The organism is Pannonibacter sp. CBAS1226, assembly GCF_055685825.1.
Map to the genome: position 1 here is coordinate 337555 of NZ_JBVOUO010000005.1, position 55486 is coordinate 393040.

Consider the following 55486-nt stretch of genomic DNA (forward strand, 5'->3'; position numbering starts at 1 on the left):
AGAGAGCCAATGCCGGGCCTGAGATTTTCCGGCAGCCACACCAGCGCTTCGCGCGGGCCAGCTTTGGCGAGCTTCAGCACGGGTTGTCCAGCAGAGACCACCTGACCAGGTTCGCCATATGTCTCGACAATCGTGCCGTCGGCATCCGCTGTGAGCACCGTGTAGGCAACCTCGTTTTCTGCGACCTTGGCTTCGGCTTCGGCCGCTGCCAACTGGGCGGCAGCTGTGTCGAGCGCCGTCTTGGACACTTCATATCTTTGCGGGGAGGCTGCGACGCCGGTCTTCAGCAAAGCCGCATACCGCCGCTCGTCTGCCTGCGCCTGAATGAATGTTGCCCGGGCTGCTGCAACCGCATTGTGTCTTGCCGAAAGGGCAAGCCGCAGATCAGTATCATCAATTCGCATCAAAGGCTGGCCGGCCTTGACTTCCTCGCCAAGGCCGACAAGACGCTCGACGATCTTTCCGGGCACCCGGAAGCCGAGGTCGCTCTGAACCCGGGCAGCAACGGTGCCCGTAAAGCTTCGGCTTGCCGTATCGGGTGTTCTGGCTTTCGTCACGCTGACGAGGGGGGCGAAGCTGCGGGGATCGGCCGCTTCAGCTTCCTTGTTTCCCGTTCCCAGTCCCAGCACAACAGCAGCGGTGCCGGCGATGGCCAGCGCGGCGGCTGAAGACAACAGGATTTTGCGTTTCATTGTTTCCGGCCCTTCTTGACAGTCAAGGCGATCAATATAGATTGCATTATAAATCTAAATTTGATATAGATGTCAATCGAAATCAAAAGGAGATCGGCATGAGAGTCAGCCGCGCCCAGGCACAAGCGAACCGTGAGATGGTCATCAACGTGGCCAGCAGGCTTTTCCGCGAAAGGGGATTCGACGGCATTGGCCTCAAGGACCTCATGAAGGGTGCTGGCCTTACTCAGGGTGGCTTCTACAAGCAATTTGAATCCAAGGAAGATCTGGCAGCGCTTGCGTCACGGCGGGCAATGGAAAGCGCAACCCGCCGCTGGTCTTCGGCCATTGCATCAAGCCCCGACCCGCTTCAGGAGGTGATCGATTTTTATCTTTCGGCTGGACACCGTGGAGAAACGGGCGACGGTTGTCCTTTGGTTGCGCTCGGGTCCGATGCTGCCCGCCAGAGCGCAGAGGTTCGCAGACCGTTTGAAGACGGCATCAAGGCGCATCTGCAGGTTCTTGAGGAATTGATGCCCGCAGGCGGCGCTGGCGATGTTTCAAGCAAAGCCATGGCAGCGCTCTCGCTCATGGTTGGAGCTGTCACGCTGTCGCGGATCCTGGTGGATGAGAAGCTGTCTGACCGCCTGCTTGAAGCAGCCGCAGCAGAAATGAAACGGATCGCGGCCTCGGAACCAGCTGACTGATATCAGCACCCGGTGAGCTTGACACATCGGGTGCCGCTCAAGCCCTTCCGGCGCCTGAGCAATTTCAAGGCGTGATGCGTGAGCATCCCCGTGTCTTGGCCGGCGCCTTGGTGTGAGAGGCAGACCAGACCGTGGTCATTCAATGCACCGGGCCATGCGTGTCTGCGAGCCAACTACTTCTGGAGTCGTCATGCGCCGTATCGTTGTAACGGGAATGGGGGCTGTCACCCCGCTGGGTGCCAGTGTCAGCAGTTCGTGGAGCCGCTTGCTCGCGGGCAAGTCGGGAATCCACCGTCTACCTGATGAGATCGTTGGCGATCTGCCATCAAAAGCCGGCGGCGCCGTTCCTTCCGCCGGAGAGGATCACGAGGCCGGGTTTGACCCTGATAGCGTCTTGCCACCAAAGGACCAGCGCAAGGTGGACAGATTTATTCTCTTTGCCCTGGCTGCGGCAGAGGAGGCCCTTGCACAAGCGGGATGGAAACCTGTTTCGGAAGAAGACCGCCTTCGGACAGCAACAATCATCGCATCCGGAATAGGTGGTTTTCCCGCGATCAGTGCGGCTGTAAGAACGGCCGATCAGAAAGGTCCGCGGCGTCTTTCACCCTTCACCATTCCCTCCTTCCTCGTCAATCTTGCGGCGGGGCAGGTTTCCATCCGCTATGGCTTCAAAGGACCTCTCGGTGCACCGGTGACAGCATGTGCCGCCGGTGTTCAGGCAATCGGCGATGCAGCCCGCATGATCCGGGCGCATGAAGCTGACATCGCTGTCTGCGGCGGCACGGAAGCGTGCATGAATGCCGTGAGCCTTGGAGGGTTCGCCGCCGCGCGGGCCCTGTCAACTGGCTTCAACGAAACCCCTGCGATGGCTTCACGGCCTTTCGACATGCATCGCGATGGTTTCGTCATGGGAGAAGGCGCCGGTATTCTGGTGGTCGAGGCCCTGAGCCATGCACTCGCCCGTGGTGCCGAGCCTCTCGCCGAACTGGTGGGCTATGGCACAACGGCAGATGCATACCACGTCACTTCGGGTCCGGAGGATGGAGCCGGTGCAGCCCGGGCCATGCAGATTGCGATAGGCCGGGCGGGAATTTCGCCTGGCGACATCCACCACCTGAATGCGCATGCCACATCAACCCCGCTGGGGGATCGCAGTGAGATTGCCGCGATCAAGACAGTGTTTGGCCAGGAAGCCGGCCTTGCGGTCAGCGGCACCAAGTCTTCGACCGGACATCTTCTCGGCGCCGCCGGCGGTGTCGAAGCAATCTTCACCGTCCTGGCGCTGAGAGACCAGATTGCCCCGCCCACGCTCAACCTGAATGCGCCAGATCCTGCAGGCAGCGGAATTAGCTTTGTCGCGAACAAGGCCCGGCCGGTGCAGATGGGGCATGCGATCACCAACGGTTTCGGGTTCGGGGGCGTGAATGCAAGTGCGGTTTTCCGGAGGTGGAACGGTTGACAGGCAAGGCCAGATAGCCCGGCACGTGCCTGGACAATGCGCCGGCTGGTGTCAACGGTTCAGCAAGGTTGCGCTGAATGCAGCTTGCCTGCGGACTCTTCGCTGGAGGAATTGAAGGCCATTCACGCTGGTCAGGTTCACTCGAGAGTCATCTGTTCCCTGTCCAGGATGTCATGGAGAGCATCAATGATGAAGAAATTATGCGCATGGGCAAAGGAATGGGGTGAGGCAATCGCCGGATCCGATAACATTCAGCTTGATATCATTTCGAACATGGAGAGCAGGATCGCGCTTCTTGAGGAAGAGATGAAATCGCTGCGCGAAGAAAAGCTGGATCATCCAGGCGACCGGGAGTAGCGCCACCTCCAATATCCTTTTCCGCTCTGATTGACCCATCGAAAGAGGGCCAAGCCCCGCGGCGCTTGAGCTTTTCCAAGGTGTGATGCGATTGTTTGTGCTACGTATCTGCTTTCTGATCTGCCCCGCCTTGCAGGAGCAGACAGCATGAGGACACGCCGCATCCGGCGGCTTTCGCCGTCCAGTCGGGCTTGTGAGAGGGCCGCTGCAGCTCAGGAGGCGCCCCCCCGCGATGCGGCGGACAGGAAGACCTGCGGCCGTCGAGCGGTTTGCACCCTCACCCGAGGGGGGGACTAGCCGCGCAACTCGTGCAGGATCATGGCGGCCGCGCCAAAGGCGACGGCGTCCGTCGCAGAGTTCTGCGGAACCAGGATCTGCGGCTGCAGAACCCGCGCCCCTTCAAATGGGTCCGATGTGGCAAATTCAAGCCAGGCGGCAAGCCGCTTGCGGACCATCCAGGGCAGCGTCCCTCCGAGGTAAATTGCGGAAGGTGCCAGGATGGCTGCAACCATGAAGGCCAGCTTTGCCGTCTCCGGCCCGGCCTTCTCAAGCCATGCCTCCAGCACAGCCGCATGCTGCTCCAGATAGGTGGTCCACTCCTCCGCAGAGCGTCCCTCCGGGATATTGCCTGCATGGGCGAGGCACCAGGAGGCCAGATCATCGAAGCTCGGTCTGGAGCGGCCGCGGGCGCGCAAGGCACCGACTTCGCCGGCATTGCCCGCATGCCCGCGGTAAAGCTCGCCATTGACGATCAGACCGCTGCCGATGCCCTCCGACAGATAGAGATAGACGAAATTCTCATGAGTGGCGGCGTTGCCCATCGTCAGCTCGCCCATTGCCGCTGCGTTGGCGTCGTTCTCGATCATGACCGGGCAGCCCAGAGTTTCCTCCAGTGCGGCTGCGAGGTCGGAGCCTGTCCAGCCGATCACCTCCTGTGCCAGATCGAGGGAGGCCGTCTGTTGATGGAAGCGGGTCGGCATGGCGATACCGGCACCGATTAGCAGTCGCGGATCTATGGCACTTGCAGCGGCAAGCTTTCCTTTCAGCCGCTCAACGGCGGCCAATAGGCCGGAGAAGGTCTCGAAGGACCCCCGTTCCTGCCACTCACCCGCGAGATTTCCGCGAAAGTCGAGCAGGACGATCGAAACGGCATACCGGTTGGCGTGCAGGCCGATTGCGTAACCTGCCTTTTCAGACAGCATCAGATCAATATGCGGCGCCCCGCGCCCGCCCGAACGCCGGGCGCCTTCAAGGATGATGCCGCGTTCGATCAGGTCGCGGGTCATCATACTGACCGCCGCTGCCGTGATCCCGCACATTTCCGCCAGTTGCACCCGCGACGCCATGCCTTTTCTGCGCAGGTGCTTGAGCATGCCGGCCTGTGTCCGGCCAATGCCCTCCAAAGGGTGCTGTCGCGTCAGCATGAGATTTCTCCTCCTCGTCTTTCCCTAGCGAATGTCATCAAACTTTTAATTAAGCAAGTTAATTAATAAAATATCGCCAACTGGATTGATCAGCATGACAAAGCCTATCGCCCTTCTCGCAAGCATTGCACTCTCGGCTCTCGTGGCCGGCCACGCGCATGCCGAAGACATCAAGATCAAGATGTCGACCTACGCGGACAAGTCCGGCCCGGCGCGTATCACCAACATCGAAGCCGCAGCTGAAATCATGAACGGCCAGTTCAAGGCGGCCGGCGTCGACAAGCGCATCGTCATTGAGGCAAATGCCAGCGCCGCCAAAGGCTGGGACGATCTGGCGCTTGAACTCATGAAGGCCTTCTCGGTCGGTCAGGGGCCTGACCTCTATGTCCTGCCGCATGAGTGGATCGGCAAGTTCGCAGAAGATGGCAATGCCCTTGCCATGGACGGGATCATCGCCTCCACCCCCTGGGCCTATGGCGACATCCTGCCTGTCCTGTGGAACTCCGCCAAAGCCGCCGACGGCAAGATCTACGGTATCCCGCAGGATGCTGAGATCCGCATGTTCTTTTACAACAAGGACATGCTGCGCAAGATCGGCAAGGATGAAGCTTTCATCGAGAGCCTTCCTGCCCAGGTCGAAGCCGGCAGCTTCACGCTTGATGACCTGACCGCCCTCGCCAAGGAGGTGGTTGGCGCAGGCGCGGCGGAATACGGCATGCTGCACCGTCCGAATGTCGGCATCGACTATCTGATGGTGTTCCAGTCCTATGGGGTCAAGTTCATCGACGAGGCCAGCGGCAAGCTCATCTTCCCGAAGGCGGAGATGGTCGAGGCACTGGGCTGGTATGAGCGGAACGCCCGTGACGGCGTGACACCGGCGGACAATACCGCCATGAGCTGGGAAGCCATTCAGGGTGCCTTCAAGCAGGAAAAGGCCTTCATCTTCCATCAGGGCGTATGGGCTGTTGCCTGGCAGGCCGGTGACAAGAACGGCGCTGTCTGGCCTACGGACAAGGAAGGCTATTTCAACAAGATCGGCTGGATTCCGGCTCCGGCGGCGAAGCAGGGGGGCGCACCGTCCAACCTGTCCCATCCGCTTCTCTACACGGTCAACGCGAAGAGCGAGCATGCCGATATCGCGGCCAGCCTGATCGCGCTGGCAACCTTGCCCTACTTCAACACCGAGCATGCTGTCGGCTCCTATCACACGGCAATCAGCCATGCGCAGACAGCCATGCCGAAGTACAGGGACAACTGGGTGCTTTCGGCCGCATCGCCGATGATGGCGCATGCGCAATTCGTCCCCAACCACACCCAGTTCGGCAGCTACAACAAGGCCCTCTTCAGCGGTCTCCAGGCCGTTGAGACGGGCAAGATGACAGCTGCGCAGGCGGTGGACTTCATCGCCGAAGAGCTGAGCCTCCAGTTCGGCGCTGACGTCGAAATCCGGGACAGCGCAAGCAACTGACACGCATGTGGCTGCAAGGCCATGGACTTGCCGCCCGGCCGGAGACTGCCTTGCTGTCTCCGGCCGGGTTCCCGGGACTTCAGAAAATGCCGCCACGGGCGGGCAATCCGGATCGAATTCAATGTCCAGCACACGCCTGCGGGCGCATCGTCCAGCCAGACCGGCGCTTTATCTGCTGCCGGCCATAGGACTTCTGACGGTCTTTTTCCTCGGGCCGATCATCGTCAACGGGGTCATCGCCTTCACGGACATGGGGGCAAATCTGCGGGCTGGAGAATTCACGCTGCAGAACTTCGAGCGCATCCTGCAACGTGACGCACGCCTGCCGGCGGTTCTGATGACAACGCTGATCTATGTCAGCGCAACCCTGTTTCTGTTCAACGTCGGACTGGGTGCGCTGCTGGCTGTCGCGACCACGGCCGTCTCTGGACGGCTGGGCACGTTCTTCCGCGGTCTATGGCTCTTGCCGCGCATGAGCCCCGCGGTTCTTTACGGCATTCTCTGGATCTGGATCGCCGACCCGTCGCCTGCTGGGCTGCTGGCCCAGGTCTCCGGTGCTCTCGGCTTGCCGCCGGTCAACCTGCGCAACGACTTTCCGCTTCTGCTCGTTGTCATTGCCAACGGATTCGTCGGTGCGTCGTTCGCGATGATCATATTGACCTCCGCAATCCGTTCAATTCCGGCGCATCTGGCCAACGCTGCCCGCGTGGATGGTGCAAGCGAATGGGGCGTGCTGCGCCATGTGGTGGTGCCTGCGCTGTCACAGCCGGTCCGCTTCATCACCATCTATCAGGCGCTCTCCCTGATGACGACCTACGAGTACATCCTGCTGATCACCGGCGGCGGGCCTGTCTATGATTCAACGCCCTATGCTCTCTACATCTACCGCAGAGCCTTTGAAAACGGCGCTTACGCCTATGGCGCGGCGCTTGCGCTGGGCCTGATGGTCCTCGGTGTGGTGATCACGCTCCTGCAATGGCGTCTCACAGACATGCGCTCCACTTTTGCAGCCCCCAGGATCGAGGTGCTCTGATGCTGTCCAACCGGTCAATGCTTGCAGGATCTGCCGGCTGGGCGCGCCTGGAGCGCCGCGGCATCATGAACCGCGCAGGCTTTTCGGGTGTCATCCTGCTTTTTCTGACGCTCGTATCCATTCCCGTCCTGCTGCCCTATCTGTGGCTTCTGGTGAAGTCATTCACCTTGTCCGATGGCGCCATCAGCAGCATGGTGATGTGGCGCAGCACTGCAATTGCTGCCGTAGCCTATGCCGGAGTTTTGCTGCTCTGCCTTCTGGCGGCCAGACTGAAACGGCCCCAGTTCGCCTGGATGGTGTTCGCTCTGGCGATCCTGATCCTGGTGGCGGTCTTCATCGCCCCTTATCTGACGCTGCAGAACTACCGCTTTCTCCTGACGCGGGATATCGACGGAACGGGAACCAGCCGGACAGGCCTGCTGCCGTCAATCTGGTCAGCGCTCGGCAGCTCGCTGCTGTTTGCGATGGCTCAGACCTTGATCGTGACGCTCGTTGCCACGCCTGCGGCCTATGCCCTGTCGCGCTTCGCCTTTGCCGGGCGTGAAGCCTTCCTGCGCGGCCTCCTGATGCTGCATGCCTTTCCGGCCCTAGCGTTGACCGTCGCCGTCTTCGTGCAGCTCTACTACATGGGATTGCTGAACAGCCTTGCCGGGGTCGTGCTTGTCCTGAGCGCCCTGGAACTGCCCTATGCGATTTTTGTGCTCAAGGGGTTCTTCGACACGGTGCCCTGGGACATCGAAATGAGTGCCGTCACGGATGGCGCAACCCGGGCCCAGGCGTTCCGGATGGTCGTGCTGCCGCAGGTCCGTTCGGGGCTGATTGCGGTCGCCACATTCACCTTCCTGCGGGGCTGGGAAGAATATGTCTTTGTCCAGACCCTGCTGATCGAAAAAAGCCAGATGACGATGAGCCTCTACCTCTTCTTCGTCTCGCAGGATCACATGGGCGTTGACTATGGGCTGGTGGCGGCCGTGGGCATTGTCTACCTGCTGCCCGTGCTCGTTCTCTACGCCTTCACTCAGAAATACATCACGCAGATGAGCTTCGGCGGAATCAAGGGATAACGGCCATGGCCAAGATCACACTCGACAACGTGACGAAAAGCTGGGGCGAAACCCTTGTGCTGAAGCCGTTGAACCTGACCATTGAGGATGGAGAATTTGTCGCCATTCTCGGCCCCTCCGGATGCGGCAAGTCGACAACGCTGTTCCTGCTGGCCGGTCTCTATGCGCCGGCATCCGGTGCCATCACCTTCGACGGCCACAACGTCAGCAAGGTCGACGCGCGCGACCGGAATGTCGGCATCGTCTTCCAGTCCTATGCGCTTTATCCGAACCTGACCGTCCGCGAGAACATCGCCTTTCCGCTGAGGTTCAAGCCTGTTGGCAAGGAAGAGGCGGCCCGGCGCGTTGAAGAAGCGGCTGCCCTTGTCCAGATCAGTTCCCTGCTCGACCGGCGCCCTTCGCAACTGTCCGGAGGCCAGCAGCAACGGGTGGCCCTGGCGCGGGCTCTGGTCAAGGAGCCGAATATTCTGCTGCTGGATGAACCCCTCTCGAACCTCGATGCAACGCTGCGCATTTCCATGCGAACCGAATTGAAAGCGATCCAGAAACGTCTCGGTATTACCACGCTGATCGTCACCCATGATCAGATCGAAGCAATCACCATGGCTGATCGCATCATCTGCATGAACAATGGCGAGATTGCCCAGATCGGGACACCGGATGACCTTTACCGGCGGCCCAGCAATCTTTTTGTCGCGGGCTTCATCGGAACGCCGCCGATGAACCTGATTGAAGGTCAGGCCAGCGGAGAAGAGCTGCGTCTTGGCGCTGTCCGGCTGCGTTTGACGTCGCCCTGCGACGGGCCTGTGACCCTGGGTCTGCGCCCGGAGGATATCGCCCTGACCGCTCCGGCAGAAGCACCGCTCTGCGGTGAGATCGTCAGCGTGGAGCCGATGGGCCGCGAAGTCTTCTACACGGTTGCCACACCTGCCGGTCTCATCCACGCGCTCGAATACGGCGAGGCTGTACGGCATGCGCCCGGAAGCCAGACCGGACTCGACTGGAATGCCGCCCTCTCTCTCATTTTTGGTGCGGACGGCAACCGCATCCCCGGCCTCCATGCCGCAGTTCCCCATCCCGCCTCAAGCCGCGCTGAGCAGCGGTTGCGGTTGAATTGACAGGACCTTTCAGTGACCAGGATTGTCTCCCATCGCGGTGCAAACAAGTTTGCACCGGAAAACACATTTGCCGCCGCAGACCTCGCCCTTGAGCAGGGTGCAGATTACATCGAGCTGGACGTGCGCGAGAGCGCCGACGGAGTGCTCTACGTCTTTCACGACGAGACGCTCGACCGCACCACAAACGGCACAGGCCCCATTGGTCATGCCCTGGCCAGGGAAATTGATGCGCTCGACGCTGGCAGCTGGTTCGATCACAAGTTCAAAGGCGCCGTGGTGCCCCGGCTTGATGCCTATCTGGAACATCTGCGCGGCCGCGCCGGGGTCTATATCGAGCTGAAATATTGCGACCCGGCCAAGGTAGCGGCTCTGGTCCGCAATCTCGGCATGACGCGCGACACGTTCTATTTCTCGTTCTCCGAAGAGATGCGGCTGGGGCTGCAGCTGATTGCACCAGAGTTCCGGAAGATGATGACGCTCAACATTGCCAAGTCTCCGTCTCTCGCCGCCTCTGTCCATCATGCGTCGATCATCGAGATCACGGTGGAGCAGATGCGCAGGCCTGGTCTTCTGGAAGCCTGCCGCATGGCCGGGCTGGACATCATGGTCTATTACGGGGGAGACGATCCGCTCGTGCATCGCGAAATTGCTAACGCGGGTGCCAGCTACATCAATCTCGACCGGCCGGACCTGTTCCAGGCGGCGCGCCGTCATCCTGGAGGTTCTTAGTCTTGCTGAAGGCTGCAATCGTCGCTGATGTCCATCTGCATGATCTGTATGGCGGTTACGGGCTGAGGGAGCGAAGCCGTGGTGCGCTTGCCCTTCGCACCTTTGCAGATACTGCGGCCTCCACGCGCGTGTTCAACGAGAGCTACCCGGCCTTCCTTGCAATCCTGGAAGACATCGTGCGGCGGGGCATCAGCACGGTCGTGCTGCTGGGCGACTATTCAGACGACGGTCAGCCCGGCGCGGTTGCTGCCCTCAAGCGTATCCTGTCAGACTACGAAACGAACCACGGGCTTCGTTTCTTTACGGTCTTCGGCAATCACGATTGCTTTGGCCCTGTCCCTCGCCATCAGTCCAAATGGCTGACGGCAGGCGGCGGTGGGGCCTCAGTGCTGGCGTCGAGCGATCCCGGCGCCCCGGAGCCAGCCGTCTTTGCACCGGAAATGCTGGGCATGAGCACTGCCGGCGCCATGCAGGCCATGGCGTCTTATGGCATCGCGCGTCCCGCTGGTGTGCTTCACTGGGAAACACCTTTCGGCACACGTGACGGCCTTGATGAACGCTATCCTCCGGGCGGTGATCCGGCATTGCCTGACGCATCCTATCTGGTCGAGCCGCAAGAGGGCCTCTGGCTGCTGATGCTGGATGCTAATGTGTTTCATCGCGCCGGGGCGGGCTGGAAGCTGAAGGCAGACGCGGCCTGGGATCATGTCCTGACGGACCGGCCTTATCTGATCGACTGGATCCGGGACGCTGCTCAGCGTGCGAAACACCAGGGGAAGACCCTTCTTGCCTGCTCCCATTACCCCGTTCTGCCGCTGACGCTTGAAGACACTGGCAGCGGCGTGCGGGCTGCAGGCACTGCCAGCTGGCTGGAGCGGATGCCGTCCGCAAATACGGGCCAGACCTTGGCCGCTGCCGGTCTTGAATGGCATTTCAGCGGCCACATGCACACTGCCGGCGAGGTGAAACTCGACGGTCTGGTGAATGTTGCGGTTCCGTCACCCGTCGCCTTTCCCGCCGGATATTGCGTTGTTGAAGCCTCACACGGCTCCGTTCACGTGGAGACCGTTTCGCTTGGCCATGTGCCCGGATTTGACGTGGCCTTCTCCGCTTATGCAGACGAGATCCGCCGGGGGCATCTTACCGGCAGCCACGGGATGACCGGCAGCGAAACCTATGCAGATTTCCTGCTGGCACATCTGCGCCAACTCGTGGCCACACGGCATGTTCCGGCGGACTGGCCGCGCCTTCTGCCCTGCCTTGAGCAGCCAATCGGGCATCTTCTGCCTTCCGGAGGCCCTTTTGAGGGCCTCTTCACGCGAAGGCCGGACATGGCCCTTCTGCCTTTGCGTTCGGTTCTGGAAGACTATTATGTGCTCAGGGCATGCGGCGGCGCCGCGCCAGATGCCATTGACCAGACAAGAACAGAATTCTATCGCGGCCTTTCAAAGGCTTTGTCTGACGGATTGCGTCAGTCAGATGATTCAATACTCGATGAGTATCTGTTTGAGGTCATTTCGAAGAACCTGATTTAGTTTCAGATTGAATTCGATCTGAGTATTTCGGATGCGCTTCATATTTCCGGTGCCGGCTTCATATCCCGCTACGCCCGGCGGGCAGGGACCGATGCGGCGTCTCCATGCCGCATTCCGGCCGGCGCGGACGCGGTGAAGCTCGCTGAAAAGGGAGCGTGAGGGCGGATCTGCATCGCAAGTCCCGGCGCGGATGGCCTGGCGGCTTTCGTCCGGCACGAGGCCGCAAGATTGGCACCGTCATCGCAGTTTCGGCACCGCAGCGGTCAAGCACCGGCACTAGAGTAAATACCGTGACGCCAATCTGGCCGTTACGGCGCGCACCTTCCCGCTGCCTTTGTTGCAGCGGTGCTTGCGTGTCCGCGCCGGTCCCTCGGGTGCCGGTCAGTGCCTGGACGCCGGGCGTTGACCAAGCCCGTGCAGCGTCTGAGCACATTCAAGGCGTGATGCGTCAGCATCGCAAGACTTGGTATCACGGGGAGATCAGTCCATGGGCCAGCTTCATCCTTACCTTCTTTCGCTGGCCGTTGGCCTGGGAATCGGCGTGCTCTATGGCCTGCTGTCGGTCCGGTCGCCTGCGCCTCCCATCATCGCCCTGCTTGGCCTCCTGGGGATGCTTGCAGGTGAAGCAGGTGTCCAGTGGTTCAAGGGCCACAAGAACCTTGTCCAGGCAGTGCTGCACGAAAAATCCTTCGCCCTGCCGCGCACCGGTGAGGCAGCGAAGAAAGACGGCACCGCCTGAGGTGCCCGCCAGTTCTCCCATCACACGAAAGCGAACACAGATGTCCAGCAAGCTACAGGTTCTCACCCCTCAGAACAGCCAGCTTATCTTCATCGATCAGCAGCCGCAGATGGCCTTTGGTGTCCAATCCATCGACCGGCAAACCCTGAAGAACAACGTCGTAGGGCTTGCCAAGGCGGCAAAGGCCTTCAAGATCCCGGCGACCATCACAAGTGTGGAGACGGAAAGCTTCTCGGGCCCGACCTTTCCGGAACTGCTTTCGGTGTTTCCCGAGGCTCCTATTCTGGAGCGCACGTCGATGAATTCCTGGGATGATCTGAAGGTCCGCGAGGCCTTGGCAGCCAATGCCGCGGACGGGCGCAGAAAGATCGTTGTTTCGGGTCTGTGGACCGAAGTCTGTAATCTGACCTTCGCCCTCTCCTGTCTCGCCGACACCGACTATGAAATCTACATGGTGGCCGATGCCTCGGGCGGAACGTCCGTTGACGCGCACAACTACGCCATGGACCGTATGGTGCAGGCCGGGATTGTCCCTGTTACCTGGCAGCAGGTCCTGCTCGAATGGCAACGTGACTGGGCACGGCGTGACACCTACGAAGCCGTCATGGCCATCGTGCGGGAGCATTCCGGGGCCTATGGCATGGGTGTCGACTACGCCTATACCATGGTTCACAAGGCTCCCGAGCGCACAGCGCACGGCCCGGTCATGCCGCCCAAGCCTGCGGCCTGAATGATGTGACCGGCCCGGCCGGCTGTCCCGCCGGGATCAGCCGCCGGCTCCGTGCATCTGGGTGCTGCCCTCTTCCCATGCCATCCGCCGCATCACCGTGACGCCTTCCCGGCGGTGCGGCTGCGCTCAGTTGCCCGCGGATTGGATGCGCCGCCAAGGAGAAAATCATGACTGCCAACGATCTGATCATCATCAATGCCAAGGTGACGACCCTCGACCGGCAGAACCCTTCGGCTGATGCCGTGGCGATCCGGGACGGCAGGTTCCTTGCCGTGGGTACGGAAGCGGAGGTCCGGGCCGCTGCCCCGGACGCCGGGATCATCGACGCAAAAGGGCGCCGGTTGATTCCGGGGCTGATCGACAGCCACACCCATATGATCCGCGGCGGATTGAACTACAATATGGAGCTTCGCTGGGATGGCGTCCCGTCGCTTTCCGATGCGATGATGATGCTGAAGCGGCAGGTCGACCGCACGCCTGCGCCCCAATGGGTGCGCGTCGTCGGCGGCTTCACTCAGCACCAGTTCGCCGAAAAACGCCTGCCGACGCTTGAGGAAATCAACGCCGTCGCGCCTGATACGCCCGTCTTCATTATGCATCTGTATGATCGCGCGCTGCTCAACGCCGCCGCATTGCGTGTCGTTGGCTACACGAAGGACACGCCCAATCCTCCCGGCGGCGAAATCGTCAGGGATGGCGCAGGCAATCCCACCGGCCTGCTGCTGGCGCAGCCCAATGCAACGATCCTCTATTCGACGCTGGCCAAGGGGCCGAAGCTGGATCCCGAGTACCAGATCAATTCGTCCCGCCATTTCATGCGCGAGCTGAACAGTCTCGGAGTGACCAGCGTGATCGACGCCGGCGGCGGTTTCCAGAATTATCCCGACGACTATGAGATCATCGAAAAACTTCACGCCGGCGGACAGCTGACGGTTCGCATAAGTTACAACCTCTTTACCCAGAAGCCCAAGGAGGAGCTGGCGGATTTTTCAAGCTGGGTGAAGCAGGTCTCGCCCGGGCAGGGTGACGATGTCTACCGCCACAACGGCGCTGGCGAGATGCTCGTCTATTCCGCCGCCGATTTCGAGGATTTCCGCGCCGAGCGCCCGGACATGCCGCCGGATATGGAAGCCGATCTGGAACCCGTCATCCGTCTCCTGGCGGAAAACCGCTGGCCCTGGCGGTTGCATGCCTCTTACAACGAAACGATCGATCGCGCGCTTGACGTGTTCGAGAAGGTCAACCGCGACATTCCGCTCTCCGGCATCAACTGGTTCTTCGACCACGCCGAAACGATCACCGACCGCAACATCGACCGGATCGCCGCGCTCGGCGGCGGCATTGCCGTACAGCACCGCATGGCCTTCCAGGGTGAATATTTCGTCGAGCGCTACGGGGCAAAAGCTGCAGAGCGCACGCCGCCCGTCCGCCGGATCATGGAGGCGGGCGTGGCACTGGGCGCCGGCACGGACGCAACCCGCGTGGCCAGTTACAATCCATGGGTTTCGCTTTCCTGGCTGGTGACGTCCAGAACGGTCGGGGGGCTTGCCCTTTATCCGCAACAGGACCGCCTTGACCGGGAAACAGCATTGCGGCTGTGGACCGAAGCCAACACCTGGTTCTCCAACGAGCAGGGGAAGAAAGGGCAGATCAAAGCGGGTCAGCTTGCCGACCTCGCTCTGTTGTCCGTGGACTATTTTTCGGTGCCGGAAAGCGGCATCGTTCACCTGCGGTCCGTCCTGACCATTCTCGGCGGCAAGGTCGTGCATGGCGAGGGTGACTACGAGCGCCTCGCACCGGATCTTCCCGCGCCGATGCCGGACTGGTCGCCGGTCGCAACCTTCGGCGGCTACCACCGGACAACGGAAACGCGCACCCGGATGATGGTGAATTGCGGTTGCGCGAGTGGTTGCGCGGTTCACGGGCACGATCACGCTGCAGCGCTTGGCGCAAGTGTTCCGGCATCAGACGCCCGTACCTTCTGGGGTGCCCTCGGATGCGGCTGCTGGGCTGTCTGACCTTGTCCGCAATGAACCCTTCATCCAGGACGAACGAGGAAACCGCCATGAGCGAGATACGGCACGAGAAGGCTCCCGGTCCGCTTGACTTCCCCGTCTACCGGGCGCTGTGGATCGCCACGGTGGTTTCCAATGTCGGGACATGGATGCACGATGTCGGCGCCGGATGGCTCATGACCTCGCTGTCGCCGAGCCCGCTGCTCGTCGCGCTGGTCCAGGCGGCGACGACGCTGCCGATGTTCCTGCTGGCGCTTCCGGCAGGCGCGCTCGCCGACATCGTTGACCGCCGCAGGATGCTGATGGCGGCGCAATTGCTCGGTCTGCTGGCGGCCGCACTTCTGGCGGTTCTGACCTTGCTGGATCTCGTCACTCCCGAGGTGCTGCTGGCAGGGACTTTCGTGCTCGGCACCGCTGCGGCCCTAAGCGCTCCCGTGTTCCAGGCGGTCGTGCCCGAACTGGTGGACAAGCAGGCATTGCCGGATGCCATTGCGCTGAACAGCCTCGGCGTCAACATTTCGCGTGCCATTGGTCCGGCGCTCGGCGGGGTCATCGTCGCGTTTGCCGGAATACCGGCCGTCTTCGCATTGAACGCACTGTCGGTCGTGGCGGTGCTGGCCGTCCTTTACACATGGAAGCGCCCGCCAACCGCTCACGCCCTGCCGCCAGAGCACTTCTTTGGTGCGCTGAAGGCGGGCTACCGATACACGCGCCATTCGCCGGCGATGCGGCTCGTGCTGGTCCGGGCGGTGGGGTTCTTCCTGTTCGGAAGCGCGCTCTGGGCCATGCTGCCGCTGATCGCGCGGCGCGGGCTGGGGCTCGATGCCGCCGGCTACGGTGCCCTGCTCGGCTGCATGGGGGCCGGTGCGGTTCTGGGCGCGATCCTGCTGAAGCGGTTGCGCAAGACGGTTCCCGCCAACACGATCTCCGTCGGGGCGACGGTGTTTTTTGCCCTGTCGACGCTGGCTCTGGCGCTCGCCAACAGCGCCTGGATCGCCGGGGCGGTCATGTTTTCTGCCGGCCTCGCCTGGATCGGAATGCTGACGTCGCTCAATGTCGCGGCACAGATGGCATCGCCCGGGTGGGTAAAGGCGCGCGCGCTCGCCGTCTACATTCTCGTGTTTCAGGGAGCCATGACGGGCGGGAGCATCCTGTGGGGCTCGATCGCTGCCAGCACCAGTGTCAGCACCGCTCTTGTGGCCGCCGCCGCCGGGCAGGCGGCGGCGCTGATGCTGGCCTTCCGCTGGCGCCTGCCACAGGATTCAGCCTCCGATCTGTCGCCTTCGAATCATTGGGCCGAACCGGTGGTGTCGGTGCAGCCGGCGGGCGACCGCGGGCCGGTCCTCATCGAGATCGAATATCAGGTCGAGCCCGCGCGGCTTCCCGAGTTTGTTGCGGCACTGCGCAATTTCCGCTCCTCGAGGCAGCGTGACGGCGCGATACGGTGGGACGTATGGGAGGATGCTGCAGAGCCCGGGCGGGTCATCGAGAGCTTTGTCGTCGAAAGCTGGATCGAGCATCAACGGCAGCATGCCCGGGTAACGCGCACCGATCAGCTGGATCAGGCAACCATCAACGCGTTCCATGCTGGCGACCGGCCGCCGATCGTGCGTCATCTCCTGCGGCCCTTGTGACCGGGCACTGGCAGGGAACGCGCCGTGCCATCATGTTCCGGGGCCGGAAACGGCCTGCTGCGGCCACCGGTCCGCAAGATCGGCACTTGCACAGCAGCTTCCGCGCCGCAGCACTTTCGCCAACCCGCTAGAACCAACATGCGAAAAGCAGGTGGCAAGCGTTGCGAGCGCCGCTGCGAGGGCCTGCCATTTCGGACATCCGCTCAACCTGGTTTGGAAGGAGACGTGCAATGGCAACTATCACCACATCCGATGGGACAATCCTCTTCTACAAGGATTGGGGGCCGAAAGACGCGCAGCCCATCATGTTCCACCATGGCTGGCCGCTGAGCGCCGACGACTGGGACACCCAGATGCTGTTCTTCCTGTCCGAAGGTTACCGGGTGATTGCGCATGACCGGCGCGGCCATGGCCGGTCCAGCCAGACTGACACCGGCAACGACATGGACACATATGCCGCGGACGTGGCTGAACTCGCCAGGGCGCTCGATCTGCGCGACGCGGTCCATATCGGCCATTCGACCGGCGGCGGCGAAGTCACGCGCTATGCGGCGCGTGCCGAACGTGGCCGGGTGGCCAAGGCCATTCTGATCGCGGCGATCCCGCCGGTGATGGTGCAGTCCGGCGCCAACTCTGACGGCGTTCCGATGGAGGTCTTCGACGGGTTGCGCTCCGCGCTGGAGACAAACCGGGCGCAGTTCTACCGTGACCTGCCAAGCGGACCCTTCTACGGCTTCAACCGGGAAGGTGCGAAGGTCAGCCAGGGCCTGATCGACAATTGGTGGCGCCAGGGTATGAGCGGTGGCGCCAAGGCGCATCATGACTGTATCGAAGTATTCTCGGAAACCGACTTCACGGAGGATCTGAAGGCACTCACAGTTCCCGTCCTGATCATTCATGGCGAGGACGATCAGATCGTGCCGATCGGGAACTCGGCCTATAAGGCGATCAAGCTCGTCAGGGACGGGACGCTGAAGACCTATCCCGGCCTGTCACACGGCCTGTTCGCCACCCATCCGGAGGTGGTGAACCCGGATATGCTGGCCTTCATCCGCGCCTGAGATGGCTGGTCAAGGGGCCCGGCGGTCGCGGATTGCGTGACCGCCGCAAGTGCGCTTTCGTGCAGTCCTGCCCGCCGCAGCCGGCGCAGGGATGCCGGTCCGGAAAGAGCCGGGCTGCCGGGGAAACATGTCCGGCTTTGTCGGAGGCATTGGGATACGGGCCAGATGCTCAAAGATAAGGCGTTGAAACTATGAATGTCGTCAGGGTCGCGATTGCCGGTTTCGGAGGCGTGGGCCGCGCCACGGCCAATCTTCTTCTGGCCCGGCGTGAACGCTACCGGCAGGTCTATGGGGCCGATATTCGCCTCGTCGCCATCTGCGGATCGCGCGCCGGCCTGGCCGATCCGGAAGGATTGGACGCCGGGCGCCTTGAGGCGCTGGAGCCGGGCCTGACTGGCCCGGCCTTCGTCGAGGCGAGTGGTGCCGGCATCCTCATCGAGGCAGGCCCAAGCGACTTTCGCACCGGGGGGGCCGGCCTCGCCTATATTCGGTCCTCGCTTTTGGCGGGGCGCGACACCATCGTCATATCGAAGGGCGCGCTGGTCCACAGCGGACCGGAACTGCGGGCCCTGGCGCATTCTTCGGGGGCGATGCTGAAACTCAGCGGCGCCGCTGCTGCCGCACTGCCGGCGCTTGACCTTCTCGAGCACAGCCTGAAAGGCTGCGAGGTGCTGGAAATCGAGGGCATTCTGAACGCGACCACCAATTATCTGCTGGATGCGATGATGAACCAGAACCTCGGCTTCGACGAGGCGCTTGCGCGCGCGCAGGCGGGAGGGTTCGCCGAAGCCGACCCGCGCAACGACACCGAGGGCTGGGACACCGCCTGCAAGCTTCTGATCCTTGCCAATTTCGGCCTCAATGCGGGTCTGACGATGGACGGCCTCGCCGTCGATGGTATCCAATCGGTCACGGAGCAGCGCATCGCTGCATGGCGCGAGCAGCGTCTGGTTCCAAAGCTCGTCGGGAGCCTTGCCCGGACGGGAGGCGTGATGCGGGCAACTGTGGGCATCCGGACCTACCCGCCGGACGATCCGCTCGCCCATGTATCGGGGAAGAACAAGGCGGTCCGCATCACCACCGATGCCATGGGCGAGACGATCGCGTTCGGATCCGGCACGGAGCCTCTCGCCACAGCGGCCGCCGCACTGAAGGATCTCGAACATATCCTCACGGCAAGAGCGGTGCAGGCCACCTATCGTTCGGGAACAAGGCCATGACGGGCTAACTCCATCGCCAGGCTTCCCGCCGCCAGGCGCCGTCATCGAAAGTCATTGCGGCGTCATAGAACACAGCGGATCGCAAACCGCCCGGCGATAGTCGGTCGGGCTCATGCGCTGATGCTTGATGAAAATCCGGGCCAGCACCTGGTTCGACGAATATCCCACCTCCTGCGCGATCTGGGTGACCGGAAGGTCCGTTGTCTCAAGGAGCTCGCAGGCTTTCTCCATCCGCAGCCGGGTCAGATACACCCGTGGCGGCACCCCGACGCTCTGCTTGAACATGCGGGCGAAATGAAAGGGGGAGAGGCGCGCTTCAGCGGCCAGTTCGTCGAGGCTGATGTCCTCCGAAAGCCGGGCGTGCATAAGCTCCAGACACCGCCGCTGCGCCCAAGGAGCAAGACCACCCTTGGCAGCCGTCAACGGTGCCCCGCCCAACCGGCACAACTCAGCCAGAATCTCCAAACCTGCGGCGCGCGCCAGCAGCCGGGAAGGTACCCCCTCGTCATTGCAGAGAGCCCACAGGTTCCGCAGCGCGGAGCGGATGGCCGGTGAGTCGAACACCCGGCCGTAGATGGAGAGGCTGTCGAGCGAGAACCCGCCGCTGGCGGCGTCGTCAAGCACGCCTTGCCATTGCGCCACAGGGAGAGCCAGGCTCCGGAGCCGATGGCTGCCGTCATTGATCACCGTGGTCGCGAAGTTCGGCGCGGCGACGGCAAGGGCGCCTTTCACGGTTGTCATGTCGAAGCGGCCGCCTCCCAGGTCTCCCTGGACACGGCTGCAGCCAAGCATGTCTTCAATCAGGACGATGTCCGGCAGCGCCGGGCGGGACATGTCCCCGGCAGGCCGCTGGATCTCAAGAAGGTCGAGAATTGCGCCCGGGGATTTCATCGAGCGCACGTAGGACGAATGCTGGCCTGTGCTGTGCCACTGGGCGAATGAGGCATGGGCATCGATGGTCATTGCCGTCCCTCCAGAGGCGAGCGCGCGCGAAGCGGGCCTGGGGCGCGAACTGGGGCGCGAACCGGATCGCGAGCGGTCCGGCGGTAGTCGGACGGGCTCATGCCTTGATGCTTGAAGAACACCCGGGCGAGGACCTGGTTCGACGAATATCCCACTTCCTGCGCGATCTCCGTGACCGGAAGGTCTGTCTGGGCCAGGAGTTCGCAGGCTTTCTCCATTCTCAGCCGGGTCAGATAGACCCGTGGCGGCACGCCGAAGCTCTGCTTGAACATCCGGGCAAAATGAAAGGGTGAAAGGCGCGCTTCAGCGGCCAGTTCATCGAGGCTGATGTCCTCCGAAAGCCGCTCCTGCAGCAGGTCAAGGCAGCGCCGTTCGGCCCAGGGGGCAAGGCCGCCCTTTGCCGAAGTGAAAGGTGCTCCGCCGAGCAGGCACAATTCGGCCAGTATCTCGCAGCCTGCGGCCTGCGCCAGCAAGCGCGAGGGTGCTCCCTCTTCATCGCACAAGGCCCAAAGATTCCGGACCGCCGAGCGGATCGCTGGCGAGGCAAATGCCCCCATGCACAGTTTCTGATAGTCGAGAGAAAACTGTCCTCCGGCGGCTTCATCCAGAATAGGCTGCCACTGCGCCAGGGGAAACGACAAGCTGCGCAGCTCATGCTCGGCGTCGACAATGACCGTGTTTGCAAACCGCGGAGCGGAGAGAAAAAAGCTGCCTTTTCCGCTCTTCACGCTGAAGCGCCCGCCTCCCATATCGCCGCTGACGCGGCTGCCGCCATGCAGGTCCTGATACAGGACGAGATCCGGGACAGCGGGATCGGACATGTCTCCGGCCGGTTGAGAGGCCTCCAGAAGATGTATGATGCCACCAGCTGACTTCATCGTACGCACATAGTGCGCAAGGTGACCATTGCTGTACCATTGGGCAAAAGAATGATAGGCAGGCACGGTCATGCTGTGTCTCCTATGCTTCCGGCAGCCCTCCTAATCCGGGCCGGCAGCTTGATTCGTGCCGCTCAGACCGGCTGTAGACCTAATTAGTCAAAGCAAATATCTTTCTTCCGGAGGCGTATGAAAGGCATTGCCGCGATCTTCGTCTCCGGTTCTCTGAAATCAATCAGGAATAGACGTTGAAGCCCGCCTCAATCTCTTCTCACTCACAGGTTGAAACGCTACCGTTCCATCCACTGTGGAGAACTTTTGAATGGAACGCAAGAGTATCGACCTGATAAAAAGACGGAAGCCGAGCGGGGCGGCGGTCATCCGGCCTGAACTGACGACGGCGCTGTTCAGAGCCTTGTTCGAGGAGTGGGCAGAAACCGGTTTTGCGGCCGTAAGCCTGGAGCGCGTGGCGGCACGGGCGGGCGCAGGCAAGGCGGCGATATACCGGCGCTGGCCCTCGAAGCTGGAATTCGCATGCGAAGCGATACGCAGTGTCGAGGTCATGCGGCTGGGAGCCACAGACCAAGGCTCTCTGCAGGCGGACATCAGGGAGTATCTCAGAGCGACGCGCGCGGTCCTGCGGCATCCACTGGTCCGCCGTATAGTCCCCGATCTGGTTGCCGAACGTCTGCGATCGAACGAACTGTCGGCAATGCTGGATGGCGTTTCCGAGGCACGGCGGCAGTTCGGACACCAGCTGCTTGATCGCGCCATTGCCCGCAACGAATTGCGCGCCGACGTCGACAGGGGGGTGGCGCTCGATCTTCTCTTTGCTTCCCTCTACTCGCGCATGATCATCCGGGGGAAGAGCTTCACGAAGGCTGAACTCGACAGGCTGGGCATCGCCCTGCATGCCGCCATCAGGAACTGTTGACGCCCCGCCAGTACCACGGGGGCTCGCGGCACACCGGCATGGTGACAATCCTTCCATTTGCCCCCGGCGAAACATCGCAAGAACGGCATCGTCACCGCAGGGGCTGCGACGCCCTGCCGGCGCAGTTCGTTAGCTTGTTCAGCGGATATGCCGCCAGACGGCGCGCGGTGTCGACGAGAGGAAGGATTGAGCATGCCTCCGCAGGATGACCGGAACTCACGCCTGACGACAACCGCCGGCGCACCCGTTGCCGACAACCAGAACAGCCTGACCGCCGGTGACCGCGGTCCGGTGCTCATGCAGGACTGGAAGTTGATCGAGAAGCTGGCCCACCAGAACCGGGAACGGATCCCCGAGCGGGTTGTTCACGCCAAGGGCTGGGGTGCGCACGGGACACTCAGAATAACGGGCGACATCTCGCACCTGACCTGCGCCAAGGTGCTGCAGCCCGGCACCGAAACGCCGATGATCGCGCGCTTCTCGACGGTTGCGGGGGAAGCAGGAGCGGCCGATCATGAACGGGACGTTCGCGGTTTTGCGCTCAAGTTCTACACCGAAGAAGGCAATTGGGATCTGGTGGGCAACAACACGCCGGTTTTTTTCGTCCGCGACCCGGCCAAGTTCCCGGATTTCATCCACACGCAGAAGCGCCACCCGCGCACCAATCTGCGATCGGCAACGGCGATGTGGGACTTCTGGTCGCTGTCACCGGAAAGCCTGCATCAGGTGATGATCCTCTTCTCCGACCGCGGCCTGCCAGTCAGCCCGATGCACATGAACGGATACGGCAGCCACACCTACAGCCTGTGGAACGGCAAGGGCGAGCGCGTCTGGGTCAAGTTTCACTTCAAGACCTCACAAGGCCACCGCCACTACACGAATGCCGAGGCGGAAGAAGTCGTCGGCAGAACCAGGGAAGGCTATCAGGAAGCCCTGTTCAACGCGATCGAGGAGGGCAACTATCCTCGCTGGATCGTGCAGGTTCAGGTCATGACCGAAACCCAGGCGCGCGAGTTGCCCTTCAACCCCTTCGACGTCACGAAGGTCTGGCCCCATGCCGGATCTCCGCCGGTCGAGATCGGCGTGCTCGAACTCAACCGCAATCCGGACAATTACTTTGCCGAAATCGAGCAGCTGGCCTTCAGCCCATCGAATGTCGTGCGCGGCATCGGCCATTCGCCGGACAGGATGCTGCAAGGCAGAATCTTCGCCTATGCGGACGCTCACCGCTACAGGCTCGGCACGCATTACGAGGCGCTGCCGGTCAACCGGCCTCTGTGCCCGGTGCATCATTATCACAAGGATGGGGCGATGCGCTTCTTCGGCAGCATGCCCAATTCCGATGCCTATTACGAGCCCAACAGTTTCGGCGGTCCAACGGAGGATCGCTCGTTTGCCGAACCACCGCTCCAGATCGAAGGTCCGGCTGACCGGTTCGATCACCGGGAAGGAAACGACGATTTCAGCCAGCCGCGCGCGTTGTTTCTGCTGTTCGACGACGCGCAGAGAGCACGGCTGTTCGCCAACATTGCCGCCGCGATGGGCGGTGTTCCCGGCTCGATCATCGAGCGGCAGGTCGAGCTTTTCCGGCAGGTTCATCCGGACTTCGGCGCCGGAGTATGCGCTACGCTGGACGAAATCGATCCGCAATTCTGATCCCGCGGGCCTGAAGCACTTCCGATGAAAACGAAGCGTGCTCCAGATCCTTGTCTTCACGCAATCCCGGACGCGAAACCGGTTCCGGTTTCTGCTGGAGTTGCTCTAGGCGGAAGCCCGTCCGAAGGTCCATAACCATAGGAAGAAACCAAGTGCGGAAGGTATCAGCGGAATGACCAGCGGCATACATCACGTCACCGGCATCACCTCCAATGTGCAGGCCAACGTCGACTTCTATGCCGGCTTTCTCGGGCTAAGGCTTGTGAAGCGCACCGGCGGCTATGCGGATGCCGAGCAGTTGCACCTCGTCTACGGAGATGGCATCGGCAGTCCCGGCTCGTTGCTGACGTTCCTTGTCTGGGAAGCGGCAGGCCGCGGCCGCACGGGCATTGGCCAGGTATCGGAAGTGACGCTGGCGGTGCCGCCTGCCTCGCTCGGGGACTGGATCACAAAGGCACTTGCCGCCGGCATACCGCTCGAGGGCCCATCCCGCGAGTTCGGGGAGCCGGTCCTCCGGCTGAAGGATCCGGACGGGCTGATCGTGAAGTTGGCGGGCGTGGACATGGCCACGCCAGTACCGCTTCCGAACGCTCCCACCCGGCTGCGGGGCGTCACGCTTCTGACGGACAAGGCGGTTGAGACCACAAGCTTTCTGACACGTTTCGGGTACAGGGAAGAAGGCCGCTCCGGTGTTACCCGGCGCATGAGGTCCGATACCGACATCATCGATATCAGGGAGGTCACAGGTTTCGTGCCTTCCGTGCCCGGCGGCGGAGTGCCTGACCATGTCGCCTTTCGCGCGAGCGGGATCGATGATCTCCGCTCCATGCGGCTTTCGCTGAAGGATCACGGGCCCACCGAGGTGCATGACCGGAAGTATTTCACCTCCCTCTATGTTCGCGATCCCGCCGGGATATTGATTGAATATGCGACCGACGGGCCGGGCATGACCGTCGACGAAACGCCGGACGGGCTTGGCCGGACGCTGTTCCTGCCCCCGCATGATGCCGGCCGTGCGGAGGATCTGGAGGCGATGCTTCCGCAATTCGCCCTTCCCGGCGAAGAGCGGTTTCCGGTCCGCGACCTCCCTTTCATTCACCGCTTCAACAGGCCGCAGCAGCCAGACGGAACGGTCTTGGTGCTGCTGCATGGCACCGGCGGCAATGAAGCCAGCCTGATGCCGGCCGCACGGCGCATAGCTCCGCATGCGGTGCTGCTTGGCGTGCGCGGCCGCTCGACCGAAGAGGGAACCAACCGCTGGTTCCGCCGCACCGGTGCAACGGCATTCGACCAGCAGGACATCCGCGGTGAAGCAGAAGCCTTCGCAGCGTTTGTCGAAGGCGCTGTAGCCGGCTATGGCCTTGATCCCGGGAAACTCGTCTTCCTCGGTTATTCCAACGGTGCCAACATGCTGGCGGCGGTCATCCAGCTTCATCCTGGCACCGTGCGCCGCGCGGTTCTGCTGCGTGGTATCCAGCCCCTGGAGACCCCGCCGGCCCTTGACCTGTCGGATACGCGCGCACTGGTGCTGACCGGACGTGATGATGAGCTTGCCCGTCATGCGCCGGCTCTGGCAGACGCCCTCGTGGCTCATGGGGCGCATGCCATTAGCCTGGAGCTTCCGGCCAGTCATGAACTCACCGCTGCGGACATCACTGAGGCCACTCAGTGGATTCAGCAGGAGCTCTCAAGGAAGAACTAGTCCCTTTGCGCGGGACCGCCGCCCGGACAACCGGCGCGGCTTCTGTGCCGGGAAGCTCGATGGAGCGTTCCATCGCGGTGGTTTCGAGCGAGGCCGTGTTCATCCGGCTCCTGCTTGTTGCGACCGGTTCGGTGCCTTGCATCCATCGGCCCCGCCCGGCGCACGAGCGAGGCAGCGCCTCTCATACCAATTCTCGATGAGCCCGGCTCATCGAGAATTGGTCAAGCCCGTGCGGCGCTTGAGCATTTTCAAGGCGTGATGCGTCAGACCTTCATGCCGAACAGCTTTTCCGCATTCCGGAACGCGATCTTTTCCTTGTCTTCCCGTGGCAGATCGACCGCCCGGAACCAGTCGGTCTGTTGCTTCATGTCTGCAAATGGGTAGTCGGTTGCAAACATTACCCGATCCGCACTGATGTACTTCAACAGAAGGTGAAGAAGCTCATCCTGGGGGAAGGCACTGGTTGTAAACCAGAAATTGTCATGGAAATATTGCTCGAACGGCTTGTCCAGGGTGCGTTCGGTGACTTCGCTCATCTTTTCCACGATGCGTTCGTAGAAGAACGGAAGACCCTCGCCCATATGGCCGATGATGATCTGGAGCCTGGGATGTCTGTCGAATACCCCAGACGTGATCATTCGAAGGCATTGAGTGACAACTTCCTGGTGCCATCCATATGCCGAGATGCTGAGGACCTGGTCCTGGAACTCCGCCTGATATTCCGGCCGCATATTGCTGTAGTAGATTTGGAAAACTTCGTCTGGAGGAATGCCTGGATGGATGTATATCGGCACATCAAGGGCCTCGGCACGCGCCAGCACGGGTTCAAAGTCGGGATGATCGAGGAATTTCTTCCCGATGATCCCATTGGTCAGGGCTCCCAGCAAGCCATCCTCCCGCACTGTGCGCTCCAGTTCGTGCGCTGAGGCTTCCGGATTCTGCAACGGCAAGGTTGCAAATCCCTGGAACCGCCCCGGATAGGTGGCCATCGGTCCCTCGACAATCAGCCTGTTGAGACGATAGGCAAAATCGATGCCCTCCTGACCGGGGATATTCTGCACGCCCGGCGTATGTGCGGAGAGGATCTGGACGTTGATCCCCGCTGCATCCATTGCACCGATGCGGCGCGGGCCAAGTTCGGCAAGACCGGTCCCCTCAAGGAACAGCCTGTCATTCCGCTCCATCAACTCATAGGTGGAAAAGGTCTCTTCCGTGCCGATAAATGGCAGGTCCTGGTCTCGCAGGTAGATGTCCGAAATCTCTTTCGCTGAGGCACTGGAGATAATGGCAGGCGCGGACAACCCGGCACCAACACCAAGTGCAGCCGCGCCGCCGAGAAAACTGCGGCGCCCCATCGCGAGGCTCTTCTGGGGGTTTTCGATCCGTTTCATGTCAATTTCTACTCCGATATTGCATTGCGCAGTTCGGGTGCGCCTTTCGCGCGACAAAGAGTTCAGTCCAACCCACAGAAGTCTGTGCCGGGCCATTGCTGCCTGTTGTTGACGCTGTCTCGAACTTTGTCTGCAGCGCCTACCGTCGAGGCCCAAGATTGCGGGAACGTTGTGCGCCGTGCTGATCGGCGAAGGAACAGAAGGTCAACCGCTCATATCGAGGGATGACCGGCCAGCCGGGCGCCGGAGGTCTTTATCGCATGATCCGGGCGACGGGTCTGCGACACTCCAGACCGCACACAACGCCCTATTCAGAAAGCCGCGGTAACGAGATCTCGAAAACGGCCCCCCCACCAGAGGCGTCACCCACTGTGACGCGCCCCTTATGCCGCGCTACGATATCACGGACGAGAGCAAGCCCCAGCCCAGCGCCCTGGTCGAGCGGGGCTACCCTTCCGAAGGGTTCAAAAATGACGTCGCGATACTCCTCGGGAATGCCCGGACCTGTATCGGTGACCCTCACTTTGGCATCAGAGCTGACCGTGACGCTGATGATGGACTTTTCGCCCCCATGATTTACAGCGTTCTGGATCAGATTCTGCAGAGCGCGAGATAGGGAAGGCGGATCGCAGAGGACCGGAACATTCTTGGTCTCGGCGTCGAAGACAATCGTGCTTCCCGCCGCAATCACGACGGGCGCCATGTCAGCAGCAACCTCTGTCGCCAGTTCGACGAGATTGGTGCGTTGAAACTGCGGAACTTCGGCCTCGAGGCGCTCGAGATCGAGCAACTGATTGGCGAGATTGGCGAGCCGCGCAACATCCAGCATAAGTTTCCCATGGTGCTCGCCGCCATGCATCAGTTCCAACCGTGCTTGCAGGATGGCAATTGGCGTACGCAATTCATGGGCGGCGCCGGCAATAAACCGATGGCGGCGCTCGATCCCGTCGTCGAGGCGCTGGAGGGCTGCATTCACTGCTCGAACAAGCGAATGGAGTTCGCCTGGTACCCGGTCCGCCGATAGCCTTGTGCCACGCCGCTCGAAATCGATCTTGCCGGCATCGAGCGCGACCTGATCGACGCCGCTCAGTTCCCTGCGCACGATCCGCGGAATGATAAGAAACGAGGCAAGAGTCAGGAGACAGAGAAGGCCGACGAACACCGGGTTGCCGAATGCAGAACGAATGCCGATTTCGGGACCATTGCCAACGACAATCCAGATGCGCCCCATCTCCCCTTCGTGGCGCCTGAGGAGGGCGACCACGTCTTCATTCGGACCCAGGCCGGAAATATTGGCCGAGCGCACGGTCTTGAGCGCCTCAACCATGGTCAGCAACCGGTCCGGGATTTCGCCCCACTGCACCGAATGACCATTTGCATCGAGCGCGTAGAACCACAGGTCGGGATAGCCGGTTGCGTCTTCCGCGAGTTCACCGCCCATGACGAGTTGCCATCTGCCGTCCTCGCCGACCACGATAGCGTTGGCAATGTCATTGATAATATCGCTGTCGTAGCGCAGTTCCTCACTGAGGAAACGATAGATTGGCACTGCGGCAATGGCAGTGAAGGCAATCAGCACCAAGGCCTGCATGACCACGATCAGCCATGTGAGGCGAGTGCGCAGGGAGTTGGATCCCAAAAGCTTCATGGCGCCGCTTTCAGGAGATACCCGATCCCACGTATCCCATGAATCTCGACGCCCGCCGAGGCGAGCTTCTGCCGCAGCCTCGATATGTGAGAATCAAGTGTGTTGGAGGCAATCTCGTCGTCATAGCCATATACCGCCTCTTCAAGAGCCGGACGGGCAACGGTCCTCCCTGCTCGCCGTACCAGAACTTCGAGCGCCAGCAGTTCCCGCCGGGTAAGATCGAGCGGCACGTTGCCGATGTAGGCCTGCCGCTCGGTCAGGCTGAAGGACAGCCTTGCGACTTTGACCGAGCTGGCTTGCAACTGAGCGGGCCGGCGCATGACAGCGCGAAGCCTTGCCAGCAGCTCAGCTACGGAAAATGGCTTGGCAAGATAGTCATCCGCCCCGGTATCGAGCCCAGCGATTCTCTGGTCTGGGGTACCGAGAGCGGAGAGGACGATCACTGGTATCCCGGCGCTTTCCTTGCGCAGCAAGGGAATGAGAGCGAGCCCATCGCCGTCGGGCAATTTGCGATCCAGCAACACCGCGTCATGAAGGCCGCCGCGACAAGCTTCCTTTGCAAGTTCGAGGGTCCGCACGTGGTCGACCAATATGTCCTGTCTGCCGAGCGCGACGGTCATCAGGTCTGCCATCTCCCCTTCGTCTTCGACCAATAGAATGCGCACGCAAGACCCCTTCGGTTTCACGACATTTCTAACAGGGAACATTGCCTCAAGGTTGCGGGAAATGGAGGCCGGGCCTGTAACCGAAACTCGTAAAAGGACTTCTTTGCACCGGTCGGCCGGCCAAAGTCCAACCATCCTAGCATCGGCGAAGCCCTCCAATTGGATATGTCTTGGAAGCGTTGATTACTGTTGTTCACCGCTCATGGAAGACTTTGCAGCCTGTCGGGCCAGAGCGCGCTCGAGCGGTCAGCCGGCTCTTGGGGGAGCAAAACGGCTCAAGCGATGTTTGTGCTTCAGGCTATTCCCTGAAGTCACTATGCTCGAAATCGGCTAAGCTTGTTGTGTAGAGTGACACGCGCCGGACGCTTTCGATGACGCAGGTTGAAACGATGAGCTTTGCTCAGCAGCAAGCTGACCTCTTGCGTTCTCACGCAACGGCAAGCCGTTTTGATCCCCATTTTCATAGCACGTACTCGATAGTGGCTCTCAAACGGGGGGCGGCCGAGATCAGATCGGCCAGATGGAGTGAAACCGCCCGTGCGGGCGATATCTTCTTTTTCAATCCCTACGAGGTCCACTCGGCGCATTGCTCTCAGGATGGTGCTGAGTACGACACCTTGTACCCATCCATGGAGTTCTTCAGCCGATGCCCCGGCACTGAGCATCATGACGGACCTCTCAGCATCCAGACCACCATTCTCAAGCGGAGCTCGGAGACCAAGGAGTTTATCGAGGCCCTGTGCACGCCTGCGCTCGATGGCAATTCCGTGGAGGTTTCACTCCGGCGGATGCTTTCAGCTTGCGCTTTCTCGACGAGTTCCGCGGACGAAGGCGCCGGGGCGCTCGCGCGCAGAGCCTGTATGCTGATCCGGAAGAACAGCACGCGTGCAATGCGGACCGAGGCGCTCGCGCGGGAAATGGGCGTGCACAAGAGCCATCTCGTCAGGGCGTTCAGCACTGCGGTGGGCATGGCACCTCAGACCTATATACGTCAGGTACGCGTGGCGAAGGCCAGGGAACTAATCACCGAGGGCTTTCCGATCAGCGAGGTCGCGCTCATGCTGGACTTCAGCGATCAGGCTCACCTCACTCGAGAATTCAAAAAGGTCTATGGGGTGCCACCCGGCGCGCTTGCGAGAGCCCTTGGGAGACGTCGATGACAGATCGGCGCTTACCCCCATCAAGTGCTTTGACAAGATTAAGCTGACAGCTACGCAGTCTTGCCTGCCTTTGCGGTGTTCTGCCGCCGCCAACACGGCATGCAAATCCTGTTCAATACGCCATACGGAGGGTCGCATAAGCTCGGCACTGAAACGTCGAGGTTATTAAGATGCAACAAGATGATCTTCCGTATTTGAGGAAATTCCCTGATGCTTCGGGGCGTTTTGGGCGGTTTGGCGGCAACCACTATCCGCCGGACGTGTGGCCGGCACTCCAGGAACTCGAAGCAACCTATCTGTCGCTGCGAGACACACCGGACTTTCAGCACGCCCTTGATACGGTTCGCGCCGGGTTGCAGGGGCGCCCGACACCGGTCCACTTTCTCAAAACCACCACCGCGGAAGTGGGGGGTGCGCGCATATACGTAAAGCGTGAGGATCTGAACCATACGGGCGCGCACAAGATCAATCATTGTGTCGGGTTCGCACTGCTCGCCCGCAAGATGGGCAAGCGGAAGCTGATTGCTGAAACCGGGGCCGGGCAGCACGGGGTCGCGCTGGCCACTGCCGCCGCCTATTTCGGTCTCGAGTGCGAGGTTCATATGGGCGAAGCCGACATCGGCAAGCAGAGCTCGAATGTCGGACGCATGCGCCTTCTGGGTGCGAAGGTGGTTGCTGCAAGCGCTGGGCAGTCTGCCTTGAAAGAGGCGAGCGACTCCGCATTCAGCGCCTATGTCGAGCAGCATGAACACGCCCTCTACGCAATCGGTTCGGCGATAGGGCCGCACCCCTTCCCCATGATCGTGAGAGATTTCCAGTCGGTGGTGGGACGGGAGGCTCGCAGTCAGTTCCTGTCACTGAGCGGGGGCTCTTTGCCCGGCCACGTCGTTGCCTGCGTAGCTGGCGGATCAAACGCGATGGGCCTCTACTCGGGTTTCCTCGAGGATCCAACCGTTGCTCTCCATGCCGTGGAACCTCTTGGAACGTCACATGAAACCGGGAAACATGCTGCGACGCTTTCCTTCGGAACCTCGGGAACCCTTCATGGCGCGCAGTCCATCGTTCTGCAGCAGGAAGACGGGAAGCCCTCGCAGGTGTCCTCGGTCGCATCGGGCCTCGTCTATCCCGGGGTTGGGCCAGAGATCGCGATGCTGCATGAGGAAGGCCGCATAAAGGTCTCGGCTGTCTCCGACAAAGAGGCGATCAGCACCTTCTTCCGCATTGCAAAGTCTGAAGGGATCATACCAGCGCTCGAAAGTTCCCACGCGCTCGCCTTCGCGATCCGGCTGGCAGAGCGCAGCCCTGCGTCGGAAAGCATCCTGGTGAACCTGTCCGGCCGAGGCGACAAGGATGTCGATTTCGTTCTGAAAGAATTCCGGGACGCAGACAGCCTTGAGATCTAGCCCTGCTCCGCGTCCCCGGGCACCCGGTCATGCCAGCGGGAAACCGTGGTTACCTTTCAGGCAAACGCGGTGAGACGGTTTCCATTCAGGCCAAAGCCGGCGTGTTGCCTCGCGGCGTCCATGCTCTCAGTTCGGCCAGCCCTTCCTCCCAGCCAATGACCGGCTTATAGCCAAGTTCCTGTTTTGCCTTGGAGATATCGAGCGTGATTTCAACGGCACTCGTCGCATATTCCTGAAAGCTCAGAGGTCCGCGCAGACGGCCTCCGGACAAGCGATAAAGACCATCGCTCACTCGAGCCAACAGGCGCAGTACGGAGCGCGGCACTGACTTGTCAGGAGGCGAGATCCCTCGTGTCGCGAGCAGACCTGTCACGGTATCCCTGAACGGCCGGGCCGGGCCACCGTCGCTGATATGATAGATTTCACCGGCCCGCCCCTTGGTGAGCGCCAAATCGGCCGCATGGCACAGATTGCCGGCATGCGTCGTGGAGGAAAGGTAATCGCCGCCGGAGATCCAGGCGAATTGTCCGCTTCGCACCATGGCCGCGAGCGTGGGCAGGGCTGTGGTGTCGTCGCGTCCCCAGATCATACGGGGGCGAAGGACAATCACGGCCATGGCTTCACTGTTCCCTTTCAACGCGACCTTTTCCGCTTCGGCCTTGCCGGCGGAATAGGCTCCCGCATGACGTACCGGGACGGGATGGCTCTCATTGACGTTGCGCAGGGGATGGCCGTCCTGCAGCACCGAGTCCGAACTGATGTGCACAAGGCGTCTGATACCCGCAGCAGAGGCGGCGGTGACGACGGCCTCGGTGCCGCGGACGTTATCTTCATGAGCGTCCCGGCCAGGCCCGTGGTCGAGGTTGGCGGCCGCATGCACGAGTTCTGTCGCCCCCACCATGAGCGGTTCGAGGTCATCGTACCGCATGTCACCTCGAACCGCGGTGGCCCCCAATTCGGTGACGACCGCCGCGCCTCGATCGCTGCGGGCGAGCCCTGTCACGCGATGTCCGGCAGTTGTGAAGTGGCGAATGAGGTTTCGTCCAACATAGCCGCTGGCGCCGGTGACAAAGATATGCCGTTCAGTCACTCGAATTCTCCCCGATGAGTGTGCCTGTTCGGGCAAGCCTTGTGATGTCGTCGAGGATTTCAGCACGTTCGGCTTCGCTCCAGGCAACCAAATCCATGTGCTGCTGGAACTTGAATCCTTCGAGAGCAAGCCACGCCAGCCGTGTCGTGCGGGCGTCGGCAGCGGCCTCGATCAGCCCCGCGCGCAATTTCTCCTGGTTTGCCCGAAATTCACCACGAAGCGCTTCATCCTGCATCAGTGCAGAGATCAGGCCGAGGACGGCGGCGTTGCCTCCACTCACCCATTGCATCCGCTTGGCGGCTTCGATCCTGCCGAGCAGCGGCGCATCCAACTCTCCGGCGAACTGCGCTTCGCAACTCGCATTGAAGGCGTTGTCAGCCTCGATCGTCCTTGCAACGAGGGCAGCCAGAAGATCACGTTTGCTGGTGTGCTCGTAAAGCACCGTGGCCTTGGAAACCCCCGCCTCTTTCGCAACAGCGCCGAGAGTCAACACGCCGTCGCGGGCAATAACGCGTTCCACAGCGTCAAGAATATTTGACTGATCATGTATGCGAGGCCGGGGCACGCAATTCTCCCTGTTTATTTCCGACCGTTCGGAAATAAACAGGGCCTGCTCAGATGTCAAGAGGTTCACCCGCCGGCCTCACCGCGCCTAAACCGCCGGAAATCCGGCTTCCGCGCCCGAGGCGGTGCTCAGGACACGCCGTGACGCTCAGGCCGCATCGGACGCCTCTTTCCCCGTTCCAAGGCCGCAGTGCGTTGTTCCGCGATATGCTATTCCGCACCTGACCAGTGGGGATACGTGACATAGGCGGTCAGCGCGCCCTCTGCGTGAGAGCGAATGATCACGGCGTTCCCCTTCGGCATATAGATGATCTCGCCAGGACCTGCGGTCAGGGTCTCGCCACCTGCTTCGACAGAAACCCTTCCTTCCAGGACCACCATTACGTCATCGACGACGATGGTGGTCTCCAGCACCTGGCCGGGGCCATACCGTCCATATCCGACAGTGACCGGCCCCCCTTGCCGTTGATCCGCCAGGTTCGCGGCAAAGATGTCGGCGTCCTGTCCGGGCGAGCGTTCGAATACGGCATCGGCTGGTTCAAACCTGAGGACTTTCATCTCTTTCCTTTCTGAATTCCGGTGCAGTCAGAGGTCATCGAGACCGGTGCGTCCCGCGATGATGCCGGTGTCGCCTCTCGAGTTCGGAAGGAGATCAATCCGCCTGCGGAAATGATCATAGGCAACGGTCTTGGAGCCACCGGCTCGCTCGGCGCGGCGTGCAAGCGTGCGCCCATCTGTTCCCTCTTCCTCGGCCGTAGGTCGTGCAATTTGGAGAAGTTGGCGATGCGCTCCTCGTGGGACAGACCCGCGGCCCCGGCCGATGTCTCAAGTTTCGTCGTGGCCACGCCGAGGGAACATCTCAATCGTAACTTGGTTCCCGTCTCCGTCATGATTTCAAGAGTGCTTCAGAAATCCGGAAGGAGATGAGCAATGTCGGAAAGAAACATCGAACTGATGCGGCAGATGGCCGAATTCGAAACCGCGCACGACAGAGACCGGCTTTTCGCCCTCTACACCGACGACGTGACCTTTCGCGATGTCGCGTTGGATGTGCTCGCGACGGGAAAAGCCGAAGTGAGACGACTGCTGGAAACCGTTTATGCTGCGATGGAAGGATATTCCATGACCTTGACTTCAGTTTACGCCGATGAGAATGGCGGTGGAGCGGAATGGATCATGGCGGGCAAGCACACCGGCGATTTCATGGATTTTCCGGCGACCGGCGTCTCGTGGGAACTGCGCGCGGCCTCAATCATGCGTTTTTCCAACGGTCTCGTCAGTCATCGCAGCGATTATTGGTCGGTTTCGAGTTTCACCAAGCAGGTGGGCCTTGAGTGAAATACCTCACGAAAACAGGTCGTCTGCTATGCGGACGGACCCGTCATCCGGCGTCCCTGGCCATCCGAGCGATGCCGCCCAGGGTGAGGGCAATTAAGGGAGATGCCAGGGGCTCACAGGTAATTGCGCTCCGGGGCGGGAAGGCACAGTGGTTGGACCCTCCCGCCTCTCGACAGCCATGATCCGATGGCTCTCCCGGACTAGTTTCCGGTTTCGAGTTGGCGGGCAGCAAAGCTCGCGCGCAGGAACTCAGCCGGGGTTACCGGCTTACGGCCAAGGAGTTTTTCCAGATCCCCGGTCTGGCCGTCCCACTCGCCGGTGTTGACGCCATGGACCCAAAGCAGCACAAAGCCGGCGGCGGGCTCGGGCAGACCGGCCGCCATGAGCTGGGCGATGTAGTCCTGATCCGAGACCATGTTGTAAGGCACCGGCTTGCCCGTGATTTCCGTCAGGATCTGTGCGACATCCTGGAAGGAGGCCGCCGGGCCGCCATACAGCGAATAAGACTTGTTCTCATGGCCGGATTGGCTCAGGACAACGGCATGCGCTTCGGCAAGATCGTCACGGCATGCATACGCAGCTTTGCCTGCACCGGCGGGCGCGTGGACCCCGGTCTCCAGCGCATTGCCGCCAACGTAGAGTTCGACATTGTCGAGAAATGGCGGATGACGGACGAGCGTGTATGTCAGGCCGGAGGATTTGAGTTTTTCCTCGACAAAGCGGTCCTCCTCGGTGACTTGCGGCAGTATAAAGTCAGACCCGGCTTTGCGGATAATCGGCATGAAAACGATGTGCTGGACATGGGCTTCCCGTGCCGCATTGATCACGTTTTCATGCTGGGTATTCCGGTCTGTAAATGCCGTCGCCGACACGAGCATCACCTTCTCGATGCCCTCGAACGCACGCACCAGCCCGTCATAATCCAGGTAGTCGCCCTGGCGGATCTCGATCCCCTTGGCGGTAAGATCTGCCGCCTTGGCCGGATCGCGCGCGAGACCGGCAATATCATTGGCGGGCACCCGGTTCAGAAGATGGTTGAGGGTCATGCGGCCGATTTTGCCGGTAGCGCCGGTGACGAGGATTTTGGACATGGATTTTCCCTTTCGGTTCATGGGAGCGCAGCTCAGTTGCGCCAAGCTCTGACTTGAGTGGGGGCGAGCTGGATCAGTCAGGCGGCAATCACGATCTTTCCGATCGTACGCCGGCTCTCGAGTTGTTCATGTGCGGTCTTCATGTTCTGGGCGGTCAGTCCGTCGAGCCGAGTGGAAACGATCGGGCGCAGCCCCCCAGAGGCAACGCGATCGGCAATCTCGGCAAGGATCTCGCTCTGGCTGGCGAGATCGAAGCCGCTGATCACCTTCGCGAACACCATCTCGGTATGGAGCGAGATGGATTTCGAGACGATTGGGCTGGCGTCGAACGGCGGCGCGATATCGACCGCCGACAGGTGCCCGAATGGCCGCAGCAGCTTCGCGATCCAGCTTAGGTTTCCAGCCGTGCCGGCGGTGGAAAACACCATATCCACCTGTTCAATGCCGGCGGCGTGGAGTTGGGCGGCCACGTCCTGGCTGTGATCGACGACCAGGTCGGCCCCCATCACCTCGCACCATTCCTTGGTTTCCGGACGTGAGGCGGTGGCAATTACAAAGGCGTCTGTCCTCGCCTTCAGCAACTGGATTGCCATGGAGCCCACACCGCCGGCGCCGCCGATGACGAGCACACGGTCAACACCGGACGGCAGCGTGCCGCGATCGCGGAACACCGCCTCCCATGCCGTCAGGCTCCCGATAGGCAAGGAAGCGGCATCGGTGAAAGCAAGCTGATCGGGGATCCAGGTGACGACACGATGGTCGACGGCAAGACGTTCTGCCCAGCATCCGTCGCGGGTGAGGTCGCCGGTGCCCATTACACGGTCACCGGCGGCAAAACCCTTTGCCTTTGAACCGGCCTGGAGCACTACTCCGGCGAATTCCCAGCCCAGAATAACGCGACCGCCTGCCCCGGCGCTGCGCACGCTCCTGATCAATGCCTCGCCGGGATTGACCCCGACCGCCCGGATGCCAACCAGAAGATCGGCATCACGCAGCTTCGGTTCGGCGACTTCCATCTCCTCGATCGCATAAGCATCGAGAGTGTGGGCCTTCTCGTAAGCAAGCGCTCTCACAGCACGAACCGATCGACCAGGGTGAGATTGAGGCCCGCCAAGGGGCCACCGACCTGCTGCTGCCTGCCACCGATCGCGAGTGTCCCGAGATCGACAGCGGCGAAGCCGGCCTGTTCCAGCACTTCGCTCAGCGCTTTCTTCGCACCAGCATCGTCCCCCGAAAGGAAGAGAACGGTTCTCGGTTTCTCGGGCGATGTGTCATCGATCCACTGCATGGGGACTGTGTTGAACGCCTTGACCACCTTGGCGCCCACCGCCAGATCGGCAACGATTTCGCTCGACGTGCGGCCCGAGAGGTCGCCAAGATCGCTTGGATTTTCGCGGTTGATCCGGTTTGTGGCGTCGATCAGAGTGCGGCCGGACCAGTCCGGGACCGATGCGAGAGCGTCCGGGACATGTGCCCACTCGACGCTCAGCACGACAACGTCCTGCTCGGCGGCTTGCTGCGGGGTCCCGGCGGACGCTCCCCGGCCCAGATTCCGGACGACCTTGGCGAGAGTGGCCGGCCCGCGGCTGTTGCTGAGCAGGACCTCGTGGCCAAATGGCAGTATGTGACGCGCAATCGTCTGTGCGACCTCACCTGCTCCGATAAACCCGAACTTCATGCAGGCCTCCTGGAATTCTGCATCCGCTGTGTTGGCTCGGCGATCATCGAACGCCTCACGCGTCGACATCGCCGCCCGACCCAGTTAAGACAGGGCAGACTTTGGTTCCAGTACCGACTATTTTGTAAGTATCGAATTTAGGAGTTCACGATGACCGAGACGACTTTCCAGTGTGGCCTGGAAGCGGTTCTGGCCATTCTTGGCGGCAAGTGGAAACCGCTGATCGTTTATCATCTGGCCGGCGGTTCCAAGCGCACCGGTCAACTCCGCAGGCTCGTCACCAATGTGAGCGAGAAAATGCTGATCCAGCATTTAAAGGAACTGACGGACGATGGCGTCATTCGCCGCATCGATTTCCAGAAGGTGCCACCGCACGTCGAATACGAACTGACGGATTTTGGCCGAAGTCTGACCTGCCTGCTCGCGCCGTTATGCGAATGGGGAACCCGTCACAGCGACAAGGTGGCGGCGATCGTGAAAAAGCGGGAACAGCCGGCGAAGGTCGCTTAGGGGCCTTGCCGGGAAGCGGTCAGTTCGGCAGAGCGCTCTGCCCTTGCAGAGACAGTTATTCGAACCGGCCAAAAACTGAACCAACGGCAGCACGGAGTGCCGGGGAATGCCCCGGCACCGTCTGTGATCTCAGCGGACGAGGTGCTGCACTCACGAATGAAGACGGCAACCGGCGCTCATGCCGGTTTCTGCAGCACTTCGACGAGACGTTCGGCAGCCGGGGCTGAGGAAGCCGGGTTCTGGCCGGTGATCAGCAGGCCATCCTGTACGAAGTACGGACCCCAGTCAGGCCCCTTCGAATAGAGGCCGCCCTTGGCCTGCAACTCGTCCTCGACGAGGAACGGCACGACTTCCGTCAGGCCGACGGCAGCCTCCTCGCTGTTGGTGAAGCCGGTGACCTTCTTTCCTTCGACGAGCGGACGGCCGTTCGGCGCCTTAACGTGACGGAGCACGCCCGGCGCATGGCACACCAGCGCGACCGGTTTGCCGGCGGCAAGGAAACTTTCGATCAGCGCCGCCGAGACCGGGCTTTCGGCGAGATCCCACATCGGACCGTGGCCGCCTGGATAAAAGACCGTATCAAAATCAGCCTGGGATATGCCGGCGAGCTTCACGGTATTCGCCAGCGCTTCTCGCGCCTCGGCGTCGGCCTCGAAGCGGCGCGTGTCCCCGGTCTGGAAGGCGGGCTCGTTGCTCTTGGGATCAAGCGGCGGCTGGCCGCCGTCCGGCGAGGCGAGCGTGATCTCGTAGCCGGCTTCCTTGAACACATAATAAGGCGCGGCCAGCTCTTCGAGCCAGAAACCGGTCTTGCGGCCGGTGTCGCCAAGCTGGTCATGCGACGTCAGGATCATCACAACTTTCATGGCTTCATTCTCCAATAAGATGTTGCAGGCCCGGGCCGGGCAGCCTGCGGTTATGCCGGTTCGGGGCGGGCACGGCGTGCCCCTTCCAGGGGATCGAACATCGCGATCCCGCTACCGGTTGCCGTGGCCGTCACCTCGTTTTGCAGGACGTCCCAATGCTCGGCCAGCTTGCCGTCCTCGACCCGGAAGATGTCGATCGCGATCTGTGGTTCATCCGCCCAGCCGCGGATGCGGCCGTGGATCGCGACGAGATCGCCATCCGCAATGATCAGGCCGGGCTCGTAGTGGACATGCTCCGGCAGCCCTTCGACGATCGCCCGCAATGCGTCCCGGCCCTGGGGAATGCCGGGATTGTGCTGGATGTAATCCGGAGCGTAAAGCCGGTCCACGGCCTGCGCATCGTGACGCTGGAACAGTGAGGTCATCGCTTCGAGAACCAGCGCCTTGTTGCGCTGAGGACGGTCATCGGAGGGGCGGTCCGCGGGCCGGGTGATGGCCATCGTCCCCGTCATCCGCAGAAACTGGCCGCCGGGCAGTGTCGCAAACGAGAAGACCAGATTGCGATCATAGTCCTGAACATTCGTGACCGTCGCACCGCTCTCCTCCTGCCAGCTGACCGCGAAGATGCTGTTGCCGATCGGCACGGCCTGAATGTCAACGGTCTCGGTCCGGGCGAACGGCCCTTCCTTGATCTCGAACCTCAATTGCCCGGCGGACAGGAGCGTCAGGCTGACTTGGAAAGCCGGATAGGAGACATCCATCTCCAGTCCCACAGGAAAACCATATCCGGTCATGTGCAGCAGTTCCTTTGAATTGACAGCGGCCCGGCAGATAAACGTCCGCGAGAACTCCGCTCAGCGCCTCTTGCCGTTCAGATATCCGGCTGGTCGAGGAAAACATGCAGGGTTCGAATGAGGCCGCCTTCGACCTGTGCCACATCGGTGCCCGTCACTGCGGCGGGACCTCCGGGCGGGCCTGCCCGTCACTGCAAGCGCCCAACGCCGTTGTGGCCCGATGCCGGTCTTACCGCGGTGAACACGAAACCCGGAGGCAGATGCTTCAGAACGTCCGCCACGGCCTGCGAGATCGCGTCATGACCTCGCGCCGAACGCCCGGGCTCGTGAAGCTCCGCGTTTTCAAGGTAGATCTTCCGGATCGCCGCGATGCGCCGCGCGGGGTCATGTTCGCCGAACACCAGATCGAGGTTGGCCTGCATGAGTGTCTCGAAATCCATCTGTGCCCCCTTTTGCGGCAGCTTCGGGCGATGCCGTGGATGACGAAGCGAAGCCGGTTCGGGGAATGCCCCGAGGGTTCGCCTCGCCATCCGGGCTCCAATCAGCCTGCCGGGTTCGGCACCGGCGTGTTGAGCAGCTGCTGCTCCCACAGGTAGGCGATACCGCTGCCATAGGCGTGCGACTTGATCACCTCGGTGAGTGCTTCGGCCGTTTCGGCCCGCGCCCAGTCGCGCTGCCATTCGGACGCCACGGCCAGCCACGTCATCATGTTGACGCCGGCGGCGATCATACGCTGGATCGCGACCTGGTGCGCCTCGAGCGAGGTGCCACCCGATGCGTCGGTGACGACGGTCACGTCCCAGCCTTCGCCGGCCGCCTGGATGGCGGGCATGGCGACACAGACCTCGGTCCACAGGCCGGCGATGATCAACTGCTTGCGGCCGGTCGCTTTGACCGCGTCGACGGTCGGCTTGTCTTCCCAGGTGTTGACGAAAGTCCGGTCGATCACCTCCTGGCCGGGGAACACGTCGGTGATCGGGGGGAACAGCTTTCCGCCGCGGTCGGCCACAACGCTGGTCAAGATGGTCGGGACAGCGAACACCTTGGCTGCCTTGGCCAGGCCGGTCGTGTTGTTGACCACCATGTGCGGGTCGTGGCTGTTGAGGTTGGCCAGCTGGTAGGGCTGGTGGTCGATCAGGACCAGTACGGAATCCTCGGGGCGAAGAAGCGAGGCAAGGCCGTTACGAAAAGTCATTCTAGTCTCCTGCGTCGTGAGGGTAGCGCTCATCGGCTTCTGGTAAGTAGCGAATGCATCCGGGCACTGCGGTGCAGGACTTGCCTCTCAGGTGCCGTTCTTGCTCCCTTTCCGGCGCACCGCGACACGAACGCTTGAGTCCGCCCGGTTTCCCGAAGAGGGTAAGACCGAGTTCCGGCGGACCTGCCGGCAGCAAGGCGTGTCTGCCAGACCCTGCGGCGGGCGCAGCCAGTGACATCTCCCCCGGCGGTACGGCAGGAACGGCCGGATGGACATCGCTGGCTTGCGGACATTCGCGGGAGTGGCTGGTGCCGGGGCGCCCGAAGACAAAGGATGATGCACATGAGCTGGAACCCATCAATCGAGCCGGGATGTCCCGATGAAGCGGGGATCGACGCGATCGAAACCCTTATTGTCCCGCGCTCCCGCGACCTTGGCGGTTTCGAGGTCCGGCGCGCCCTGCCCGCGCCGAAGCGGCAGATGGTCGGGCCCTTCATCTTCTTCGATCAGGCCGGGCCGGCAGAGTTGCTGACCGGGCATGGCGTCGACGTCCGGCCGCATCCGCATATCGGCCTCGGCACGGTCACTTACCTGTTCAAAGGCGATTTCCATCACCGCGACAGCACCGGTGCCGATCAGATCATCAGCCCCGGTGCTTTGAACTGGATGGTGGCCGGGCGCGGCGTCACGCATTCGGAGCGCACGTCCGCAGCAGCGCGGAGCGGCCCGAACAGCCTGTTCGGGATCCAGACCTGGCTGGCCCTGCCGGACAGTCATGAGGATGTGGCGCCAAGCTTCGAGCACCACGGCAAGGAGACACTGCCCGTGATCGAGGACCGCGGTGTCACCGTCCGGCTCATTCTCGGAAACGCCTATGGCAAGACCGCGCCCGCGACGATGCTTTCCGAGACATTCTACGCCGATGTGAAGCTTGAACCGGGAAGCCGGCTGCCGATGCCGGACAATCACGAAGACCGTGGCATCTACATCGTCGAAGGTTCGATTTCGGTTGCCGGACAGGAATTCGAGGCGGCGCAGATGATGGTGTTCCGGCCGGGTGACCGCATCACGGTGGCCGCCGGGAGCCAAGGTGCGCGGCTGATGATCCTCGGCGGCGCGACCTTCAACGGACCGCGCTACATCTGGTGGAACTTCGTCGCCTCCTCGCAGGAGCGCATCGAGCTCGCCAAGGCCGAATGGCGTGCCGCGAACTGGGGCAAGGGCCGCTTCGATCTGCCTGCGGGCGACCGCAACGAGCACATTCCCCTTCCGGATTGACCGGATGCAGCCCGGAGAAGCAAGAAATGAACAACTGGCCTCATCTCGATTACCTCAGCTGGCGTGAAACCTGTTCAGCCTTGCATCTCTATCTCCAGATCGCCGGCAAGTACCGGCTGGCGCATTCGCCATGGGTCAACCATTCATGGAACGCGACCTTCTATGTCACGCCGGCTGGTTTGACCTCTTCACTCATCCCGGACGGACCGGGCATCGAAATCCTGTTCGACTTTCATGAGCACAGGGTCGTGGGCATCAACGGCAACGGTCAGAAAGCGTCCTTCAGCCTCGGGCCGGCCACGGTCGCGTCATTCCATGCAAGCTTCGTGCAGCTGATTTCGGATCTGGGCGGCACTCCCACCTTCAACGGCCACCCGAACGAGGTTCCATTTCCGGTTCCCTTCGCTGAAGATGACCGGGACCGGCCCTACGACGGCGAGGCCGTGCAGCGCTTCCACCAGGCCTTGATGGCGGCCGGCAAGGTCTTCAACCGGTTCCGCACGTCCTTCCTTGGCAAGTCCAGTCCTGTTCACCTCTTCTGGGGCAGCTTCGACCTGGCCGTTACACGTTTTTCGGGACGGCGCGCACCGCTTCACCCTGGCGGTGTCCCGGCATTGCCGGATGATGTGGCGCAGGAGGCTTACGACCGCGAGGTCTCGTCGGCAGGTTTCTGGCCGGGCGGTGGTGGCATCGATTATCCGGCCTTCTATGCCTACGCCTATCCTGCGCCCGGCGGTTACCGTGCTGCGGCGGTGCAGCCCGGTGCCGCGTTCTGGCACGATGGTCTTTCTGAGTTCATTCTTCCTTACGACGCTGTCCAGTCCGCGGCTGATCCCGGCGAAGCCCTGATGGCTTTCCTTGTCTCGACTTATGAAGCCGCCGCTGAAGCGGGTGGCTGGGACCGTGATCTTCTCGAATGCGCACATGGGCAGCCGCGGCAGGTGCGCGCGCCCGATGCGGCGGTGATGGAGAATGCGCCTGCGGTGGGTGATGAACAGGTCAGGCGGGAGGATGGCGTGTCGAAGGGGCGCTATCACCTCGTCATCGATGGTGTTGAGGCTGAGATGGCCTACAGCCGCGCCGGTGCGGGAATAATCATTATCGATCACACCGACGTGCCAGCGGCCCTGCGCGGCCGCAAGGTCGGGGAGCGGCTGGTGCGCCAGGCGATCGAGGATGCCCGCCGCGAAGGGGTCGCGATTGTGCCGCTGTGCCCCTTCGCGAAGGCGCAAATCGATCGGCACCCGGAGTGGCAGGACGTGGTGCGCCAGCCATAAGAGGAAAGCAGCGGGCCGGGATATCGCTCCCCGTGTCTTGATCGGCCCGCTCTCTAGCACCCCGGGAAAGCCACCGGAAGCAAAAGTCACAGCAATGACGTGCGCCTGCCAACAAGGCATCCACCGTCAATTGGGAGCGGGAAAGGGCAAGACTGTGAACGGCACCATGAAGGCAATCGTTCTCGAAAAATTCGGCGGCTACGACGCATTCGAGCTGCGCGATGTGCCTGTACCGGCCGTCGGCCCGCGGCAGGTCCGGGTGCGCGTCCACGCCACGGCCATCAATCCCCTAGACTATCAGATCCGCCGTGGCGACTATGCAGACTATGTGCCGCTCCCTGCCATCATCGGTCATGACATTTCGGGCGTCGTGGAAGAGAAGGGAGCCGACGTGAGCGAGTTCGAGACCGGCGATGAGGTTTATTACACGCCCAAGATCTTCGGCGGCCCCGGCTCATATGCGGAGCAGCACGTTGCCGATGCCGGTCTGGTTGCCCGCAAGCCGCGCAATATCAGCCATCTGGAGGCTGCCAGCCTGACGCTGGTTGGCGGTACGATCTGGGAAGCCCTCGTCAGCCGCGCCCAGCTTGCCGTCCATGAAACGATCCTGATCCACGGCGGCGCCGGCGGTGTGGGCTCCGTGGCGATCCAGTTGGCCAAGGCGATGGGCGCGCGGGTCATCACGACCGCACGCTCCAGCAACCACGCATTCGTGCGTTCGCTCGGTGCGGACGAGGTCATCGACTACACCTCCGGTGACTATGTCTCAGCCGTGGCAGACCTGACGCATGGGCAGGGGGTGAATGTCGTGTTCGATACAATAGGCGGTGACGCCCTGACGAAGAGCCCGCTCGTCCTCGCAGATGCAGGGCGGGTGGTCAGCATTGTCGACATCGCACAGCCGCAAAACCTGATCGAGGCGTGGGGCAAGAATGCCGCTTACCATTTCGTGTTCACCCGGCAGAACCGCGGCAAGCTCGACGCACTGACGAACCTTGTTGAACGCGGCCTGATCAAGCCCGTTGTCGGCGCGGTGCTGCCGCTGGCCCGGATCGGCGAGGCGCATGAATTGCTCGAAGGCGGAGGCTTCCGCGGGCTGCGCGGCAAGGTGGCGATCGATGTTGCCGGTCAGACCGTCGATCTTCCCACGCCACGATAGATACAGAGCGGCCACCAGTCCTCGATGGGCGTCACTCATCGAGAGCTGGTCGGGCCTGCCGGCGCATGAGCTCATTCAAGGCGTGATGCGTCAGCATCCTTGCGCTTTGGGATCAGACGGCCGCACCTTCCTGAAATGCCGCATTGGCCGGCCCGGCATTCCCGGCCGGTATCCGGATAGGCGGCAAAGTGCACGGACCGGTTTGCCCGGTCCGTGCTGCAAGGCATGGTTATTCGACCGCCTTTGCTGCCTGCCGGATGATGTTGGCCACCTCGTCCGGGCTCGTCATCGGCAGCATGTGGCCGTTCTCGATGTCGATGATCGTGGAGCCAGCCCGTTCGGACATCTGTCGCTGCAGACCGGGCGCAATGATCCGGTCGAGGGTCGCGATGGCTGACCAGCTCGGCTTTTCATTCCAGGCAGCGACCCGTGCCTCGTATTCGAGGATTGCAGTGTTCGATGCTGCCTGCGACCTTGCCACATAGATGGCGTCGTCACGGGACAAGCCATTTCCGGCGATGGAGACGAAGGCATCTTCATCGATCAGGTAGTGACCGTCGTCGAAGACCGTGAGCTTATCGGACATGAACTCAGTCGGATCCGAGGCCAACAGGGCCCCGGCGCTTTCACCAGCACCGGGCTGGAATGCCGCAATATAGACAAGGCCCTTTACGTCCGGGTCGCCGCCAGCTTCGCTGATAACCATGCCGCCATAGGAATGCCCGACCAGCAGCATCGGACCGTCCTGAACGCCGATCACCCGTCGGACTGCGGCAATATCGTCCTCGGTCGAGGTCAGCGGCATCTGCACGATCGTTACCTTGTAGTCTTCCGCAGTCAGACGGTCATAGACGCCGCGCCAAGTGCTGCCGTCGACATTCGCGCCATGCACAAGAACGATGTTCTTCACATCGGCGAGCACCGCGCCTGATTGGGCGGTCAACATACCGAGCGTCATGGCACAGGAGAGCATGAGAGTTTTCAGATAGGTCATGATCGAGTTCCCTGCTGTTATTCACCTTGAGGTACAGATAGGCGGCAGTCCATGCTGAGTGGCCCTGTCTCGCGGACGGGGTGCCGGGGCCGGCGGGCTGTTCGGACAGGCTTCGGCAACCGCCCGGAACACTGTCCGCCCCGCTCTGCCGCGTTACTGGCCGGACGGTCTCTTGCCGAAGAGAGACCGGTTCGCTGCATGCAGTGCCGCTGGCCACATCACGGGCGAGCGCCCTTGACACAGCTGTTGCCCGCCGCTCCGGACACGAGCACCGCATTTCCGTTCACCATCTATTGTTCCCTTTGGTAACTATTGATGGTTATGAAATGGCACCGTTATAAGAAACGCACAAGACGGCACATATCTGTAAGCCGGTGACCAGGAGGTAACTCATGGAGAAGCTGATCCACGGCAGGCCCTACACGGAAACGAAGAGAGGCCCGGTCTTCACGCCATGCGCGCCGAACAACATCCTTGCGAGGCTGGGTGACAAGTGGACGATCCTCGTCATGAGCATTCTTGCGCTGGATCCAGCCAGGCCTCTCCGCTTCTCTGAAATCAGGAACGGGATTCCGGACATTTCGCAGCGCATGCTCACAGTCACGCTCCGGAATCTTGAACGGGACGGCCTTGTCCTGCGCCATTATTTTGCCGAGGTGCCGCCGCGCGTCGAGTACGAGCTAACGCCCATGGGTCGGACAATGCTCCCGGCCCTCGAAGGCTTCACCGGCTGGATCAGGGACAATTGGCAGGAGATCGAGCAGTCCCGCCAGCGGTTTGATGCAGCCGCCGGCCGCTAGGGCAATTCCAGGAAAGGTGAGAACCGCTTTTCCGCCCGCAATGGCATGAAACAAACTGGCGGAGCTTTCCGTGACACGGGGAAAGATGGAAATGCTCCAGCCCGGCAAACCAAGATACCGCGCGCCCACCCTGCCAACCGCCCCTGCGCCCTCGTCAGCCGCGCTGTTCGTGCGGGAAAAGATTGCCACCCATGAAATCTACGAAAACCCGCAGTTTCGGGGCCAAGTGCCGGCTCGACGGCCACAGAATACGGAAGCTGCCCGAGTGCTTCACTGCGTCATCCAGCACCGCAACCAATTTCCCGTCGGCAAGCTGATCGCGGATTGCAAAGTCAGGCAGGCAGGCGAGACCGATACCTTCCTGCGCAAGATGGATCAGCGGCTCAATGGCACTGGCGACAGCCGCAGTCTTGATCGCAGGAGAGAACGGCTTGCCATCGACCTGCAAAGGCCATTCTTCGACCTTGCCTGTGCTTGGGAACAGATGACGTAGGCCACGATGCTCCGACAGATCGGAAGCAGTCTGGGGCGTGCCGTGCCCGGCAAGATAGGAGGGAGAGCCAACCAGCCTGTAGCGGAACGTGCCGAGTGTGCGCATCATCAGGCGCGAGTCGCTGATTTCTCCGGTGCGCACCACCGCGTCAAAACCTTCGTCGATCACGTCCACCAGCCGGTCCGTGAAATCAAGGTCCATTTCAATGCCGGGCCATGCCCGCATGAAGGCGGTGAGTGTCGGCATCATCAACATGCCGACCAGCGGCAGACTCACGCGCAGTTTGCCACCCGGCGTTCCCCGCGTCTGCAGTAATTCCAGTTCGGCTGCCTCCATTTCGCTGAAAATGCGGCGGCATCGTTCCAGAAAAAGCGCGCCTTCCGGCGTTAGAGTGACTGTTCGCGTGGAGCGGTGGAACAGGCGCACACCGAGCCGGTCTTCCAACCGGGCAACCGCCTTGCTGACCGCCGAAGAGGAAATGCCAAGTTTCTGACCGGCAGCGGTGAAGCTGCGCATCTCCGCTGCCTGCACAAAGGCGTTGAGTGAGCCGAGACTGTCCATTGCAGATCCATTGTTGACATATCTGTCCGAAGTGTTCGGAACTGTAGCCTTATTCTCATCAAGCCGGAACCTGCCTAGCTTCGCGTCATGCCGTGACCGGCGGATCGTGCCGTCTTGTATGCCGGCCATCCGCAAGCGGCTTTTCAGACAAGGCACAGGCGGACCAATGACTACAGCAAGCGGTACATCACCGGTTCAACCGAACAGCGCGGTACCGGCCATACCCGGCGGGCGGCTTCCACTTGCGGCGCTGCTGGCACTGACCATGGCGGCCTTCATCACCATTCTGACCGAAGCGTTACCTGCGGGCCTGCTGCCGCAGATGGCTGAAAGCCTTTCTGTTTCCGAGGCGCTGGTCGGGCAGCTTGTCACCATTTACGCGATTGGGTCGCTGGTGGCAGCCATTCCGCTGACGACTGCGACACAGGGTTGGCGCCGCCGTCCGCTTCTGCTGCTCGCTATCAGCGGCTTCGCCATCGTGAATACGGTGACGGCCCTATCCGGCAGCTACGTTGTCATCATGATTGCGCGCTTTTTTGCCGGGGTCTTTGCGGGGCTGCTCTGGGCATTGGCGGCGGGCTACGCGGCGCGTATGGTGCCGGAGCATTTGCAGGGCCGGGCGATCGCGATCGCCATGGCGGGAACACCGATTGCACTCTCGCTCGGTATTCCGGCCGGAACTTTCCTTGGTGCCACCGTCGGCTGGCGCGTCACTTTTGGCCTCATGAGCGCGCTGACCGTCATTCTCGTTTTCTGGGTGCTGGCAAAGGTGCCCGATTATCCCGGTCAGGCGCGCGGAAAAGGCTTTTCCATTGTGACGGTCTTCACGTTGCCAGGCATCCGGCCGGTGCTGTTCGTGACGCTGGCCTACGTTCTCGCCCACAACATCCTCTACACCTACATCGCCCCGTTTCTTGTGCCAGCGGGTCTGGCTGACCGCATCGACCTTGTGCTGCTTGTCTTCGGTATGGCTGCGCTGGTCAGCATCTGGATTGCCGGGCTATTGATCGATCGATGGCTGCGGCAACTCGTTCTGGCCAGCATAGTCTTGTTCGGGCTGTCTGCGCTGGCTCTCGGCATCGCAGGCGCCATGCCGCTGGTGGTCTATGCGTCCGTAGCGATTTGGGGGCTCGCGTTTGGCGGCTCTGCGACGCTGTTCCAGACGGCGTCAGCGAAGACGGCAGGCAAGGCGACGGACGTGGCGCAGTCCATGATCGTCACCGTCTGGAATGTGGCGATCGCCGGTGGTGGCATCGCCGGAGGCGTCCTGCTGGAAACCTCCGGTGCCGCTTCGTTTCCATGGACCGTGCTGGCATTGCTCATCGCAGCCCTGGCTGCCGCCTGGGTGGCGCGGTCTCACGGTTTTGCGTCTCCGCGGAAAAATGGCTTGCAAGACACGGACACGAGCACCGGCAACAACCGTTGAGCCATGCACCGGCGAGCCGGAGCTATGATCGACCATCAAGGGGGAGAACCGGTCTCTCTGGGCGCGCACCTGCCGCCAGACGCCGGCCGGCGCCTGGCTGTGGGAGACCTGTTCCCCAAAGAGGTGCGGCACGATATAGATGAAGCAAGGCTGCGGTCTGCACCTCCCGGCGAAGAGGTGATCTCTTTGAGCTTTCACCGCACCGATGATGTTCGGGAAAGGTTGCCGCTCGATGCCGGACCTCCAGCAACTCATTGAACGCGCCAAGGGCACGGAGCACGGCTTCAAGGACCTCGAGGCTGCCGCTGCCGGGGTCCTTGACGAGGCAGCGGCCGGCGAAGCTTTGCAGATAGCGAGCGCCCTTCTGAACGTCGAGCTGGCCCAGGCGCGCTGTATCGGAACGTTCATCCTGGGTGGCTTGGCATCGTCGGATGAAACGGCGCTGGGGATAATGAAGAAGCAGGTCAGCCGGGACGGCGACTGGCGCGTGCAGGAGATCCTTGCCAAGGCATTTGACCGTTATTGTGCAGACATTGGATACGAAGCCGCGCTTCCAGTCATCAGGGAATGGCTGGCAGATCCATCCGTCAATGTCCGCCGTGCCGTGACGGAGGGGCTGAGAATCTGGACGGGGCGCCCGTATTTTTGCGATCATCCCATGGCTGCAATCGAACTGCTTTCCCCATTCAGGAACGACGGCAGCGAGTATCTGAGGAAGTCGGTTGGCAACGCGCTGCGGGATATCAGCAAGAAGCATCCCGAACTGATCAGGCAAGCCGTGGAGCAATGGAACCTTGATGAGCGCGGAACGAAGCAGACCTACAAACTGGCGACGCGGTTGATTCGAGGGGAATGAACAACCAGCCGTCCTGTTGACGGCCATGCTCATCACCGGCATCCGGCCGGACCTGCCGGGCCAGATCACGGCGAATACATGTGACCGCCCGGCCGGATCGCTGCTTCTGATCCCGCAGAGACGCGCATCTCCGGTCAAACGATGACGGCTCCTGTCACGGCCATATGCGGGCTTTTCAGCATCGCGCCGCGGCCGCCAGCGGCGCGCTTTGCATCATGGGGCCGAAATCGGAGTTTTTGCGAACTTTGGGCGCCGCTTCGGTCGTAGAAACGGTGGCGTTCGAATTCCAGCCTCGCGCGCAGAGGCTTGCATGGCCGCCATGAGGAAGGCCGCAGATGGATGCCCCGCCCCTGCAGCGCCTCCAAACCGGCAGCTGCCCTGAGGGATTGCGGGCCATTGAACGATCCGCGTTGCCTACATGTCCGGCTGGCTGGCTGCCGCGAAAGCCGTGACCAATGTATCGATCACCGCATGAAGCCGCGGCTCCAGGTCCAGACCAGCGACGGCGGCCTGCTCCACATGAGCAGGATGGACGAAGACCGTAACAGCATCCCGCACCACACCGGCAGCCACGTCGAGGTCGGGGATACGGAACTCGCCCCGCACCACCCCATCCTCCAGCACCTGCCGCACGAGCCCGGTCATGCGGCGCGCATAGTCGCCGACGAGGTCCGGGCGTTCGGCGATAATCCGGCGGTAGAGACCGTGGATCTCCGGATCGTCCCCCAGCTTGGCCCGCTTGCTGCGGTGGAGCGCCAGGACAAGGCCGCGCAGCCTTTCTGCCGCAGATCCATCGGCTTTGGCGAAGCGGGCCGCCAGTTCGGCCTCTTCGGCCATCGTCCGCGCCGCAAGGGCGTCAAAGATATCCGCTTTCGACCGGAAGTGCCGGTAGAGCGCCGAATGCGACAGGCCCATGGCCTTGGCGATGTCGACAACATTTGTCTTGGCCTCGCCGAACCGGCGGACCTGTTCGGCGGCGGTGTCCAGAATGCGGTCGCGATGATCGTGGGCGTCGTTCGTCATGCGCAGCTTCTAGCTGACACATCGCATGCATGCAACATGTAACAAATTTCATATTTTGTATTGTGTAACGTTTTTGGATGTGACACGTTGGGACAAACGGCCTTCAGGAGATAGTCATGAGCCAGTTTCCTTCCCAGCAGACACCCCGCCTCGCCCTCGTCACCGGAGGCTCCGGTTTCGTCGGCGGGCATCTCATCCGCCGCCTGCTGTCGGATGGCTGGCGCGTCCTTGCGCTTGGCCGCAGCGACAAGGCGCGGGCGGAGATCGAGGCCCTCGGCGCCGAGCCGGTTGAGGGCGACCTTCTGGACCGCACGGCGCTGGCCGGCGCGATGGATGGGGTCGAGGTGGTGTTCCACGTCGCGGCGCATTTCAAGCTCTGGGGGCCGGTGTCCCTGTTCCGCCGGATCAATGTCGAAGGCACGCGCAACGTCGTGGAGGCGGCGGAGCGGGCCGGTGTGCGCCGCATCGTCTATGTCAGCGCCGCCGCCGTCGTCATGGGCCGCCCCGAACCGATGCGTGGCGTGACCGAGGACATGCCCCTGCACAAGATGCCGTTTGCACCCTACGCCGCATCCAAGGCCGAAGCGGAGGAAGTGCTCCTGGCGGCCAATGGCCGCCGCGCCGGCTTCTCCACCGTGGCCATCCGGCCGCCTTTCATCTGGGGGCCGGGCATGCCGGCGCTTGACCGCATGGTCGAAACCGTTCGCGCAGGGCAGTTCCAATGGGTTGCTGGCGGCGGGCAGGCACTTTCCACCTGCCATGTCGATAACCTTTGCCACGCGCTGATTCTGGCCGCCGATCGCGGGTCAGGCGGAGAGGCCTTCTTTGTGAGCGATGGCGAGGACACGACGCTGAAGTCCTTCCTGACGCGCCTGCTCGCCAGCCGCGGCGTGACGCCCAAGGACCGCGCCGTGCCGTTTGGCATCGCCTGGACGATGGCGGGTGTGATGGGGGCGGTCTGGCGGATCTTCCGCCGCAAGGGCGAGCCGCCGGTCACCTGGCAGATGCTGCGGTTCATCGGCAAGGATTTCACCATCGACGTGAGCCGTGCGCGAAATCAACTCGGTTACGCTCCGGTCATCTCGGCGGCTGATGGCATGCGCGCAATGCAGGCGAAAAACCTTCGCTGACATCAGCTTGCCCCCTTCACGAGACGGATGCGGCCTCTCCGGTTGTGGTGTTTTCGATCTTCCGGCATGTCTGTCCCTTCGCGGAGGGGCAGGGGGCTTATACCGGCTGGCCCCCCCATCGCCCCCATCCTGTCCGGCTGGTGGCACTGCTGATCCGGCGCGGTGCATGGAAACTCTTCGAGCATACCCTGCTCCTCCTCCTTGAGGGGGCATCCGGTAACGCCGGGTGCCCCGGTATCTCGGCTCATCCTGGAAAAGCGGTTCCGGGCATCCAGACGTGAACCATATTCAAGTCTGGTCGCTGACCTCCGTTCGTGTGCTGACGGCGCACATCTGCGAGGATCACGCCGGGGGAGTGATCGCGGCCGGACCGGGCCGCACTGCCGGGCTCTGGATCACCGGGAGCTTCTGATCGTGAGCACGTCGAGTGTCAGGACGGCCGCCTCGCTGTGCGGCGAACGTGGATGAAACCCAGCAGTCCCTATCGCTCGCCGTGATTGTGAGGTGCAGGCCGGAGCCGCTCGAGCAGATAGCGGCTTGGCGGCTTGCCGGCCATTTTTCGGAACATGGTCACGAAACTGCTGGCGCTTTCATAGCCGAGATCCATCGCGACGGCCTGGACCGTCTGGCCGGCGCTCAGATGCCGCAAGGCGAGGACAACGTGCAACTGCCGGCGCCAGCGGCCGAAACTCATGCCCACCTGTTCCGCCAGCAGGCGGCTCAGGCTGCGCTCGCTGAGCGCGATGCGGGCGGCCCACTCCGCGACGGTCGCATGATCCGCAGGTGCGGCGATCAACAGATCGGTCAGCTTCCTCAGGCGTGAATCGCTGGGGATCGGGAGGCGGAGGTCTTCGACCGGCGCCGCAGCCAGCTCATCGAAGATAACGGACACGATGCGGCCGTCCGGACCGTCGACGTCATAGCGCTCCGGAAGCTCGTTGGCCCGCATCAGCAGATGACGGAGCAGGCCCGACACAGTGATCGTGCAGCATTGGTCCGGCAGGTTCGGAGCCTCAGGCGGTTCGATGAAGAGGGAGATGCACTCCACCTCACCTGAGCCGAAGACGGTATGGGGCAGCCCGCCGGGAATCCACACGGCGCATTGCGGCGGCACGATCCAGACAGCGTCTTCAACCTCGCAGTTGATGACGCCACGGACCGTGAAAAGCAGTTGCGCTTTCTGATGCGAGTGCCGGGGCGATTGCTCCAGGCTTTCAAGACTGGCGACGGCATTGGCCGCGACGAGGGCGCGCGGAATCTCATCAATATAAGAAAGCCAATCGCTGCGGACGTCTACATACATCAAAGGCCCCGGCGTTTTCCATCTTGGCCGGATTGAAACATACAATGGCAGAGTTGCGCAATGACGCCACCATTCAGCTGACCTATTGCTTTCAGGCAGAAGGGACACGCGGCAATCATGATCGCGTGTCCCTTCGATAGGGCAGTGCTCAACTGCCCTATCGAGCAAATTCGGATAGGAGTGTTGATGTGATCGCAAAGAAACCAGTTGAGCTCGCACTCGCGTGGCTTGTTCCTGCGGCCGGTGCCGCAATCTTTGTCACGATCCAGTGCTTCTCTTATCTGAACGATTACGTCAGAAGCGGCGGGACGATGCAGGCCATGACGTTCGGCCCCGCCGCGTTGTGGGGCGTATCTGTTTTTTACGGCGCCTGGGTTGTCCCGCCGTTGTTGGCGCTTGCCGGAAGGCGCGCGGCCGACTGGGCCATGCTCGTCCTCGGCGGTCTCCTTTTCGCCATGAGCACGCTCGCCGGCGTGGCGGATGGCTTGCGCGACGGCGGCCATCTCGTTGCCTTGGAACTGCTGGCAGTCACGCTTCCGGGCGCGGCCGCGCTGCTCATGTCGTGGCGGCACATCCGCTCGCATTGAAAGCATCCATCCCGGCTTGAGCAATTCCAGGTGAAGTGGACACCGGTTCACCGTCCGGAATTGCGCAGAAACTCTAAGGAGACGATACATGCCTTTGGACAGCACGAACTTCCCGCTCGTCTGGATGAGTTATGACCACGGTCCCGATCACGGCCACGACGAGGACTTCGAGGCGTTGGAGGCCAATCTGCAGCGCGGCGCGCCGTTCGTGATCCTGACAGATTCCGTGCCGGCCGAAGAGCACGAGCACAGCCAGGAAGAAAAGAAGCGCACCTCGCTGTGGATGAAGAAGCACAAGGCAGAACTGCGCACGCTCGTGCTGGCGATGATCGTGATCGAGCCGAGCGCCGCCAAGCGTCTGGCCTTCAAGCCTTTCGGTGTGGCCTTCGCCAAGTTCTGGGGCTATCCGATGAGGCTCGCCTCGTCTCGCGAGGAGGCCCTGGAGATCGCGGGGAAACTGCTGTCGGAGCGCGCCGGGTCTGCAACGGCCTGACAAACGGCTGAGCGGACGGTGCGAAGACGAACTTCAGTTCACGCTGGCCATGAAGGGCTATTGCTTGGGGATGGCCACCGCCCACCTCTCGATAGGCTCACTCCACGGTTTCATTGACTTGATGTTGGCGGTGACGGAGCCCCTGAACTTCCGTCATCAAGCCGGTGACAACATTCCAGTGGATCAACCCGGCATGGTGGAGCGGCGATCACGGCAATGATCCCGCTGCAGAACGGAGCCGCTGGCGAGCCAAAACGGTCGATCCCGCCGGGCACGCAACCAGTGCGATCGTTTTGTGATCCGGATGTTCGCTGAGGGCGGCCGTCTATGATGGGCTCCAGATCAAACACCCTTACGCGCCTCACCTCGTGCAATTATTCCGGCCAAAGGCGTTTCGAACTTTTTCACCGCCAAACGCCGCCGTTTCTACGCTCTTCCGCGCACGCGCACGCGCCGGCCTCTGCCGGATGCAAGGGCGTGGTCTCGGCGGCGAAAGCGCATTGTGAAGGGAAATCGACAGTATTTGGCGCGCCTCGACGGAGAAGATTCGAACGCGCTTTTTGAGGTTCTGGCCGACTGGAACCACCAACTCAAGCACCTGAAACGCGATCTGCGGGGGCCGAAGCCATGACCGCCGCCGATCACAAAAAGCAGGCCGGTAGCAGCAAACCTTTCACTGTCCGGCTATCCGATTCCGAACGATCCGAGCTTGAGCACCGCGCCGGTGAAATGCCGGTTGGCGCGTATGTGAAATGCGTCCTGTTTGCCGATGGCAAGAAACAGGATCATCGCGGTGCCCGCGCGCCGGTGCAGGATCGTGTGGCCATGGCGTCCCTGCTGGCGAAGATGGGAGCAAGCCGAACGGCAGAATGGCTGGCTATGCTCGCTCATGCTGCCGAAAGCGGATCATTGGCCGTCGATGCGGAAACGACCGCCAAACTGCATCAAGCCTGCCACGATGTCCTCGTTATCCGCCTGCTGCTGATGCAGGCTCTGGGATTCCAGATAGATGACAGCGAGGCGGCGGCGTTGCAGGCAGTCACGAGCGATCCCCAAGCGCGGGAGGCGGCGTGATGATCCTCAAAGGCTCACAGCGCGCGGGCGCAAAACAGCTTTCCGTGCATTTGCTGAACACCCGCGACAACGATCACGTTACCGTGCTGGAACTGCGCGGGTTCATTGCCCGCGACCTTCACGGCGCACTGGCGGAAGCCTATGCGATCTCGAAGGGGACGAAGTGCCAGCAATTCATGTTCTCGCTGAGCCTCAATCCGCCGATGCAGGCCGTCGCGGGTGAGGACGATTTCCGGCGTGCTGCCGATGAAGCGGAAAAACGTCTCGGTCTGGACGGACAGCCGCGTGCCATTGTGATGCACGAGAAGGAAGGACGGCGGCATGCGCATGTCGTCTGGTCGCGGATCGACCCCGACACCATGACGGCGATCAACCTGCCGCACTTCAAGCGCAAGCTGACCGATCTGGCGCGCGACCTGTATCTGGAGCATGAATGGAACTTGCCGGACGGCCTGCGGCGCGACGGCGGCAAGTCGCCGCTCAACTTCACCCTGGCCGAATGGCAGCAGGCAAGGCGGCTGAACCTCGACCCGCGCGAGATTCGG

Annotated in this window: 55 protein-coding genes (2 of these 55 running past the window's edge); 34 read left to right on the forward strand and 21 right to left on the reverse strand. The window is 61.9% G+C overall.

Features of this window, described 5'->3' with window-relative positions:
• Positions 1-692, reverse strand: partial view of an efflux RND transporter periplasmic adaptor subunit gene (locus AC0CMF_RS16275; protein ID WP_374630067.1) — the 5' portion only. It extends 421 nt beyond the left edge of the window; the window shows 692 of its 1113 coding nt (coding positions 1-692); its start codon is at positions 690-692; the stop codon falls past the left edge of the window.
• Positions 693-790: 98 nt separating this feature from the next.
• Here AC0CMF_RS16275 and AC0CMF_RS16280 point away from each other — a divergent pair, with 98 nt between their 5' ends.
• The 3 genes from AC0CMF_RS16280 to AC0CMF_RS16290 all read left to right on the forward strand — a co-directional run bounded on the left by AC0CMF_RS16280 (position 791) and on the right by AC0CMF_RS16290 (position 3194).
• Complete coding sequence (locus AC0CMF_RS16280) at positions 791-1378, forward strand: TetR/AcrR family transcriptional regulator (RefSeq protein WP_094462692.1); 588 nt, start codon at positions 791-793, stop codon at positions 1376-1378.
• Positions 1379-1568: 190 nt separating this feature from the next.
• A complete protein-coding gene (fabF, locus tag AC0CMF_RS16285; RefSeq protein WP_374630068.1) occupies positions 1569-2837 on the forward strand; it encodes a beta-ketoacyl-ACP synthase II in 1269 nt (422 codons plus the stop codon).
• A gap of 186 nt (positions 2838-3023) precedes the next feature.
• Entirely contained in the window at positions 3024-3194 is a 171-nt protein-coding gene (locus tag AC0CMF_RS16290) for a hypothetical protein (RefSeq protein ID WP_374630069.1), read from the forward strand.
• Positions 3195-3487: 293 nt separating this feature from the next.
• Here the strand turns inward: AC0CMF_RS16290 and AC0CMF_RS16295 are convergent, their stop codons facing one another.
• The gene (locus tag AC0CMF_RS16295) at positions 3488-4618 is read right to left on the reverse strand and encodes an ROK family transcriptional regulator (protein ID WP_122518968.1); all 1131 of its coding nucleotides are present in this window, start codon (positions 4616-4618) and stop codon (positions 3488-3490) included.
• Between the two features lie 94 nt (positions 4619-4712).
• On the opposite strand from AC0CMF_RS16295, the gene AC0CMF_RS16300 reads away from it, so the two are divergent.
• From AC0CMF_RS16300 to AC0CMF_RS16355, 12 genes are all read left to right on the forward strand, one after another.
• Entirely contained in the window at positions 4713-6086 is a 1374-nt protein-coding gene (locus tag AC0CMF_RS16300; protein WP_122521020.1) for an ABC transporter substrate-binding protein, read from the forward strand.
• A gap of 121 nt (positions 6087-6207) precedes the next feature.
• Complete coding sequence (locus AC0CMF_RS16305) at positions 6208-7119, forward strand: carbohydrate ABC transporter permease (RefSeq protein WP_374630070.1); 912 nt, start codon at positions 6208-6210, stop codon at positions 7117-7119.
• Complete coding sequence (locus AC0CMF_RS16310) at positions 7119-8183, forward strand: carbohydrate ABC transporter permease (protein ID WP_163001174.1); 1065 nt, start codon at positions 7119-7121, stop codon at positions 8181-8183. Before AC0CMF_RS16305 ends, AC0CMF_RS16310 begins: the two co-directional genes overlap by 1 nt.
• 5 nt (positions 8184-8188) lie before the next feature.
• Positions 8189-9301 (forward strand): ABC transporter ATP-binding protein, encoded by a 1113-nt coding sequence (locus tag AC0CMF_RS16315; protein ID WP_122518970.1) that lies wholly within the window; start codon positions 8189-8191, stop codon positions 9299-9301.
• Between the two features lie 12 nt (positions 9302-9313).
• Entirely contained in the window at positions 9314-10030 is a 717-nt protein-coding gene (gene ugpQ, locus AC0CMF_RS16320) for a glycerophosphodiester phosphodiesterase (RefSeq protein ID WP_374630071.1), read from the forward strand.
• A 2-nt stretch (positions 10031-10032) separates the two neighbouring features.
• On the forward strand, positions 10033-11565 hold the full coding sequence (locus AC0CMF_RS16325; protein WP_472482173.1) for a metallophosphoesterase family protein: 1533 nt from the start codon (positions 10033-10035) through the stop codon (positions 11563-11565).
• 487 nt (positions 11566-12052) lie between these two features.
• Positions 12053-12304 carry a DUF1427 family protein gene (locus tag AC0CMF_RS16330; protein ID WP_094462699.1) on the forward strand — a complete coding sequence of 84 codons (252 nt, stop codon included), beginning with the start codon at positions 12053-12055 and terminating at the stop codon, positions 12302-12304.
• Between the two features lie 40 nt (positions 12305-12344).
• Positions 12345-13034: a hydrolase gene (locus tag AC0CMF_RS16335; RefSeq protein ID WP_094462700.1), complete on the forward strand. Its 690-nt coding sequence runs from the start codon at positions 12345-12347 to the stop codon at positions 13032-13034.
• Between the two features lie 167 nt (positions 13035-13201).
• Positions 13202-15052, forward strand: a complete 1851-nt coding sequence (locus AC0CMF_RS16340; protein ID WP_374629992.1) for an amidohydrolase — start codon at positions 13202-13204, stop codon at positions 15050-15052.
• Between the two features lie 11 nt (positions 15053-15063).
• Positions 15064-16683: an MFS transporter gene (locus tag AC0CMF_RS16345; RefSeq protein ID WP_472482176.1), complete on the forward strand. Its 1620-nt coding sequence runs from the start codon at positions 15064-15066 to the stop codon at positions 16681-16683.
• A 230-nt stretch (positions 16684-16913) separates the two neighbouring features.
• Complete coding sequence (locus AC0CMF_RS16350; RefSeq protein WP_122518976.1) at positions 16914-17744, forward strand: alpha/beta fold hydrolase; 831 nt, start codon at positions 16914-16916, stop codon at positions 17742-17744.
• A gap of 191 nt (positions 17745-17935) precedes the next feature.
• A complete protein-coding gene (locus tag AC0CMF_RS16355) occupies positions 17936-18964 on the forward strand; it encodes a homoserine dehydrogenase (protein WP_374629994.1) in 1029 nt (342 codons plus the stop codon).
• A gap of 51 nt (positions 18965-19015) precedes the next feature.
• Here AC0CMF_RS16355 and AC0CMF_RS16360 read toward each other — a convergent pair whose 3' ends face one another.
• Positions 19016-19927 carry an AraC family transcriptional regulator gene (locus AC0CMF_RS16360; RefSeq protein WP_122518978.1) on the reverse strand — a complete coding sequence of 304 codons (912 nt, stop codon included), beginning with the start codon at positions 19925-19927 and terminating at the stop codon, positions 19016-19018.
• The gene (locus tag AC0CMF_RS16365) at positions 19924-20877 is read right to left on the reverse strand and encodes a helix-turn-helix domain-containing protein (protein WP_374629995.1); all 954 of its coding nucleotides are present in this window, start codon (positions 20875-20877) and stop codon (positions 19924-19926) included. Before AC0CMF_RS16365 ends, AC0CMF_RS16360 begins: the two co-directional genes overlap by 4 nt.
• Positions 20878-21127: 250 nt before the next feature.
• Here AC0CMF_RS16365 and AC0CMF_RS16370 point away from each other — a divergent pair, with 250 nt between their 5' ends.
• The 3 genes from AC0CMF_RS16370 to AC0CMF_RS16380 all read left to right on the forward strand — a co-directional run bounded on the left by AC0CMF_RS16370 (position 21128) and on the right by AC0CMF_RS16380 (position 25097).
• Positions 21128-21739, forward strand: coding sequence for a TetR-like C-terminal domain-containing protein (locus AC0CMF_RS16370; protein WP_094462706.1), 612 nt, complete (start codon positions 21128-21130; stop codon positions 21737-21739).
• Positions 21740-21931: 192 nt separating this feature from the next.
• Positions 21932-23395 carry a catalase gene (locus AC0CMF_RS16375; RefSeq protein ID WP_472482179.1) on the forward strand — a complete coding sequence of 488 codons (1464 nt, stop codon included), beginning with the start codon at positions 21932-21934 and terminating at the stop codon, positions 23393-23395.
• 172 nt (positions 23396-23567) lie between these two features.
• Positions 23568-25097 (forward strand): VOC family protein, encoded by a 1530-nt coding sequence (locus AC0CMF_RS16380; protein ID WP_374629996.1) that lies wholly within the window; start codon positions 23568-23570, stop codon positions 25095-25097.
• 263 nt (positions 25098-25360) lie between these two features.
• Here AC0CMF_RS16380 and AC0CMF_RS16385 read toward each other — a convergent pair whose 3' ends face one another.
• From AC0CMF_RS16385 to AC0CMF_RS16395, 3 genes are all read right to left on the reverse strand, one after another.
• A complete protein-coding gene (locus AC0CMF_RS16385) occupies positions 25361-26488 on the reverse strand; it encodes an amidohydrolase family protein (protein WP_374629997.1) in 1128 nt (375 codons plus the stop codon).
• 307 nt (positions 26489-26795) lie between these two features.
• Positions 26796-28136, reverse strand: a complete 1341-nt coding sequence (locus AC0CMF_RS16390; RefSeq protein WP_374629998.1) for a sensor histidine kinase — start codon at positions 28134-28136, stop codon at positions 26796-26798.
• Complete coding sequence (locus AC0CMF_RS16395; protein WP_122521023.1) at positions 28133-28801, reverse strand: response regulator transcription factor; 669 nt, start codon at positions 28799-28801, stop codon at positions 28133-28135. The genes AC0CMF_RS16390 and AC0CMF_RS16395 overlap by 4 nt, the downstream gene beginning before the upstream one ends.
• A 371-nt stretch (positions 28802-29172) precedes the next feature.
• Here AC0CMF_RS16395 and AC0CMF_RS16400 point away from each other — a divergent pair, with 371 nt between their 5' ends.
• Positions 29173-29961, forward strand: a complete 789-nt coding sequence (locus AC0CMF_RS16400) for a helix-turn-helix transcriptional regulator (RefSeq protein ID WP_374629999.1) — start codon at positions 29173-29175, stop codon at positions 29959-29961.
• Between the two features lie 170 nt (positions 29962-30131).
• Positions 30132-31364: a tryptophan synthase subunit beta gene (trpB, locus tag AC0CMF_RS16405; protein ID WP_374630000.1), complete on the forward strand. Its 1233-nt coding sequence runs from the start codon at positions 30132-30134 to the stop codon at positions 31362-31364.
• Positions 31365-31449: 85 nt separating this feature from the next.
• Here trpB and AC0CMF_RS16410 read toward each other — a convergent pair whose 3' ends face one another.
• From AC0CMF_RS16410 to AC0CMF_RS16420, 3 genes are all read right to left on the reverse strand, one after another.
• On the reverse strand, positions 31450-32454 hold the full coding sequence (locus AC0CMF_RS16410) for an NAD-dependent epimerase/dehydratase family protein (RefSeq protein ID WP_374630001.1): 1005 nt from the start codon (positions 32452-32454) through the stop codon (positions 31450-31452).
• Positions 32447-33079 (reverse strand): TetR family transcriptional regulator, encoded by a 633-nt coding sequence (locus AC0CMF_RS16415; protein ID WP_247648128.1) that lies wholly within the window; start codon positions 33077-33079, stop codon positions 32447-32449. The genes AC0CMF_RS16410 and AC0CMF_RS16415 overlap by 8 nt, the downstream gene beginning before the upstream one ends.
• Before the next feature lie 149 nt (positions 33080-33228).
• Positions 33229-33576 carry a cupin domain-containing protein gene (locus AC0CMF_RS16420; protein WP_374630002.1) on the reverse strand — a complete coding sequence of 116 codons (348 nt, stop codon included), beginning with the start codon at positions 33574-33576 and terminating at the stop codon, positions 33229-33231.
• A 372-nt stretch (positions 33577-33948) separates the two neighbouring features.
• Here AC0CMF_RS16420 and AC0CMF_RS16425 point away from each other — a divergent pair, with 372 nt between their 5' ends.
• The gene (locus tag AC0CMF_RS16425) at positions 33949-34356 is read left to right on the forward strand and encodes a nuclear transport factor 2 family protein (protein ID WP_374630003.1); all 408 of its coding nucleotides are present in this window, start codon (positions 33949-33951) and stop codon (positions 34354-34356) included.
• 200 nt (positions 34357-34556) lie between these two features.
• Here AC0CMF_RS16425 and AC0CMF_RS16430 read toward each other — a convergent pair whose 3' ends face one another.
• From AC0CMF_RS16430 to AC0CMF_RS16440, 3 genes are all read right to left on the reverse strand, one after another.
• A complete protein-coding gene (locus tag AC0CMF_RS16430; protein ID WP_374630004.1) occupies positions 34557-35447 on the reverse strand; it encodes an SDR family oxidoreductase in 891 nt (296 codons plus the stop codon).
• Between the two features lie 77 nt (positions 35448-35524).
• Complete coding sequence (locus AC0CMF_RS16435) at positions 35525-36520, reverse strand: zinc-binding alcohol dehydrogenase family protein (protein WP_374630005.1); 996 nt, start codon at positions 36518-36520, stop codon at positions 35525-35527.
• Positions 36517-37125, reverse strand: coding sequence for an NADPH-dependent F420 reductase (locus tag AC0CMF_RS16440; protein ID WP_374630006.1), 609 nt, complete (start codon positions 37123-37125; stop codon positions 36517-36519). The genes AC0CMF_RS16435 and AC0CMF_RS16440 overlap by 4 nt, the downstream gene beginning before the upstream one ends.
• A gap of 150 nt (positions 37126-37275) precedes the next feature.
• Here AC0CMF_RS16440 and AC0CMF_RS16445 point away from each other — a divergent pair, with 150 nt between their 5' ends.
• The gene (locus AC0CMF_RS16445; RefSeq protein WP_374630007.1) at positions 37276-37635 is read left to right on the forward strand and encodes a winged helix-turn-helix transcriptional regulator; all 360 of its coding nucleotides are present in this window, start codon (positions 37276-37278) and stop codon (positions 37633-37635) included.
• A gap of 176 nt (positions 37636-37811) precedes the next feature.
• Here AC0CMF_RS16445 and AC0CMF_RS16450 read toward each other — a convergent pair whose 3' ends face one another.
• From AC0CMF_RS16450 to AC0CMF_RS16465, 4 genes are all read right to left on the reverse strand, one after another.
• Positions 37812-38498 carry a type 1 glutamine amidotransferase domain-containing protein gene (locus tag AC0CMF_RS16450; RefSeq protein WP_186391510.1) on the reverse strand — a complete coding sequence of 229 codons (687 nt, stop codon included), beginning with the start codon at positions 38496-38498 and terminating at the stop codon, positions 37812-37814.
• Positions 38499-38548: 50 nt separating this feature from the next.
• On the reverse strand, positions 38549-39292 hold the full coding sequence (locus AC0CMF_RS16455) for a nuclear transport factor 2 family protein (protein WP_374630008.1): 744 nt from the start codon (positions 39290-39292) through the stop codon (positions 38549-38551).
• Between the two features lie 188 nt (positions 39293-39480).
• The gene (locus tag AC0CMF_RS16460) at positions 39481-39732 is read right to left on the reverse strand and encodes a hypothetical protein (protein WP_374630009.1); all 252 of its coding nucleotides are present in this window, start codon (positions 39730-39732) and stop codon (positions 39481-39483) included.
• 101 nt (positions 39733-39833) lie between these two features.
• A complete protein-coding gene (locus tag AC0CMF_RS16465) occupies positions 39834-40487 on the reverse strand; it encodes a hydrolase (RefSeq protein WP_094462718.1) in 654 nt (217 codons plus the stop codon).
• Positions 40488-40829: 342 nt separating this feature from the next.
• On the opposite strand from AC0CMF_RS16465, the gene AC0CMF_RS16470 reads away from it, so the two are divergent.
• From AC0CMF_RS16470 to AC0CMF_RS16480, 3 genes are all read left to right on the forward strand, one after another.
• Positions 40830-41765 (forward strand): pirin family protein, encoded by a 936-nt coding sequence (locus AC0CMF_RS16470; RefSeq protein ID WP_122518992.1) that lies wholly within the window; start codon positions 40830-40832, stop codon positions 41763-41765.
• Between the two features lie 26 nt (positions 41766-41791).
• Entirely contained in the window at positions 41792-43042 is a 1251-nt protein-coding gene (locus tag AC0CMF_RS16475; protein WP_374630010.1) for a DUF5996 family protein, read from the forward strand.
• A 166-nt stretch (positions 43043-43208) separates the two neighbouring features.
• Entirely contained in the window at positions 43209-44201 is a 993-nt protein-coding gene (locus AC0CMF_RS16480) for a zinc-dependent alcohol dehydrogenase family protein (RefSeq protein WP_244284578.1), read from the forward strand.
• A gap of 229 nt (positions 44202-44430) precedes the next feature.
• On the opposite strand, the gene AC0CMF_RS16485 is transcribed toward AC0CMF_RS16480, so the two are convergent.
• Entirely contained in the window at positions 44431-45195 is a 765-nt protein-coding gene (locus tag AC0CMF_RS16485) for an alpha/beta fold hydrolase (RefSeq protein WP_208977699.1), read from the reverse strand.
• Between the two features lie 392 nt (positions 45196-45587).
• Between AC0CMF_RS16485 and AC0CMF_RS16490 the strand changes: the two genes are divergently transcribed.
• Positions 45588-45995: a winged helix-turn-helix transcriptional regulator gene (locus tag AC0CMF_RS16490; RefSeq protein ID WP_094462721.1), complete on the forward strand. Its 408-nt coding sequence runs from the start codon at positions 45588-45590 to the stop codon at positions 45993-45995.
• 154 nt (positions 45996-46149) lie between these two features.
• Here the strand turns inward: AC0CMF_RS16490 and AC0CMF_RS16495 are convergent, their stop codons facing one another.
• Positions 46150-47049 carry a LysR family transcriptional regulator gene (locus AC0CMF_RS16495; protein WP_094462722.1) on the reverse strand — a complete coding sequence of 300 codons (900 nt, stop codon included), beginning with the start codon at positions 47047-47049 and terminating at the stop codon, positions 46150-46152.
• Positions 47050-47314: 265 nt separating this feature from the next.
• Between AC0CMF_RS16495 and AC0CMF_RS16500 the strand changes: the two genes are divergently transcribed.
• Positions 47315-48475 carry an MFS transporter gene (locus AC0CMF_RS16500; protein WP_374630011.1) on the forward strand — a complete coding sequence of 387 codons (1161 nt, stop codon included), beginning with the start codon at positions 47315-47317 and terminating at the stop codon, positions 48473-48475.
• Between the two features lie 232 nt (positions 48476-48707).
• Positions 48708-49331: a DNA alkylation repair protein gene (locus tag AC0CMF_RS16505; protein ID WP_374630012.1), complete on the forward strand. Its 624-nt coding sequence runs from the start codon at positions 48708-48710 to the stop codon at positions 49329-49331.
• Between the two features lie 414 nt (positions 49332-49745).
• On the opposite strand, the gene AC0CMF_RS16510 is transcribed toward AC0CMF_RS16505, so the two are convergent.
• On the reverse strand, positions 49746-50354 hold the full coding sequence (locus AC0CMF_RS16510) for a TetR family transcriptional regulator (RefSeq protein WP_050473513.1): 609 nt from the start codon (positions 50352-50354) through the stop codon (positions 49746-49748).
• Positions 50355-50470: 116 nt separating this feature from the next.
• Between AC0CMF_RS16510 and AC0CMF_RS16515 the strand changes: the two genes are divergently transcribed.
• Together AC0CMF_RS16515 and AC0CMF_RS16520 are read left to right on the forward strand one after the other, a co-directional pair.
• A complete protein-coding gene (locus AC0CMF_RS16515) occupies positions 50471-51484 on the forward strand; it encodes an NAD-dependent epimerase/dehydratase family protein (protein ID WP_472482189.1) in 1014 nt (337 codons plus the stop codon).
• Between the two features lie 277 nt (positions 51485-51761).
• A complete protein-coding gene (locus tag AC0CMF_RS16520) occupies positions 51762-51896 on the forward strand; it encodes a hypothetical protein (protein WP_282097450.1) in 135 nt (44 codons plus the stop codon).
• A 69-nt stretch (positions 51897-51965) separates the two neighbouring features.
• Here AC0CMF_RS16520 and AC0CMF_RS16525 read toward each other — a convergent pair whose 3' ends face one another.
• Positions 51966-52787: an AraC family transcriptional regulator gene (locus AC0CMF_RS16525; protein ID WP_122518998.1), complete on the reverse strand. Its 822-nt coding sequence runs from the start codon at positions 52785-52787 to the stop codon at positions 51966-51968.
• Between the two features lie 188 nt (positions 52788-52975).
• On the opposite strand from AC0CMF_RS16525, the gene AC0CMF_RS16530 reads away from it, so the two are divergent.
• The 4 genes from AC0CMF_RS16530 to AC0CMF_RS16545 all read left to right on the forward strand — a co-directional run.
• Positions 52976-53374 (forward strand): hypothetical protein, encoded by a 399-nt coding sequence (locus tag AC0CMF_RS16530; RefSeq protein ID WP_050473508.1) that lies wholly within the window; start codon positions 52976-52978, stop codon positions 53372-53374.
• Between the two features lie 88 nt (positions 53375-53462).
• Positions 53463-53867, forward strand: a complete 405-nt coding sequence (locus AC0CMF_RS16535; protein ID WP_374630013.1) for a hypothetical protein — start codon at positions 53463-53465, stop codon at positions 53865-53867.
• 627 nt (positions 53868-54494) lie between these two features.
• A complete protein-coding gene (locus AC0CMF_RS16540; RefSeq protein WP_472482192.1) occupies positions 54495-54941 on the forward strand; it encodes a hypothetical protein in 447 nt (148 codons plus the stop codon).
• On the forward strand, positions 54941-55486 hold the beginning of the coding sequence (locus tag AC0CMF_RS16545; protein ID WP_472482194.1) for a relaxase/mobilization nuclease domain-containing protein. It continues 726 nt past the right edge of the window; only the first 546 of its 1272 coding nucleotides appear in the window; the start codon lies at positions 54941-54943; its stop codon lies beyond the right edge, outside the window. Before AC0CMF_RS16540 ends, AC0CMF_RS16545 begins: the two co-directional genes overlap by 1 nt.

What these genes read in the sequence shown, in the direction of transcription:
- AC0CMF_RS16280 (WP_094462692.1), top strand. Translation starts at nt 791, where the DNA reads ATGAGAGTCAGCCGCGCCCAGGCACAAGCGAACCGTGAGATGGTCATC.
- fabF (WP_374630068.1), top strand. Translation starts at nt 1,569, where the DNA reads ATGCGCCGTATCGTTGTAACGGGAATGGGGGCTGTCACCCCGCTGGGT.
- AC0CMF_RS16290 (WP_374630069.1), top strand. Translation starts at nt 3,024, where the DNA reads ATGATGAAGAAATTATGCGCATGGGCAAAGGAATGGGGTGAGGCAATC.
- AC0CMF_RS16295 (WP_122518968.1), bottom strand. Translation starts at nt 4,618, where the DNA reads ATGCTGACGCGACAGCACCCTTTGGAGGGCATTGGCCGGACACAGGCC.
- AC0CMF_RS16300 (WP_122521020.1), top strand. Translation starts at nt 4,713, where the DNA reads ATGACAAAGCCTATCGCCCTTCTCGCAAGCATTGCACTCTCGGCTCTC.
- AC0CMF_RS16305 (WP_374630070.1), top strand. Translation starts at nt 6,208, where the DNA reads ATGTCCAGCACACGCCTGCGGGCGCATCGTCCAGCCAGACCGGCGCTT.
- AC0CMF_RS16310 (WP_163001174.1), top strand. Translation starts at nt 7,119, where the DNA reads ATGCTGTCCAACCGGTCAATGCTTGCAGGATCTGCCGGCTGGGCGCGC.
- AC0CMF_RS16315 (WP_122518970.1), top strand. Translation starts at nt 8,189, where the DNA reads ATGGCCAAGATCACACTCGACAACGTGACGAAAAGCTGGGGCGAAACC.
- AC0CMF_RS16330 (WP_094462699.1), top strand. Translation starts at nt 12,053, where the DNA reads ATGGGCCAGCTTCATCCTTACCTTCTTTCGCTGGCCGTTGGCCTGGGA.
- AC0CMF_RS16335 (WP_094462700.1), top strand. Translation starts at nt 12,345, where the DNA reads ATGTCCAGCAAGCTACAGGTTCTCACCCCTCAGAACAGCCAGCTTATC.
- AC0CMF_RS16340 (WP_374629992.1), top strand. Translation starts at nt 13,202, where the DNA reads ATGACTGCCAACGATCTGATCATCATCAATGCCAAGGTGACGACCCTC.
- AC0CMF_RS16345 (WP_472482176.1), top strand. Translation starts at nt 15,064, where the DNA reads ATGAACCCTTCATCCAGGACGAACGAGGAAACCGCCATGAGCGAGATA.
- AC0CMF_RS16350 (WP_122518976.1), top strand. Translation starts at nt 16,914, where the DNA reads ATGGCAACTATCACCACATCCGATGGGACAATCCTCTTCTACAAGGAT.
- AC0CMF_RS16355 (WP_374629994.1), top strand. Translation starts at nt 17,936, where the DNA reads ATGAATGTCGTCAGGGTCGCGATTGCCGGTTTCGGAGGCGTGGGCCGC.
- AC0CMF_RS16360 (WP_122518978.1), bottom strand. Translation starts at nt 19,927, where the DNA reads ATGACCATCGATGCCCATGCCTCATTCGCCCAGTGGCACAGCACAGGC.
- AC0CMF_RS16365 (WP_374629995.1), bottom strand. Translation starts at nt 20,877, where the DNA reads ATGACCGTGCCTGCCTATCATTCTTTTGCCCAATGGTACAGCAATGGT.
- AC0CMF_RS16370 (WP_094462706.1), top strand. Translation starts at nt 21,128, where the DNA reads ATGGAACGCAAGAGTATCGACCTGATAAAAAGACGGAAGCCGAGCGGG.
- AC0CMF_RS16375 (WP_472482179.1), top strand. Translation starts at nt 21,932, where the DNA reads ATGCCTCCGCAGGATGACCGGAACTCACGCCTGACGACAACCGCCGGC.
- AC0CMF_RS16380 (WP_374629996.1), top strand. Translation starts at nt 23,568, where the DNA reads ATGACCAGCGGCATACATCACGTCACCGGCATCACCTCCAATGTGCAG.
- AC0CMF_RS16385 (WP_374629997.1), bottom strand. Translation starts at nt 26,488, where the DNA reads ATGAAACGGATCGAAAACCCCCAGAAGAGCCTCGCGATGGGGCGCCGC.
- AC0CMF_RS16390 (WP_374629998.1), bottom strand. Translation starts at nt 28,136, where the DNA reads ATGAAGCTTTTGGGATCCAACTCCCTGCGCACTCGCCTCACATGGCTG.
- AC0CMF_RS16400 (WP_374629999.1), top strand. Translation starts at nt 29,173, where the DNA reads ATGACGCAGGTTGAAACGATGAGCTTTGCTCAGCAGCAAGCTGACCTC.
- trpB (WP_374630000.1), top strand. Translation starts at nt 30,132, where the DNA reads ATGCAACAAGATGATCTTCCGTATTTGAGGAAATTCCCTGATGCTTCG.
- AC0CMF_RS16420 (WP_374630002.1), bottom strand. Translation starts at nt 33,576, where the DNA reads ATGAAAGTCCTCAGGTTTGAACCAGCCGATGCCGTATTCGAACGCTCG.
- AC0CMF_RS16425 (WP_374630003.1), top strand. Translation starts at nt 33,949, where the DNA reads ATGTCGGAAAGAAACATCGAACTGATGCGGCAGATGGCCGAATTCGAA.
- AC0CMF_RS16430 (WP_374630004.1), bottom strand. Translation starts at nt 35,447, where the DNA reads ATGTCCAAAATCCTCGTCACCGGCGCTACCGGCAAAATCGGCCGCATG.
- AC0CMF_RS16440 (WP_374630006.1), bottom strand. Translation starts at nt 37,125, where the DNA reads ATGAAGTTCGGGTTTATCGGAGCAGGTGAGGTCGCACAGACGATTGCG.
- AC0CMF_RS16445 (WP_374630007.1), top strand. Translation starts at nt 37,276, where the DNA reads ATGACCGAGACGACTTTCCAGTGTGGCCTGGAAGCGGTTCTGGCCATT.
- AC0CMF_RS16450 (WP_186391510.1), bottom strand. Translation starts at nt 38,498, where the DNA reads ATGAAAGTTGTGATGATCCTGACGTCGCATGACCAGCTTGGCGACACC.
- AC0CMF_RS16455 (WP_374630008.1), bottom strand. Translation starts at nt 39,292, where the DNA reads ATGACCGGATATGGTTTTCCTGTGGGACTGGAGATGGATGTCTCCTAT.
- AC0CMF_RS16460 (WP_374630009.1), bottom strand. Translation starts at nt 39,732, where the DNA reads ATGGATTTCGAGACACTCATGCAGGCCAACCTCGATCTGGTGTTCGGC.
- AC0CMF_RS16465 (WP_094462718.1), bottom strand. Translation starts at nt 40,487, where the DNA reads ATGACTTTTCGTAACGGCCTTGCCTCGCTTCTTCGCCCCGAGGATTCC.
- AC0CMF_RS16470 (WP_122518992.1), top strand. Translation starts at nt 40,830, where the DNA reads ATGAGCTGGAACCCATCAATCGAGCCGGGATGTCCCGATGAAGCGGGG.
- AC0CMF_RS16475 (WP_374630010.1), top strand. Translation starts at nt 41,792, where the DNA reads ATGAACAACTGGCCTCATCTCGATTACCTCAGCTGGCGTGAAACCTGT.
- AC0CMF_RS16480 (WP_244284578.1), top strand. Translation starts at nt 43,209, where the DNA reads ATGAAGGCAATCGTTCTCGAAAAATTCGGCGGCTACGACGCATTCGAG.
- AC0CMF_RS16485 (WP_208977699.1), bottom strand. Translation starts at nt 45,195, where the DNA reads ATGACCTATCTGAAAACTCTCATGCTCTCCTGTGCCATGACGCTCGGT.
- AC0CMF_RS16490 (WP_094462721.1), top strand. Translation starts at nt 45,588, where the DNA reads ATGGAGAAGCTGATCCACGGCAGGCCCTACACGGAAACGAAGAGAGGC.
- AC0CMF_RS16495 (WP_094462722.1), bottom strand. Translation starts at nt 47,049, where the DNA reads ATGGACAGTCTCGGCTCACTCAACGCCTTTGTGCAGGCAGCGGAGATG.
- AC0CMF_RS16500 (WP_374630011.1), top strand. Translation starts at nt 47,315, where the DNA reads ATGGCGGCCTTCATCACCATTCTGACCGAAGCGTTACCTGCGGGCCTG.
- AC0CMF_RS16505 (WP_374630012.1), top strand. Translation starts at nt 48,708, where the DNA reads ATGCCGGACCTCCAGCAACTCATTGAACGCGCCAAGGGCACGGAGCAC.
- AC0CMF_RS16510 (WP_050473513.1), bottom strand. Translation starts at nt 50,354, where the DNA reads ATGACGAACGACGCCCACGATCATCGCGACCGCATTCTGGACACCGCC.
- AC0CMF_RS16515 (WP_472482189.1), top strand. Translation starts at nt 50,471, where the DNA reads ATGAGCCAGTTTCCTTCCCAGCAGACACCCCGCCTCGCCCTCGTCACC.
- AC0CMF_RS16525 (WP_122518998.1), bottom strand. Translation starts at nt 52,787, where the DNA reads ATGTATGTAGACGTCCGCAGCGATTGGCTTTCTTATATTGATGAGATT.
- AC0CMF_RS16535 (WP_374630013.1), top strand. Translation starts at nt 53,463, where the DNA reads ATGCCTTTGGACAGCACGAACTTCCCGCTCGTCTGGATGAGTTATGAC.
- AC0CMF_RS16540 (WP_472482192.1), top strand. Translation starts at nt 54,495, where the DNA reads ATGACCGCCGCCGATCACAAAAAGCAGGCCGGTAGCAGCAAACCTTTC.